Origin of the sequence: Streptomyces sp. NPDC051740, from assembly GCF_044453165.1 — a bacterium.
GTDB classification, from domain to species: domain Bacteria; phylum Actinomycetota; class Actinomycetes; order Streptomycetales; family Streptomycetaceae; genus Streptomyces; species Streptomyces atrovirens.
This window is the reverse complement of record NZ_JBITCL010000016.1, coordinates 54,421-112,091: the sequence shown is the minus strand read 5'-3', so window position 1 is coordinate 112,091 and position 57,671 is coordinate 54,421. Positions and strand designations below refer to the sequence as shown.

Sequence of the window (57,671 nt, the reverse complement as noted above, 5' to 3'; positions counted from 1 at the left end):
AGCCGCGAACCGGTACAGCCCCGCGCCCCCGAAGGGGCGTTCCACCGCCCCCTGTTGAAAGGCACAGCCTGTGTCGCTCAGCCGTAGGCAGGTTACTTCCGCTGCCGTCGCTTCCCTTCCTCTTGCGTTCGCCGCAACCGGTACCGCTCATGCCGGCGGACGCCGTCACCGCACCCTCTACATCGCCGGTGACTCCACCGCCGCCCAGAAGTACGCCGATGCCGCGCCCGAGACCGGGTGGGGAATGGCGTTGCCGTTTCTGCTGCACCGGCATCTCACCGTCGCCAACCACGCCGTGAACGGGCGGAGTTCCAAGAGCTTCGTCGACGAGGGGCGGCTCGAGGCGATCCTCTCCTCGATCCGGCCCGGTGACTTCCTTCTCGTCCAGTTCGCGCACAACGACGAGAAGTCCGCCGATCCCACCCGTTACACCGAGCCCTGGTCGACGTACCAGGAGTACCTGCGGATGTACGTGGAGGGGGCGCGGGCCCGTGGGGCACGCCCCGTGCTGGCCACCGCCGTGGAGCGGCGGCGGTTCGACGCGGACGGGCGTGCCGTGCCGAGCCACGGGGAGTACCCGGCGGCGATGCGGGCGCTGGCCGCCGAGGAGCGGGTCGCGCTGCTCGACGTCCAGGCGCTGTCGCTGGCGTTGTGGCAGGAGCTCGGGGCCGAGGAGACCAAGAAGTACTTCAACTGGACGGCGACCGAACAGGACAACACGCACTTCGATCCGCCGGGCGCCATCGCCGTGGCGCGGCTGGTCGCCCGGGAGCTGCTGCGCACCCGGGTGCTCGCGCCGCGCGACGTACGGCGGTTGGACACGGAGATCCCCCAGTCGTGGATCACCTGGCCGGAGGCCGTCGCGTAACACCCCCTGGACCATGGAAAAGGAGAGCCGCACCATGAGCACATCCGGATGGCATGGGCATGCCACAGTGAGAGCCGCCTCGCTGGCCGGCTGCACCGCCCTCGTGCTGGTCCTGACCGGTACCGGCGCCCAGGCCCACTCCCCGTCGCACCACCACCGCGACGCCGCCCGGCAGACGCTGGGCGCGGGCGACGGCTGGGCCTCCCACGGCACCGGCACCACCGGAGGCGCCGACGCCGACCGCGAGCACGTCCACACCGTGCGCACCTGGGCCGAGTTCAAGGCGGCCCTGGCGGACGGCGGGGACGCCCCGAAGATCATCAAGGTGAAGGGGACCATCGACGCGGTCTCCGAGGGCTGCGAGGCGTTCGCCGCGCCCGGCTACGACTTCGACGCCTACCTGGAGGCGTACGCGCCGGGGACCTGGGGCCTGGAGCAGGACCTGAGCGCCGAGCCGGACGACAGCCAGGAGGGCCTGCGCAGGGCCTCCGCCGCCGCCCAGGACACGGCCATCAAGGCGGCCGTCCCCTCCAACACCACGATCATCGGCGTCGGCCGGAACGCCGGCATCAAGGGCGCCAGCCTGCAGATCAAGGGCGTGGACAACGTCATCGTCCGCAACCTCGCCCTCGAGAGCCCGATCGACTGCTTCCCGCAGTGGGACCCGACCGACGGCAGCCAGGGCAACTGGAACTCCGAGTACGACACCGCCGTCGTCCACGGCTCCACCCACGTCTGGCTGGACCACAACACCTTCACCGACGGCGAGCACCCCGACAGCGAGGCCCCGACCCACTTCGGCATGCTGTACCAGCAGCACGACGGGGAGCTGGACATCGTCAAGGGCGCCAACTACGTCACCGCCTCCTGGAACGTCTTCACCGAGCACGACAAGACGATCCTCATCGGCAACAGCGACAGCGAGTCCACCGCCGTCGGCGACCGGGGCAAGCTGAAGGCGACCTTCCACCACAACCTGTTCTCCGGCCTGGTCGAGCGTGCGCCGCGCGTCCGCTTCGGACAGGTCGACGTGTACAACAACCACTTCGTGGCGGAGGACGGCTACTCCTACAGCTTCGGCGTCGGCAAGGAGTCCCAGCTCGTCGCCGAGCACAACGCCTTCACCCTGGCGAAGGGCATCAGCCCGGCGAAGATCCTCAAGAAGTGGAGCGAGGCGCCGCTCACCGCCGCCCACAACGTGGTCAACGGCAAGCGCGTGGACCTGATCGCCGTGCACAACGCGGAGATCCCGGCCGAGACCCTCCAGTCCGGCGCCGGCTGGACGCCCACCCTGCGCACCGCCGTCCACCCGGCCCGGGCCGTCCCGTTCCTGGTCGAGCACGGCGCGGGCGCCGGCCGTATCCGCTGACCCCTCCCGACAGCCGGGCCGGGGCGGTCCGCCCCCACCACGGACCGTCCCGGCCCGGCTGACGTCCCCCAAGGAGCACCCGCATGCCCTCACCCCTGTCCAGAAGGAACTTCCTGCTCACCGGCGCCACGACCGCCACCGCGCTCGCCCTGGCCGCCGTCCCCGCCCGGGCCGCCCACCGGCCCCGCCGCCCGTTCGGCCGGTACGGCTCACCGTCCGCCCGCCTCACCCCCGGCACCCTGTACGTCCACCCGCACGGCGCCGGTGACTTCACCGGCGTCCAGGCCGCCGTCACCGCCGCGACCGGCACCGGACGCACCCTCGTCATCGCCCCGGGCACCTACCGCGAGACGGTCTCCGTCGACGCCGACCGCACCGACATGACCTGGCTCGGCGCCTCCGAGGACCCCCGTGACGTGGTGATCGTCTACGACAACGCGGCCGGCACCCCCAAGCCGGACGGCTCCGGCACCTACGGCACCTCCGGCTCGGCCACCACCACCGTGCGCCCCGACGGCTTCACCGCCCGCTGGATCACCTTCGCCAACGACTGGCTGCGCACCGACCTCCCCGGCACCAGCGGCACCCAGGCCGTCGCCCTCAAGGTGCAGGGCGACCGCAGCGCCTTCACCCACTGCCGCTTCCTCGGCCACCAGGACACCCTGTACGCCGACTCCCTGTCCCTGGACACCTTCGCCCGCCAGTACTTCGCCCACTGCTACGCCGAGGGCGACGTCGACTTCGTCTTCGGCCGGGCCACCGCCGTCTTCGAGCACTGCCACTTCCGCACCCTGGTCCGCCCCGACCTGGCGCAGGCGCCGTACGGCTTCGTCTTCGCGCCCTCCACCGCCGGCGCCAACCCGCGCGGCTACCTGGTCACCCGGAGCAGGATCAGCAGCGAGGCCCCCGACGGCTACTACAAGCTGGCCCGCCCCTGGGTGCCCAGCTCCGACACCACCGCCCGTCCCATGCTCACCGTGCGCGAGACCCGCCTCGGCGCGGGCGTCGACGCCGTCGCGCCCTACGCCGACATGCGGGACGCGTACCCCTGGCAGGACCAGCGGTTCGCCGAGTACCGCAACACCGGCCCCGGCGCGGTCGTCACCGTCCCCGGGAACCGTCCCCAGCTCACCCGCGCGGAGGCCGCCTCGCACACGCGGGAGGCGTACCTCGGCGACTGGCGGCCGTATGACCGCCACCGGTGACCTGCCCGGATTCCATGCGGCGCTCAAGGACGAGCTGACCTTCCCGCTCGCCTGGGGCACCTCGCCGGTCCGGGACTTCGGGGCGTGGCGGCGCACGGCCCGCGCGGTGGTCGAGGAGCACCTCCTCGTCGGCCGGCAGGACGGGACGCCGTACGCCCCGGAGTTCACCGCCCGTTCGGACGGCGACGGGTACACGCGGGAGCTGGTCACCCTCTCCCTCACCCGCCACGGACGGGTCCGCGGCGCCCTGCTCACCCCGCGGGGCGCCGGCCCGTTCCCGGCGGTCCTGCTGCTGCACGACCACGGGTCCCGGTTCGACATCGGCAAGGAGAAGTGCGTCCGGCCCTGGTACGACGACACCCGCCTGGCCTCCGCCGAGGAGTGGGCGGACCGGTGCTTCGGCGGGCGCTTCGTCGGCGACGAACTGGCCCGGCGGGGGTACGTGGTGTTCTGTGCGGACGCCCTCGGCTGGGGCGACCGCGAACCGCTCGCCTACGAGCGGCAGCAGGCACTGGCGAGCACCCTCTACCACCTCGGCTCCTCGCTAGCCGGACTGCACGCCCGCGAGGACCAGCGGGCCGCGGCCTTCCTGGCCGGCCTGGACCGGGTGGACGCCCGCCGGGTCGCCGCCGTCGGCTTCTCCATGGGCGGTTACCGCGCCTGGCAGGCCGCCGCGCTCAGCGACGACGTCGCCGCCGCGGTGAGCGTGTGCTGGATGACCGGCCTCAAGGAGATGATGGTGCCGGGCAACAACACCCTGCGCGGGCAGTCGGCGTTCCACACGCTCCACCCGGGGCTCGCCCGGCACCTCGACCTCCCCGACGTGGCGGGCATCGCCGCGCCGAAGCCGATGCTGTTCTTCCACGGCGGGCTCGACGCCCTGTTCACCGCCGACGGGGTGCGCGTCGCGTACGACAAACTGCGGGCCGTCTGGCGCGCGTGCGGTGCCGGGGAGCGGCTGCGGCTGAAGACGTGGCCGGGGAGCGGCCATGTCTTCGACGCCGCGATGCAGGACGAGGCCTACGCCTGGCTGGAGTCGGTCACCGCCGCCGCACCGGGCTGACCGACTCCAGGGTCGGCACCACCGGCTCGATCGTGCCGTCGGCCGCGAACTCCAGCCGGTCGACGGTGGTCTCCCGGTGCGTGCCGTCCCCGCCGGACGTGCCGGGGCCGTTCAGCGCGAACCGGTGGTAGACGATGTACCAGTCGTCGGTGCCGGGGGTGTTGACCACGGAGTGGTGACCGGTGCCGAGGATGCCGTACTCGGGGCGCTTGGACAGGATCGTGCCCCGCTCGGTCCAGGGGCCGAGCGGGGACGGGCCGGTCGCGTAGGCCACGTGGTAGTTCTCGCTGCGGGTGTCGTCCTCGGACCACATGAAGTAGTACGTGCCGTCCCGCTTCACCACGAACGATCCCTCACGGAAGTCGTCCGGGGTGATGTCCTTCACCCGGGCGGCGTCGAAGGACACCATGTCGTCGTCGAGCGGGACCACGTAGCCGTGCCCGTTGCCCCAGTACAGGTACGACTGACCGTCGTCGTCCGTGAACACGGCCGGGTCGATCATCTGGCCGCTGAACTGCGTCTTCCCGATCAGCGGCCTGCCGAGCGCGTCCTCGAAGGGGCCGGCCGGGGAGTCGGCCACCGCCACGCCGATCTGCTGCTCGGCGCAGAAGTAGAAGTAGTACTTCCCGTCGCGTTCCGCGATCGCGGGCGCCCAGGCGTTCTTGTCGGCCCACGACACGTCGGGACCGAGGTCGAGGACCACCCCGTGGTCCTTCCAGTGGACCAGGTCCCTCGACGAGAACGCCTTGAACCGCGTACCGCCCCAGCCGGGGAAGCCGTCCGTCGTCGGGTAGATCCAGTACCGGCCGTCCATGTACCGCACGTCCGGGTCCGCGTACAGGCCGGGCAGGACGGGGCTGCGGGTGGGCACCGCCTCGACGGTCCACTCGCGCTTCGTGCCGTCCGCCGCCGTCACCGTGTACGTCCGCGGCTCGCGGAAGTCACGGCGGGCACCGGGCCCCGGGCTGACCGTCGCGCCCTCGCCCACCCACAGCCTGGGCGCGAGGTGCCGCAGGTCGGCGTCCGGCTCCATCGGCAGGACGACCTTGCCCGTCTCCTCGCTGACGACGGCGTACCCCTTCTGGCCGGGGGCCGTGGCGTCCACGATCGACGCGGGGCTCTCCGGGTACGCGGCCAGCAGCCGGTCGTACTCCGCCCGCGTCACCGGGATCACCGTGCCGTGCCGGGGGCTCGCGGGGAGCTGGTAGTCCGTCGACGGGGTCCACTCGCCCGAGTCGAGGTCGGTGGTCTCGAAGGGGAGGTAGCCCCGGCCGCCGTACTCGTCGATGAACAGGTACCACTTCTCCTCGGTGTTCGACTTGAACACCGTCGGCCCCTCGCCCCGGCTCATCGCGCCGCTGCCGACGCAGTCGGAGACGAAGTCGTACGAGGTGTCGGTCAGCGACGCCGACTTCTCACCGGTGATGAACTTCGAGCAGGGGGAGCCGGAGGACGGGTCGCGCTCGTCCTTGGTGTAGCGGTAGTACGTGTCCTCGTGCTTGACGACGGTCGAGTCGATGACCGAGTAGCCCGGGTCGTTCCAGACCTTCGGCTCGCTGAAGGTGCGGAAGTCCTCCGTGGTCGCGTACAGCATCCTGTTGTACGTCGATCCGGTGTGGTCCGGGTCGTCGTCGGCGTACAGCTTGGACGCCCAGAAGACGACGTACGCGTCGAGCTCGTCGTCCCAGTAGGCCTCCGGGGCCCAGGTGTTGCCCGCGTTGTCCGGGGAGACCTGCACCAGGCGCTGGTCGGTCCAGTGGACCAGGTCGGTGGACTCCCACACCATGATCGACTTGCTGCCGTGCCGCTGGACCTCGTCCCAGCTTCCGCTGCTGTTCCGGTACATCCGCAGGTCGGTGGCGATCATGTAGAACCGGTCGCCCCCGGGGGAGCGGATCACGAACGGGTCGCGCAGCCCCTTCTCGCCGGTCGTGGAGGTCAGCACCGGCTTGCCGGCGTTGAGTTCGCGCCAGTGCAGGGCGTCGTTGCCGCGGCTGAGGGCGTAGCGGATCTGCTCGCCGTCGGCGGTGCCCTCGCCGGTGAAGTAGGCGAAGAGGTAACCGGCGTACGTGGGCTTCTTCACGGGTGGTGCTCCGGAGTGTGCGGTGCCCGGCGGGGCGGCGAGCAGGGCGAGGAGGAGGGCGAGGAACGGGACGAGAAGCGTGCGGCGTGCGGTGTGGCGGCGCATGACACTTCCTGTCGGAGTCTGGGGGATTCTGTTGTTTACCGGAGTGTCACCAGTGGGGTTCGGGGCGTCAACAGAGGGGAGCGGGACAAGGCGTGCCGAAAGTTTTCGGGTGTTTTCGCTGTTCGGGGACCCGGACGAACGACGGACGCCCCGCCGGGGTGAACCGGCGGGGCGCCTTGGTGGCGGTCCGGATGGGGGTCCGGACCACCGGGGGTTCCGGCCGCCCGAGGGGGGCTCGGGCGAGGCCGGTCACCGGGCCGTCGGACGTCGGGACGGCGGCCCGGGGTCATGGGCCCGGAGGGATCACTTGTACGTGATGTCCGAGGAGGAGAAGTTGCAGTACTTGCCGTCGGCGCCGGTGCCGAGTTCCTTCGGCTCCTTGCCGGTGTTGTTGCCCTGGTAGCGGATGCAGGTCTTGATCTTCTTCTTGCTGTCGCCGTGGATACGGACGTTGCGCAGCGAGGCCGTGTCGCCGTAGTTCTGGTTGATGCCCACGATCGACTTGCCGGGCGCCGTGATGTCGACGTCGTTGATGACGATGGTCCGCTTGTACTGCGTGGAGCAGTTGCCGCAGGAGCGCACCAACTTGCCGAAGTCCTCGACCTGGAACTTGGTGATGACGAGCTTGCCGGCGCCGTTGAACTGGAGCACCTTGTCGTCGGCGCCCTTGGCGCCGCCGCCGTACACCGTGTAGACGGAGTTCGCCGACTTGCCCTTGAAGCTGGCGGCGTCCTCGCCGACGTCCAGCCACCACACGTTCTGCAGCGTGCAACTGCCCTTGCAGTGCACGCCGTCGGCGGCCGGGGTGCCGATGATCACGTTCTTCAGCGTGGCGCCGTCGGCCAGCTCGAAGATCGCGTCCTGGCCCTCGTCCTGGCTGTCGCCGCCGAGGGCGCCGGTGCCGTAGAACTTCTTCATGCCGCCGTCGTACGTCCCGGAGACCGCGACGGTCTTCGACACCGCCTTGCTGCCGGTGGCGGTGGGCCAGGACGAGGCGGCGCCCGCCGTGGAGAGCATCGACGTGGTGACGATCGCCGCGCCCGTGATGCCGAGCGCGGAGACACCGGCGATCAGGGCCCGCCGCCTGGTGGTCCGGCGGCGGTGGGAGACGGGCTGTTCGGGTCGTGCAGTCATGCGCGATGTCCTTGTGTGGAGAGGGTCTTTGCGTCTACTGGTCGCCGCCGCTCCGGAAAGGGTTGCCGCCCGGACGATCTTTTTTCACGACTCCTCGTCGTCCGCCGCGTCCTCGTCGTCCTGCGCCGCGAAGTCGCCGCCCACCGCGCGCTCTTCGGAGCCGGTACCGGCCCGCGCCGTGTAGGTGTCCTCCCCGGCGTCCCGGCCGCCGCGCTCGTGGTCGTACTGCCCCGCGAAGACCCACTCGCCGGGCTCGACCGTACGGCCGTCCTTGAGCGTCCAGACGTAGACGAGGAAGCCGTCCCGCTCGTCCACCGAGAGCTCGAAGTCGTCCTCGGGCAGCGAGCGCCAGGCACCGGTGGAGGTCACCCCGCCGGTCTGCGCGATCCGCAGCTCCACGGTGAGCGCGGTCAGGCGCTCGGTGGTCTTCAGGGTGACGTTGCTCTGCGCCCAGAACTCGTTGCTGTGCGGGTCCACCGAGCCGTCCGACCACAGCGGCCCGTCCTCGACCCCGGCCGGCGGCTTCTCGGGGCCGCCGGACGGACTCGGCGTCCCCGCGGGCGGGGTGGCCGTGTTCCGGGTCTGCTCCGAGGTGTCCGGGGCGGGGTTCACCGACGGCTCGGGCGGCCGGCTCGTCGCCTCCGGGGACCGCGTGGGCGTCGGCGAGACGGCCACCTGCCGCTGCGGCGGCGCCTCCTCGCCCCCCACCGAGGACGCGACGGCGTAACCGCCCACCGCCAGCACCCCGGCCACCGCGGCCGTCGCGCCCGCCACCCGGACCCAGCCGAACAGCGGCGGTCGCGTGGCCCGGTGCTCCGGGCGGGCCGGGCCGGCCATGCCGCGCTCCACCCGGGCCAGCATCCGCTCCCGGTCGGGCTCGTGCGCCCCGGCCGCCTCGTGCAGCCGGGCGCGCAGCTCCTCGTGCACGTCCCGCCGCATCGTCATCGGTTCCTTCCCGTGGCCCCGCCGGGGCGTTTGCGCACGCTCCCGGCCGTCTTCCCGCCCGCGGTGGCCGCCACCGCCGCGTGCACCTGGCGCGGTACCTCCCGCGTGCCCAGCAGCCGCTGCAGTTCGGTCATCCCCTTCGAGGTCTGGCTCTTCACCGTACCCACCGAGATGCCCAGCGCCAGCGCGGTGTCCTTCTCCGACAGGTCGAAGGCGTGTCGCAGGACCACGCACGCCCGCTTGCGGAACGGCAGCCGGCGCAGCGCCCCCTGCACGTCCACCACCCCCGGCACGTCGGGGTTCTCGATCCGTTCCTCGCGCGGTGACCAGAACAGCGCGATCCGCCGCCGCTCGCGCACCGCGCTGCGGATCCGGGTCCGGGCCAGATTGGCCACCACCCCCCGGGCGTACGCCGCCGGATGGTCGGCGGCGCGCACCCGGTCCCAGCGGTGCCACAGCGCCAGCAGCGCGTCCGCCGCCAGATCGTCGGCGGTGTCCGCCTCACCCGTCAGCAGATGGGCCAGCCGGGACAGTTCGGCGTAGTGGCGTTCGAAGAACGCGTGGAACTCCACGGCGGCGGCGTCGTCGACGACGGTGCCCACGGGCGCCCTCCCCTCACAGCGGCGTCGGGCGCCCGACGGGCACCGATGACGGTGTGTGTCATGTAGATGACACGTGAAAATCCGGAGTGACCGGCGTGAGTTCCGGAGCGTAGCAGTGATCATTCACAGCTCGGTGCGGAGGGTCGAACGGTGTCTGTCCGGTCGGCATGCGAAGGGACAACACGAGCCGTAGCGCGACGAGGTTCAACGCGGGCCCGATCCGGCGGGTGTTCGGCGTGAAACAGCCGTCCGCGCAAGGCGGCGGGCCGCACCCGGGGGGAGGGGGCGGCCCGCCGTCCGTGAAGACGTCCCGTCGGCCGGGAAGGTTCAGCCCCGCAGTGCCGCTTCCATCGCCGCCTTGGCGACCGGGGCCGCCAGGCCGTTGCCGCTGACCTCCGAGCGGGCCGCGTCGGACTGCTCCACCACGACCGCCACGGCGACCTCCTGGTCCGAGGAGTCCGACTCGGCGTACGAGGTGAACCAGGCGTACGGAGTCTTGCTGTTGTTCTCGCCGTGCTGCGCGGTGCCCGTCTTGCCGCCCACGGTGGCGCCGGACAACCGCGCGTTCGTCCCCGTGCCCTCCTCGACGACCGTCTCCATCGCCGACCGGAGCTGCTCGGCGGTCGAGGCACTGACGATCCGCTCCGTGCCGGCCTCGTCCTCGTAGTCCTTCAGCACGTCGCCGCCGCTGTCGGTGACGCGGCTGACCATGTGGGGCGACACCAGCTCCCCGCCGTTGGCCATCACCGCCGACACCATCGCCATCTGCAGCGGCGTCGCGGTCACGTCGAACTGGCCGATCCCGGTGAGCGCGGTCTGCGACGGCACCATGTCCGAGGGGTACACGCTGGTGTAGGCGCGCACCGGCACGTCCTGCGTCTCGTCGTTGAAGCCGAACTTCTCGGCCATCGCCCGCACCTTGTCCTGGCCCAGGGCGACGGCCGTCTTCGCGAAGACGTTGTTGCAGGAGTACTGCAGCGCGACCCGGAGCGAGGCGTCCTCACAGGGCGCGTCCGGGTTCTCGTTGGTGAGGTCCGTGACCGTGCCCGGCAGCGTGTACGGGTCGGGACTGTCGGTCTCCTCGTCCACCGACCCGTACAGCCCGTCCTCCAGCGCGGCCGCCGCGACGACCAGCTTGAACGTCGAGCCCGGCGGCAGCGGCTGGCGCAGCGCCCGGTTGGTGAGCGGCTTGTCCGGATCCGCGGTGAGCTCCTTCCACGCCTCGCCCGCGGTGTTGGCGTCGGTCAGCGACGCCGGGTCGTACGACGGGGTCGACACCGCCGCGAGGATCCGGCCCGTCTTCGGGTCGATCGCGACCGCCGCGCCCTTCTTGTCACCGAGCGCCTCGTACGCCGCCTTCTGCACCGCCGGGTCGATGGTCGTCACCACGTTGCCCGGCTCGGCGCGCCGGTCGGTGACGGTGTCCATCACCGTTTTCAGCTGTGGATCCGTGCCGTTGAGCAGATCCTGGTAGATGCCCTCGAGCTGCGTCGGCGCGTACGCCTGCGAGGCGTAGCCCGTCACCGCCGCGTACAGCGGGCCGTTCTCGTACGTGCGTTTGTACGCGAGATCGCCTCCCTTCGTCCGCGCCGAGCCGGTGACCGACTCACCGGCCACGATGATGTTCCCGAGCGGCTCCGCGTACGTCTCGATCGCGTTGCGCCGGTTGTCACTGTCGTCCGCGAGTGCCCGGCCCTCGTAGAACTGCACCCAGGTCGCCCTGATCAGCAGGGAGAACACCAGGAGCAGGGTGAAGACGGAAGCACGCCTGATCGTCCTGTTCATTCCGTTCGGACAGACGAACGGGACGGGCCGGATCGTTCCCTTCCGACCGGTTTCTCATGGGGCGTTCATGGAGCCGGCCCCGCGTCCGGCGCTCACGTGCCGGGCCGCTCACGTGCCGCGCAGGAAGCCCGCCTCGTAGGCGGCGATCACGGCCTGGGTGCGGTCCCGGGCGCCCGTCTTGGCCAGCACCGACGCCACGTGCGTCTTCACCGTCGCGGCGCCGACCCCCATCCGCCGGGCGATCTCCGCGTTGGTCAGCCCGCCCGCCATGTGCCGCAGCACCTCGCTCTCGCGTCCGGTCAGTCGCGCCACCCACGCGGGAGGCGCGGGGTACGCGCGCGCGTGCTCGGCGGCGAGGGCACGGACGGCCGCCGGGAACAGCAGGGTGTCGCTGCGGGCCACCAGCCGTACCGCCCCGACGAGCGCGTCGGCGTCCGCCCGCTTGAGCAGGAAACCGGCGGCTCCGGCACGCAGGGCGTCGTACACGTAGGAGTCGTTCTCGAAGGTGGTGACGACGACGATCCGGGGCGGCTCGTCGAGACCGGCGAGGATCTGCTCGGTGGCGCGGATGCCGTCGATCTTTGGCATCCGCACATCCATCAGCACGACATCGGGCCGCCGCTCCCGCACGACGGACACCGCCTCCGCCCCGGTGGCCGCCTCACCGGCCACCTCCATGTCCGGCTCGGCGGACAGGATGGCACGCAACGCGGTGCGCACCATGCGCTCGTCGTCGGCGATGACGACACGGATGGGGGCGGGGCCGGTCATCTGGGTCCTTTCGGCGTGCGCGTCCGGCGCGGGGCGGTTCGGGCCGGGGTGCTGGGCGGCGAGGGGTGCGGATGCGCCCCCGGCGGCGGGAGCGGCTCCCGGCACGCGTGTCGGGGCGGGGCTTTCCGCGGAGGTTCGGCCGCGCCGCCGGGGCCGGTCGCCCGGTCGGCGGTGGGCGTGCTTGCCGGCGGGCACGCGTGCGTGCCGGAGCGGACCTCTGCGCGCGGGGGCGTCTCCGTCGGGCGTCCGGCTCCCGGCCCTCCGTGAGAGGGCCGGATCACGGGGCCGCCCCGATCGGGAGGCGTACGTGCAGGCGCCAGGTGTCCCGCGTCGGGCCCGCGTGGGTCGTGCCGCCCAGGAGGTGGGTGCGGGAACCGATGCCGGGCAGGCCGTGGCCGCCGCCGGGGCGGGTGCCGGACGGTGCGGTGAGGGGGTTCTCCACGGTGATCTCCAGGTGGCCGTCCCGTACCTCGACGCGCAGGGTCACGGTGACCCCCTCGCCGGCGTGTCTGACGGCGTTGGTCAGGCCTTCCTGCACGATCCGGTAGGCCTCGCGGGAGAGCACCGGCGGCAGGGCCTCCAGCGGTGCCCCGATCGTGGCCGTCACCGTCAGCCCGCCCGCCCGGGTGCGGCGCAGCAGACCGTCCAGGTCGGCGGCGAGCGTGGGCGCCGGGGCCGTACCGGGGGCGTCGCCGTCCCGCAGGACGCCGAGCACCGCGTCGAGTTCGCCCACCGTGCGCCGCGTGGTGTCCTCGATCGCGAGGAGGGCCTCGCGGACGAACTCCGGGTCGCTGTCGAGGACCCGGCGGGCCGCGCTCGCCTGCAGGGTCACCGCGCTCAGCGCGTGCCCCACGGAGTCGTGCAGCTCGCGCGCCAGCCGGTTGCGTACGGCGAGGTCGGCGGCGCGTGCCTCGGCGGCGGCGAGCCGGTCCTCGGGGGTGGGACCGAGCAGCGCGGGCGCCCAGCGGGCCAGCAGCGCGCCCGCCCCCGCAGCGCAGCCGGCCAGCGTCAGGAGGAACGCCACGCCCGCGACCGGCGCCAGTGCCCACGCCCAGGTGTGGTCGAAGACCTCCCAGAGCCCCAGCCGGGAGTCGCCCGGCCCCGCCACGAGCGGCATCACGATCAGTACGGCCGCGAACGGCGGTACCGCCAGCGACATCCCGGCGACGAGCCCGCCGAACCCCAGGTGCAGCGTGAACCAGAGCGCCGTGCGGCCCTTGGCGGTCCGGCCCCGGGCGGGTCCGTCGGCGAGCCGGTCCGCCCCCACTCCGCACAGCCAGCGCACCGCGGCGCTCTCCAGCGGCCGGGTCAGCGGGAACAGGGACGTGACGGCGGCCAGCGGCAGACCGATGCCGAACGAGGCGAGCTGGAGGCCGATCGACGTGAAGACGGCGGTGCCGTCGGACAACGGCCCGACGACGACCGCGCCGACGAAGACGTAGGGCATGGCGAGCGCCCCGCCCAGGATCAGGTGGATCCAGCGCGACCGCGCCCGCCGGCCGAACAGCAGCCGCGCGAACGCCCTCATGCCACCGGGCGCTTGACGGTCCTCGCGGACCGCGCCACGAGGAAACGGGCGCCGACGGCGGCGACGAGGAGACCGACGATCATCTGGCCAGCGTAGGTCAGCAGCATCAGCCCCGTCGGGCGGTCGGCGGGATCCCCGCCGGAGATCAGGGCCGCCATCGCCATCCAGCCGCCCCAGCAGGCCACGGCGGCGGAGCAGACCCCGGCGAGGGCGAGCGGCACCGGCACCGGCAGCGCCGGAGCGCGCCGGAAGGCCAGGAGCGCTCCGCCGGTGACCGCGGCGATGAGGAAGACGACGTACAGCGACTCCAGGACGTGGAAGTCGCTGCCCCGGTCCGCGACGGCGCCCGCGCTCAGCCCGGTCGTGCCCCCGCAGGCCCACATGATCCGCGTCGTCAGCGGGAACAGCGCGAGCACGGCCGCCGCCACCGCGGTGACCCGCTGCGCCACCCCCGCCGGCGCGGCCGGCGGGTCCCACATCCGGCCGTGCCACAGATGACCCCAGCGGTCCCGGGCGTACAGCGCGAACAGCGTGCCCAGCGCGAGGCCCTGGACGATGAACCCGGTGTAGACGAGGGCGAACACCCATGCGTGCAGGAAGGGTTCGTCCTCGCCGCCGGAGGTGCCCGCGGGGCTCCCGCCGAGCGCGCGCACCAGCATCTGGAGCGGATAGCCGGCCATGACCGGCGCCAGCAGTCCCGTAGCGGCCCACATCGGCGCCACGAGCAGCCACGGGGGCACCCTGCGGCCCCACGGCCGGGTCAGCAGGAGCGCGAGCACGATCACCGCGCCGTCCATCAGGATCGTCAGGACGTTGGCGGCGATCATCCCGGCGCGGTGGTCAAGGAGCGGGCTGCCCGCCGGCACGCCGACGTGACTGCCCGCCACCCAGGCCGTCTTGAGGGCGAGGTAGGGCACGCAGGCCACGACGGCGACGGCGCGCAGCAGCCCGCGGGAGCGGGGGAGCGCGGGAACGCCGGCGGGGACGGCGGAGGAGAGTGTCTGTGGCATGCCCTCAGACTCCCGTCCGGCCGCCCGCCCGCACCTCCTGCACGCCGACGATCCGCCTCCGCCGTGCGGGGGAGTGCCGGGTCATCCGTCCAGCGTGAGCACGAGTTCGTCGATCTCCGCACCCCGCGCGGGCGCGTACGCCGTGGCCCGCGCGGAGACCTCGAAGCCGCACCGCTCCAGCACCCGCCGCGACCCCGCGTTGTCGGCGGCCACGCGCGCGTACAGCGGGCGTTCGCCCACCTCCGCCAGCAGCCCGCGCAGCGCGGCCGTGGCGATGCCCCGGCCCCAGTGGGCGCGGTCGACCCAGTACGTCACCTCGCGCTCGCCCGGCTCCCCGTACACCGCCGCGTGACCCACCACGTCGCCGTCGCCCAGCACCGTGCGCGTCACGATCCCCGGCGAGCTGCGGATGTGCGCCCAGTGCGCGTCGAAGCCGGCCCGGTCGGCCGGGTCCTCGGGGGTGAAGGCCGCCATGCGCAGCGCCTCCGGGTCGTTCAGCTGCCGGTAGAAGACCGGCAGGTCGCTGTCGTGCACCGGCCGCAGGGCGATGTCCACGGGTCAGAGCCTCCGGGTGGCCAGGGACAGCCGGTCGCGGGCGTCGAACAGGGCGTCCTTGACCATCTGCTCGTGCGCGGGCGTGAGCCGCGCCACCGGCACCGAGCAGCTGATCGCGTCCCGCGCGGGGGTGCGGTACGGGATCGCCACACCGAAGCAGCGCAGCCCCAGCGTGTTCTCCTCGCGGTCCACGGCGAAGCCCTGCTCCCGCACCAGGTGCAGCTCCTCGATGAGCTTCTCCCGGTCCGTGATGGTGTGCTCGGTCAGCGCGGGCAGCGTCTCCGGGAGCATCTTGCGCACCTGCTCGTCCGGGTACGTGCTCAGCAGCGCCTTGCCCAGCGACGTCGAGTGCGCGGGCAGCCGGCGGCCGACCCGGGTGAACGGACGCAGGTAGTGCTGCGACTGGCGGGTGGCGAGATAGACCACGTTGGTGCCGTCGAGCCGGGCCAGGTGGATGGTCTCCGTGGTGTCGTCGGAGAGCCGGTCCAGGGTGGGGCGGGCCGCCGCGACGACCTCGTCGCCGTCGATGTACGACGTGCCCACCAGCAGCGCCCGCACGCCGATGCCGTACCGCGTGCCCGTCGCGTCCGTCTCCACCCAGCCCAGGTCCACGAGGGTGCGCAGCAGCATGTAGAGGCTCGACTTGGGGTAGCCGACGGCCTCCTGGACCGCCGCCAGGGAGTGCATGCCGGGGCGCCCGGCGAAGTATTCGAGCAGTTCAACGGTCCGTACCGCGGACTTGACCTGCGCCCCGCCGCCCGTCTCGCCAGCCGACATCGCCCTTGACCCCTTCGTTCGCCTGGAAATAGTCTCCGAAGCACATTCACCCACAGAGACGGCGTTCAGTATATCGAACAACCCTGTGGGGTGACGTACATACTGCGGCATTGCATGCGGCAAACAAGTGGAGGGACCCGCGGTGGCAGCAGCACCAGTCTGGAGTGTCGACCCCCGAACCGGGAAGCAGCGTGAACAGGTTGCGGTGGAGGCCACGGCCCAGGAGGTCGACGCCGCCGTCCGCGCCGCGCACGACGCGCGCGGCGCGCTGACGGACCGCACCGTCCGCGCGGCCTTCCTGCGCACGGCCGCCGACGAGCTGGAAGCGGCCAGGGACCAGCTCGTCGAGGTCGCCGACGCGGAGACCGCCCTCGGCCCGGTCCGGCTCACCGGCGAACTCGCCCGCACCTGCTACCAGCTGCGCGCCTTCGCCGGCATCGTCGAGGAGGGCGCCTTCCTCGACGTCGTCGTCAACCACCCCGACGACACCGCGACCCCGCCCGTCCCGGACCTGCGCCGCTACAAGATCCCGCTGGGCGTCGTCGCCGTCTACTCGGCGTCCAACTTCCCCTTCGCCTTCTCCGTGGCCGGCGGCGACACCGCGAGCGCGCTCGCGGCCGGCTGCCCGGTCGTCGTCAAGGCCCACCCCGACCACCCCGGACTGTCCGAGCTGGTCGCCAAGGTGCTGCGCCGGGCCGCCGCCCGCCACGACCTCCCCGAGGGCGTGCTCGGCCTGGTGCACGGCTTCGAGGCCGGCATCGAGCTGATCAAGCACCCGCTGGTCTCGGCGGCCGGCTTCACCGGCTCCGTCCGCGGGGGCCGCGCCCTCTTCGACGCGGCCGCCGCCCGGCCCGTCCCGATCCCCTTCCACGGTGAGCTGGGCTCCCTGAACCCGGTCGTGGTCACCGAGGCCGCCGCCGCCGAGCGCGGCGAGGCGATCGGCGCCGGGCTCGCCGGTTCGATGACGCTGGGCGTCGGCCAGTTCTGCGTGAAGCCGGGCCTCGTCCTCGCACCGGCCGGCGCGGCCGGTGACGCGCTGGTCAAGTCCCTGACGGACGCCGTCAGCGACACCGACGCCGGCGTCCTGCTCGACCACCGCATGCGCGACAACTTCGTCGCCGGGGTCGCCGAGCGCGCCCAGCTCCCCGACGTGGAGTCCCCGGTGACGCCGGGCGCGGGCGGCGAGCACACCGTCAGCGCGGGGTTCCTCACGGTTCCGGCGAGCCGGCTGGCCGAGGAGGGGGAGCACGATCTGCTCCTCGAGGAGTGCTTCGGGCCGGTCACCGTCGTGGCCCGCTACGAGGACGAGGCCGAGGTGCGGGGGGTGTTGTCGCGACTGCCGGGCAACCTCACGGCGACGGTTCAGCTCTCCGCCGAGGAGGCGGCCGGGGAGGGGCGCGGGGCGGAGCTGGTGCAGGAGCTGACGCCGCTGGCCGGGCGGGTCCTGGTCAACGGCTGGCCGACGGGCGTCGCGGTCGCCCCGGCCCAGCACCACGGCGGCCCCTACCCGGCGACCACTTCGACGTCCACGTCGGTGGGCGGCACGGCCATCGAGCGGTGGCTGCGTCCGGTTGTGTATCAGGGGACGCCTGAGGCTCTGCTGCCGGCCGAGCTGCGGGACTCCAACCCGTTGGGGCTGCCTCGGCGGTTCAACGGGGTTCTTGAGCGATAGCGCTTCGAGGTCGCGCCGCAGGGGCGCGGTTGTGTGTCGGCTGCGGCGCCGTCGTGGCGGGTCGCGCCCCGCGGCGGAGTCGCTGATCGATACAGCCCCGCGCCCCCGTATCACCCCACCGGAGATAATCGGTTCATGGATATGAAGCTTCCCGAACTGCCTTTCCCCCTGCGCACGTACGGCCCCGACGGGCACTGGTCCCACGAGGGCGGGGTCCTCACCGGGTGGGCCGGACCCCGGCAGGACCGGTTCGTGCCGCCCACCGACGAGGCGCTGGAGCCGGCCTCGGACGCGCCGCGTCTGCTGGGTGCGCCCGAGGGGGACTTCCAGCTGATCGCGCGGGTCACCGTCGGGTTCGCCGGGGCCTTCGACGCCGGGGTGCTGTACGTCCATGTCGGTGAGCGGGCGTGGGCCAAGCTCTGTCTGGAGTACTCGCCGGACGTGCCCACCGTCTGCACGGTGGTCACCCGGGGGCACTCCGACGACGTCAACTCCTTCACCGTCGACGGCAGTTCCGTCTGGCTCCGGGTGAGCCGCACCGGGCGCGCCTTCGCCTTCCACGCCTCCCGCGACGGCGAGCGCTGGACCTTCGTCCGGCTCTTCACCCTCGGCGACGAGAAGGAGACCGGGGCCGCGCTGGTCGGCTTCATGACCCAGTCGCCGATGGGGGAGGGGTGCGTGGTGACGTACGACCACGTCGAGTACCGGCCCCACTGGCCGAGTGACCTGCGGGACGGCAGCTGAGGGAATGGAGGCGGCTCGTTGAATGTTCACGTAGTCGCCGGAGGGAGTCTCCGTACCCGCACGACCTGGAGTGCCGATCACGATGCGCGTCGAAATCTGGTCCGATATCGCCTGTCCCTGGTGCTATGTCGGAAAGGCCCGCTTCGAGAAGGCGCTGGCCGCCTTCCCGCACCGTGAGCAGGTCGAGGTCGTGCACCGTTCCTTCGAGCTGGACCCGGGACGCGCCAAGGACGACATCCAGCCGGTGCTCTCGATGCTCACCAGGAAGTACGGCATGAGCGAGGCGCAGGCCGAGGCCGGCGAGGACAACCTGGGCACCCAGGCCGCCGCCGAGGGCCTGCCCTACCGCACCCGGGGCCGCGACCACGGCAGCACCTTCGACATGCACCGCCTGCTGCACTTCGCCCGTGAGCGGGGCCGCCAGGTGGAGCTGCTCGACCTGCTGTACAGGGCGAACTTCGCCGAGGAGCGGTCCGTCTTCAACGACGACGAACGGCTCGTCGAACTCGCCGGTGCCGCCGGTCTCGACGCCGACGCGGTGCGCGAGGTCCTCGCCGATCCGAAGGCGTACGCCGACGAGGTGCGCGCCGACGAGCGGGAGGCCGCGGAGCTCGGCGCGAACGGTGTGCCGTTCTTCGTGCTGGACCGCAAGTACGGCGTCTCCGGCGCCCAGCCCGCCGAGGTGTTCACCCGGGCGCTGAGCCAGGCCTGGGGCGAGCGCCCGCCGCTGACCCTGGTCGACGGTGACGCGGAGGCCTGTGGCCCGGACGGATGCGCGGTGCCGCAGCAGTAGAACGCGCAGGTCGGCGCGTACACATAAGGCTTCCTTCGGGATATCGCGCAGAATTCGGCAATGGACGGGGGGATCCCGGGGCCGCACAGTGGTCCCATGGAGACCTTCGAGAACCTCGTCCGTGCCGAGTTCGCCCCGAAGAACACCTACCTGAACACCGCGAGCAGCGCTCTCCTGCCCGCCCGTACCGTGGCCGCGCTCCAGGACGCCGTACGGCTGCGGGCGGAGGGACGTGCGCTGGATCCGCTCTTCGCCGACGTCGAGGCCTGCCGGGCCGCGTACGCCCGGATCGTCGGCGTTCCCGTCGAGCGGGTCGCGGCCGGGGCCACGGCCGCTCTGCACACCGCGCTGATCGCCGCCTCGCTGCCGCCCGGTGCCGAAGTCCTCACCGTGGAGGACGACTTCGCCTCCGTCCTCAACCCCTTCCACACCCGTGGCGACCTCAAGGTGCGGGCCGTGCCGCTGGAGCGGCTCGCCGACTCCGTCCGGCCGGGCACCGCGCTGGCAGCGGTCAGCGCCGTACAGTCCGCCGACGGCCGGATCGCCGACCTCGCCGCGCTGCGCGAGGCCGCCCGGGACCACGGGGCCCGTACCTACGTCGACTTCTCCCAGGCGGCCGGCTGGCTGCCGGCGGAGGCCGACGCGTTCGACTACTCCGTCGCCATCGTCCACAAGTGGCTGCTCGGCCCGCACGGGGCGGCTTTCCTGGTGGTGCCCGAGGACCTCGGCGATCTGCCGTCGGTACAGGCGAGCTGGGTCGCGGCGGAGAACCCCTGGGACAGCTGCTACGGGCCGGTCGCCGAACTGGCCCGCTCCGCACGGCGGTTCGACTCCAGTCCCGCCCTGTTCACCTACGCGGGACTGCGTACCTCCCTCGAACTGCTCGAGGAGATCGGCGTGGACACCGTCCGCGCCCACGACCTGGCCCTCGCCGACCGCTTCCGCGCGGGGCTCGCCGGCCTGGGCCACGAGCCCGTCCCCGCGCCCCGCTCGGTGATCGTGTCCGTGCCCGGACTGGGCCGCCTCCAGCCGGAGTTGGCCGAGGCGGGGATCGCGGTGTCGAACCGCGCGGGCAATCTGCGGGCGTCCTTCCACCTGTACAACACGGCCGCCGACGTGGACCGGCTGCTGGACGCGCTGTCCGGCTGACCGTTCGCCGGACACACGGAAGCGGGCCGGTGCCTCCCTGTCCCACACGAGGAGGCCCGGCCCGCGGTCCGTGTCACGCGGCTGCTTCACCGGAGCGAAGTCCCGCGCCCCGATGCCGTGTCATCCGGGGGCGACCCCCGGACCCCCGGCCGGGTCCGGTTCACCGGACGGGAGTGAAGTCCCGCGCCCCGATGAACTCAGGCCGCCGGATCGGTGCCGCGAACGGCTCGACCGCCGTGTTCTCCACGCTGTTGAACACGATGAACACGTTGCTGCGCGGGAACGGCGTGATGTTGTCGCCGGAGCCGTGCATGGCGTTGCAGTCGAACCAGGTCGCCGAGCCGGCCTTGCCGGTGAACAGCCTGATGCCGTACTCCGACGCCATCTTCGTCAGCGCCTCGTCGGACGGCGTCCCCGCGTCCTGCATCTGCAGGGACTTCTTGTAGTTGTCCTTCGGCGTGGCCCCCGCGCATCCGAGGAACGTCTTGTGCGACCCCGGCATGATCATGAGACCGCCGTTGGTGTCGTAGTTCTCGGTGAGCGCGATCGAGACCGAGATGGTGCGCATGTTCGGCAGGCCGTCCTCGGCGTGCCAGGTCTCGAAGTCCGAGTGCCAGTAGAAGCCGCTGGCGCCGAAGCCCGGCTTGACGTTGATCCGCGACTGGTGGACGTAGACGTCCGAACCGAGGATCTGCCGGGCCCGCCCGACCACGCGTTCGTCGCGCACCAGCTTCGCGAAGACCTCGCTGATCCTGTGCACCTCGAACACGGACCGGATCTCCTTGGACTGCGGCTCCACGATGGAGCGCTCGTCCGCGCGGATCGCCGGGTCGGTGGTGAGCCGCTCCAGCTCGCGCTGGTACTCGCCCACCTCGTCCGGTCCGATGAGCTGGTCGACGGCGAGGAAGCCGTCGCGCTCCAGAGCCTGGAGGTCACCGGTGGAGACGGGACCGGGCGTGTCCGGGGAGCCCCAGACGACCGGGTCCTGCCGGGGAGTCGCCACCTCGGTGGCGCCGCGGGTGGGGTAGAGGTCGGTGACGTTCGTGGTCGTGGTGGTCACGGTGACTCACACCTCCTCGGTGAGCAGCGGGTAGACGCCGTTCTCGTCGTGGTCCTCCCGTCCGGTGACGGGCGGGTTGAAGACACAGATGCAGTGGAAGTCCTCCTTGACCTTGAGCGTGTGCCGCTCGTGGCCGTTCAGGAGGTACATGGTGCCGGGGGTGATGTGGTACGTCTTCCCGGTCTCGCGGTCGGTCAGCTCGGCGTCGCCCTTGGTGCAGACGACGGCCTCGATGTGGTTCGCGTACCACATGTCGGTCTCGGTACCCGCGTACAGGATCGTCTCGTGCACGGAGAAGCCGACCTTCTCCTTGGCGAGGACGATGCGCTTGCTCTCCCAGGTGCCGGACGCCGATTTCACGTGCCGGTCGGTGCCTTCGAGCTCCTTGAACGAACGGACGATCACGGTGGTGCGATGCCTCCTCGGCTCGGATGTGTGTTTCAGGCGGTTTCCCGGACGGCGCGGGCGAGGGTGGTGAGCCCCTCGTCCAGCTCGTCCGGGGTGATGGTCAGGGACGGCAGCAGCTTGACGACCTCGCTCTCGGGACCGGACGTCTCGATGAGCAGCCCGAGTTCGAAGGCGCGCCCGGCGATGCGGCCCGCGCGTTCCTTGTCGTGGAACTCCAGGCCCCACACCAGGCCGCGACCGCGGTACTCCTTGACGTCGGCGAGGTTCTCCTCGGTGATGGCGATCAGCGCCTGCTCGACCTGCTCGCCGCGCGTACGGGTCTGCTTCTCCATCGCGGAGCCGTCGGCCCAGTACGCCTCCAGGGCCGCGGTGGCCGTGACGAAGGCGGGGTTGTTGCCGCGGAAGGTGCCGTTGTGCTCGCCCGGCTCCCAGACGTCCAGTTCGGGCTTGAACAGGGTCAGCGCCATCGGCAGGCCGTAGCCGCTGATCGACTTGGAGACGGTGACGATGTCGGGCGTGATGCCCGCCTCCTCGAAGGAGAAGAAGGCGCCGGTACGGCCGCAGCCCATCTGGATGTCGTCGACGATGAGCAGCATGTCCTGGCGTTCGCACAGGGCGGCCAGGGCGCGCAGCCACTCGGGCCGGGCGACGTTGATGCCGCCCTCGCCCTGCACGGTCTCGACGATCACGGCGGCGGGCTTGTTGAGGCCGGAGCCCTGGTCCTCCAGGAGCCGCTCGAACCAGAGGAAGTCCTCGACCTTGCCGTCGAAGTAGTTGTCGAACGGCATCGGCGTGCCGTGCACCAGCGGGATGCCGGCGCCGGCCCGCTTGAAGGCGTTGCCGGTCACCGCGAGCGAGCCCAGCGACATGCCGTGGAAGGCGTTGGTGAACGACACGATCGCCTCGCGCCCCTTCACCTTCCGCGCCAGCTTCAGCGCGGACTCCACGGCGTTGGTGCCCGTCGGGCCCGGGAACATGACCTTGTACGGCAGGTCGCGCGGGCGGAGGACGTAGTTCTGGAAGGACTCCAGGAACGCGCGCTTGGCCGTCGTCGACATGTCGAGGCCGTGCGTGACGCCGTCCCGCTCCAGGTAGTCGATCAGGGCCCGTTTCAGCACGGGGTTGTTGTGCCCGTAGTTGAGTGAGCCGGCTCCGGCGAAGAAGTCGAGGTACTCGTGGCCGTCCTCGTCGTACATGCGGCTGCCGTGCGCACGGTCGAAGACGGTGGGCCAGCCGCGGCAGTAGCTGCGCACCTCGGACTCGAGGGTCTCGAAGACGCTGAGGTCGGGCTGGGTGATGGTCACGACGAATCGCTCCTCGGTGGCGTGGGAGGTCAGAGGGAGTCGGAAGAAGTCGGAAGGTCGGGGGCCGGGCCGCGCGGTCAGCGTGTGAGCGGCCCGATGCGGTACAGCACCTCGGGGTCGTGCGGCCCGTCGGGGAACCGGCCGGCGTCGAACAGCACCTCGCGCTCCAGCAGGGCGCCGTGACGCTCCGCGAACGCGGTGAACAGGCGCTCGGACGCGGTGTTCCCCGGCGTGATGGTGGTTTCCACGGTGTCCACCTGGTGCTCCTCGGCGGTCCGGGCGGCCAGTCCGTCGAGCATCGCCGCGGCGAGGCCGCGGCCGCGGTACGACGCGTCGACCGCGACCTGCCAGACGAACAGGGTGCGCGGGCTGTCCGGCCGCAGGTATCCGCTGACGAAGCCGATCGGCTCTCCGCGCTCGTCGCGAGCGACGGCCGAGGTGGCGGCGAAGTCACGGCACCACAGCAGATAGCTGTACGACGAGTTCAGGTCGAGGACCTTCGAGTCCTTGGCTATCCGCCACAGCACGGCTCCGTCCGCCACGGTGGGGCGGTCGATTTGCAGGTCTGTTTGTGCGGCAGTCATGCAAATTGAACTTACCCAGGTAAATTCAAAATTGCATCGTCTGTCGGGGTTACGTGCCGACCTGATCTGTGTTATCGCGCGTGCGGGTGTGGTCGCGCGAGGGGTCGGCGATATGACCGCATTTGAGCGGTGTATATGGTGCAAAGCGGGCGCGATGTGGGACTGGTCACAACTGTGTAACTCCCGTGACGGCGCCCGGAAAGCTCGCGAAATCGTGTCGTTTAGGGTCGGGGAAACCGGGCAGAAGAAGACGGGAAGCTGTTCCGGAGGGTAATCGGGAAATAAGCGTAAGGAATGTCTGGGGAGAATCTGTGCGAGGGATTTCGATAATCCCACGGAATTCACGGTCCGGTTACCCCGTCGATACGCTCCCGCAGGAGGCCGGCGTGACCGTCGCGCCGCGCGTACTCCTCGATCGGGTGGACGAGCACCCGGGCGGGCCGACCTCCGCCCCGGCGACCGGATCGTCCGCCGCCATTGATGTCGCCCCCGCCGCCCCTTCCCGTCCCCGTCCCCCGGGGGCTGCGCCCCCGGACCCCCCTTCGGCCCTGAACGGGCCTCGTCCTCAAACGCCGGACGGGCTGGTTTGGCAGCCCCTCCGGCGTTTGAGGAGCGGGGTCCGGGGCGGAGCCCCGGGTTCGGGACGGGAGGGGGCGGCGGGGGCGAAGAAGAACGGACGCCCCCGGCCCGCGCTCAGCGCCAGACCGCTTCCGCGGCCCGCAGGGCCCCCTCCGTGTCCACGCCCGGCCCTCGCTCACCGAGCGCCGCCCCCAACGCCGCCAGACTCGCCCGCACCGCCCCCGGCGTCGCCTCGGGACCATAGTGGTTGACCCGGATCATCTCCTTGGCGAGCGCACCCCCGCCCGCGGCCAGCGGAAGCGCCGGATCGGCGGCCAGCGCGCGGGCCACCAGCTCCGACGCCACCGTGCCGGCCGGCGCCCGCAGGGTCGTGGCGACCGGCGCCGCGTCCGCCGCGTCACGCACGTACGGCTCAAGACCTCCGCCCAGTGCGACCGCCCCGGCCCGCGTCGCCGCCGCGGCGGAGGCGTGCCGCGCCATCACCGCGTCCGGCCCGGCCGCCTCGATCCGCTCCACGCACGCTTCCAGCGCCAGCATCTCCAGCTGCGCCGGAGCGTGCGGCAGCGCCTTGCGCCCGCCGTCGATCCAGCGCTCCTTCCAGTCCAGCAGCGACAGATAGGAACGGCGCGGCGCCCGGGGGTTCGCCGCCATCCGCGCCCACGCCCGCTCGCTCACCGACACCGCCGACACCCCGGCCGGGCCGCCCATCGCCTTCTGCGCCCCGATCACGCACAGGTCCACGCCCCACGCGTCCGGCAGCACCGGCTCCGCCCCGATCGACGCCACCGCGTCCAGGTAGAACAGCGCCCCGTGCGCCCGCACCACCTCGCCGATCTCCGCGACCGGGTTGGTGTTCCCGGTCGCCGCCTCCGCGTGCACCAGGGAGACGAAGTCGATCTCCGGGTGCTCGGCGAACGCCGCCCGGACCTGCTCGGCCGTCACCGCCGTGTGGAAGGGCACCGTCAGGTCGATCACGGTGGCGCCGCAGTCCCGCAGCCAGTCGCCGAAGGTCTGCCCGTAGGGGCCGGTGATGACGTTCAGCGCGGTCGTGCCGGGACCGGCGGTCGCGCGGATCGCGCCCTCCAGCGGCAGCAGCGCCTCACCCTGCATGATCACGACGTCCTGCCGGGTACTCAGCAGCCGTGCCACCCGGTCCTCGATCGACGCGAAGTGCGCGGCGCTCAGCGGGGGCAGATCGAGGAGGAGGTGGGTCACGGTGGTGCTCTCTTTGCTCGGCGGCTGCGTGGGTACGTACGACGAGCTCGAGGGTAAACCTTCGGCTCGGAGGGAGTCCGACCGCACGGTTCGCAGGCCGGACGCCCTCGCGACCATAAGTTTGGTTTGAGGTCCTCAAACCCGTCCTTATAATCGGAACTCACAGTTCCCTGACAGGAGGCTCCTGTGAAGACGCTCCCCGGCCGCCGGACCCGTGTGTCGGCCGCCATCACCGCGACGGCCGGGCTGGTCCTCCTGACCGCCTGCACCTCCAGCGACGACGGCGGCAGCGGCTCCAAGACCGCCGCCGGCGGTGTCGAGCTCGTCAAGGCGGGACAGCTCACCACCTGCACCCACCTCCCGTACCCGCCCTTCCAGTCGGAGATCGACGGCAAGGTGCAGGGCTTCGACGTCGCGCTGATCGACCTGGTCGCCGAGGACCTGGGCGTGAAGCAGGAGATCCTCGACACGCCCTTCGAGAACTTCAAGACCGGTGCCTTCCTCAACTCCGGCGAGTGCGACCTGGCCGCGGCCGGTATGACCATCACCGAGGAGCGGAAGAAGAACGTCGACTTCTCCGACCCGTACTTCAACGCCACCCAGGCCGTCCTCGTCGACAAGGACAGCGGCGTCACCTCCCTCGCCGACGTGAAGTCGAAGAACGTCAAGCTCGGCGCGCAGGCGCAGACCACCGGCGAGGACCACGTCAAGAAGGAGGGCTTCGACCCGGTCTCCTTCGAGTCCTCCGACGCCGTCCTCAACGGCCTGCGCACCGGCCAGGTCAAGGCCGTCGTCATCGACTACCCGGTCGTCCAGGGCTGGCTCAAGGACAAGGCCAACGCCGACGCCTTCCAGGTCGCCGAGCAGATCGACACCGGTGAGCAGTACGGCGTCACGGTGAAGAAGGGCAACACCAAGCTGCTCGAGGCCATCGACAAGGCGCTCGCGGACGCCGAGGCCGACGGCACGTACAAGGAGCTGTACGAGAAGTGGATCGGCCCGTACGACGAGTCCGCCGCCTCGCCGGCCGCGTCCTGATCCCATGGCCGACACGGAGAAACTCCCCCTCCAGCCGAAGAAGAAGGGCCTGACCAGGCGCCAGAAGCGCAGCCTGTCGCGCGGTGCCCAGTACGCCGTCTTCGTCGCGGCCGTGATCGCCTTCGCGGTCACGGCCGACTGGGGCAGGCTGCAGAACCAGTTCGCGCAGGCCGACATCGCCGAGCGGATGTTCCCCGACGTCATCACGCTGGCGCTGAAGAACACCGTGCTCTACACGGTCACCGGCTTCGCCGTCGGGCTCGCCCTCGGCATGGTGATCGCGCTGATGCGGCTGTCGTCCGTCGGCCCGTACCGCTGGCTGGCCGGCGTCTACATCGAGATCTTCCGGGGCCTGCCCGCCCTGCTGATCTTCATCTTCATCGGCGTCGCCGTGCCGCTCGCCTTCCCCGGTACGGAGATCGTCGGCGGCACGTACGGCAAGGTCGCCCTCGCACTCGGCCTGGTGGCCGCCGCGTACATGGCGGAGACGATCCGCGCCGGCATCCAGGCGGTCCCCAAGGGGCAGATGGAGGCGGCCCGTTCGCTGGGCTTCTCGCCCGCCCGCGCCATGGTCTCCGTCATCATCCCGCAGGCCTTCCGCATCATCCTGCCGCCGCTCACCAACGAACTCGTCCTGCTCTTCAAGGACTCCTCACTGGTGCTGTTCCTCGGCGTCACCCTGGAGGAGCGCGAGCTGTCCAAGTACGGCCGCGACCTGGCCAGCCAGACCGCCAACTCCACCCCCATCCTGGTGGCCGGCCTGTGCTACCTGCTGATCACCGTTCCGCTCGGCTTCGTCGTGCGCCGTATGGAGGCCAAGGCCCAGGAGGCCGTGAAATGACGTCGAGCCGACCGGAGATCCGCGTCAGCGGTCTGCACAAGTCCTTCGGCGACAACCAGGTGCTGCGCGGCATCGACCTGGAGATCGGCCAGGGCGAGGTCGTCTGCGTGATCGGCCCGTCCGGGTCGGGCAAGTCGACCCTGCTGCGGTGCGTGAACCTCCTGGAGGAGCCCACCGAGGGCCAGGTCTTCGTGGGAGGTACGGAACTCACCGACCCGGACGTCGACATCGACGCCGTACGCCGCCGTATCGGCATGGTCTTCCAGCAGTTCAACCTCTTCCCGCACCTCACGGTGACGGAGAACCTCACGCTGCCGCAGCGCAGGGTGCTGCGCAGGGGCAAGGCGGAGGCCGCGAAGGTCGCCGCGGAGAACCTGGGGCGCGTGGGCCTCGCCGAGAAGGCGGACGCCTACCCGTCCTCCCTCTCCGGCGGCCAGCAGCAGCGCGTCGCCATCGCCCGCGCGCTGGCCATGGGTCCCGAGGTGATGCTGTTCGACGAGCCGACCTCGGCGCTCGACCCCGAGCTGGTCGGTGACGTCCTCGCCGTCATGCGGATGCTGGCGGACGAGGGCATGACGATGATGGTCGTCACCCACGAGATGACCTTCGCCCGCGAGGTCGCCGACCGGGTCGTCTTCATGGACGGCGGAGTGGTCGTCGAGGACGGCACCCCCGAGCAGGTCATCGGCCGGCCCCGCCACGAACGCACCCGCCACTTCCTCTCCCGCCTCCTCGACCCCGCCATGGCGGACGTGGAGGAGGAGACCTCGGACCAGGTGGGCACGTCCGAGTAGCGCCTGACTAGGGTGCCGGGTATGAGCGAACGCGCGGTGCTGCACGTGAAGGGGCGGATCCTCGTCGGCCCGGACGAGGTCCGCGACGAGCTGTGGGTCGTCGGCGGCCGGATCTCCTACGACCGTCCCGTCGGCGCCCGCGACATCCGCGCCGTCGACGGCTGGGTGCTGCCCGGCCTGGTCGACGCCCACTGCCACGTGGGCCTGGACCGGCACGGCGCGGTCCCCGAGGACGTCGCCGAGAAGCAGGCGCTCACCGACCGCGACGCCGGCGCCCTGCTGCTGCGCGACGCCGGCTCGCCCTCCGACACCCGCTGGATCGACGACCGCGACGACCTCCCGAAGATCATCCGGGCCGGGCGGCACATCGCCCGCACCCGCCGCTACATCCGGAACTACGCCTGGGAGGTCGAACCCGGCGACCTCGTCGCCCACGTCGCCCAGGAGGCCCGGCGCGGCGACGGCTGGGTGAAGCTGGTCGGCGACTGGATCGACCGCGACCTGGGCGACCTGTCGGCCTGCTGGCCGCGCGGCGCCGTCGAGGCGGCGATCACCGAGGCCCACCGGCTGGGCGCCCGCGTCACCGCGCACTGCTTCGCCGAGGACTCCCTGCGGGACCTGGTCGAGGCCGGCATCGACTGCGTCGAGCACGCGACGGGCCTGACCGACGACACCATCCCGCTCTTCGCCGAACGGGGCGTCGCGATCGTCCCCACCCTCGTCAACATCGCCACCTTCCCCGCACTCGCCGACGGCGGCGAGTCCAGGTTCCCCCGCTGGTCGGCCCATATGCGCCGACTCCATGAACGCCGCTACGACACCGTGCGCTCCGCACACGACGCCGGCATCCCCGTGTTCGTCGGTACGGACGCCGGCGGCACCCTCCCGCACGGCCTGGCGGCCGACGAGGTCGCGGAACTGGCCAAGGCGGGCATTCCGCCGGTCGAGGCGCTCGCGGCCGGGACCTGGGCGGCCAGGAAGTGGCTCGGCCGGCCGGGCCTGGAGGAGGGCGCGCCGGCGGACCTGGTGGTCTACGGCTCCGACCCGCGCGCGGACGTCCGCGTACTGACGGATCCGCGCCGGGTGGTGCTGAACGGGCGCGTGGTCGGGTGACGGCCGGGAACAGCCGTGCCTTTTGATTCGAACGCATCCGCCAACTCGCCTCGAAGGAGTGAAGAGGCGGCGGATCGCTGACGGTTCGTCGTGCGCACGGACATTCTTTCCGGGTCCCAGTCATGTCCCATGGGGGTCCCACCATCGTGTACACCATCAACTTCCGCATGCGCGCCCGCCGTTGGTCCGCCGTCGCCGTGGCCACCGTCCTCGCCGCCCTGGCCGGAACGGGCTCGGCGCACGCCACCGGGGGCCACGGCAGCGCGAGCGCCGCCGTCCTGCGCACCGGACTGGACGTGTCCCTGCTCGACAAGACCGTCCACGCGCCGCTCACCGTCTCCCTCAACGAGGTCCGGGCACCGCGGAGCGCGCGGAAGACGGCCCTCACCGCCGTCCTCGACGGCGTCGACGGCGGCAAGCCCTTCAGCGTGCTGCGGGCGGAGGTGGCCGACGCGGGTGCGACGGTGGACGGTGACCGGGCCGAGGCGTCCACCACCCTCTCCGGGGCGCGGCTCCATGTGCCCGGTCTGCCGCTGCTGCCGGTCGTCGAGCTCGAGGCGGTGAGCTCCAAGGCGGTCTGCGAGACGGGGAGGACCCCGCACGCCTCGGTGACGCTGCCCGCCTCGGTGAGGGTCCTCGGCAAACGCGTCAGGCTGACGGCCGGGGGGCCCACCCATGTCGAGGTGCCGGGTGTCGGTGAGGTCCGCCTCGACCTGTCGAAGACCGGGACCACGTCGACCACGGCCGCGGCGACCGCGCTGCGGCTCGAGGTCTCCGTCGATCCGTTGAGGCTGAACGTCGCCGAGGTCGAGGGCACGCTGACGCTGGCCGAGGCCAGGTGCGAGGCTCCCGCCGCTCCCGGCGTCCAGGCGCAGGGAGCGCGGGCCGGACGGGCCGCGCCCACGGGGGCCAACCTGGCCGAGACGGGCGGTGACTCGATGACGCCGTACGTCGCGGGCGGTGCGGTCGCCCTGCTGGCGGCGGGTGGTGGAGCGGTGGTGCTGGCCCGTCGGGGGCGCGCGAACTGACGTTTTTCGCCCCCGCCGCCCTTACCCGTCCCGGGGGCGCTGCCCCCAAACCCCCGCTCCTCAAACGCCGGAGAGGCTGAGATTCAGCCCCTCCGGCGTTTGAGGAGCGGGGTCCGGGGCGGAGCCCCGGGTTCGGGACGGGAAGGGGCGGCGGGGGCGAATCAAACTGTCCTCAGTGCCTCCCCCAGCGCGCCCAGGAACCCGTCCACCGTCCCCCGGCCCCGCACCGCCACCCGCAGCCACTCCTCGTCCAGCCCCGGAAACGTGTCCCCACGCCGCACCGCGTAACCGAGCGCCCGCAACCGTCGCCGCACCGTCGCCGCCCGCTCCAGCCGGACCAGGACGAAGGGTCCCTCCGCGGGTTCCACGACCCGCAGACCGCGGTCGGCGAACACCCGCAGCCCCGCGACCAGATGAGCACGGTCCACCGCGACACGACGGGCCGCGTCCGCCGCCTCCGCCAGGGCCCGGGGCCCCACACACGCCTCCGCCGCCGCCAGCGCCGGCGTGGACACCGGCCACAACGGCTGCGCCCGTTCCAGCTCCGCGACGACCTCCGGAGCCGCCAGGACGTAACCGATCCGCAGCCCCGCGAGCCCCCACGTCTTGGTGAGGCTGCGCAGGACGACGAGACCGGGCACGTCCGTCCGCCCGGCCAGCGCCTCGCGCTCACCCGGCACCGCGTCCATGAACGCCTCGTCCACCACCAGCGTCCGCCCCGGCCGGGCGAGCCGGGCGACCGTCCCGGCCGGGTGCAGCACCGACGTCGGGTTCGTCGGGTTGCCGATCACCACCAGGTCCGCGTCCTCCGGCACCGCCGCCGGGTCCAGCCGGAAGCCGTGCGCCTCCCGCAGCAGCACCCGGTCCACCGCGTGCCCGGCGTCCCGCAGCGCCGCCTCCGGCTCCGTGAACTGCGGATGCACCACCACCGGCCGGCTCACCTTCAGCGCCCGCGCCAGCAGCACGAACGCCTCCGCCGCACCGGCCGTCAGCAGCACCCGCTCCACCGGCAGCCCGTGCCGCGCCGCCACCGCCGCCCGCGCCGCCCGCCCGTCCGGGTAGGCGGCCAGCCCCGCCAGCGACCCGGCGACGTGCTCCCGCAGCCACCCCGGAGGCGTGTCCGCGCGGACGTTCACCGCGAGGTCGACCAGCGCGACGCCGTCGTCACGGACCTCGGCGTCCCCGTGGTGCCGCAGATCGTGCCCGCCGGCCGTCGGCTCAGTGCGCATGGGAGTGCGCGTGGCCGTGCCCGTGGTGATGCCCGTGATGGTGACCGTCGTCGTCCGGGTGGAAGTGCGGCTGCTGCGCGAGCCCCACTTTGTCCTCGAAGCCCGGCAGCGCGATCCGGTACACGCACGAGTCGCAGTTCATCCGCAGATCGCCCTTCACGGCCTCCTCGTACCGCTCCCACACCAGATCCAGCAGCTCCGGCTCCGGGCCGATGACGTCCGCCGACCGCACCTCGGTCTCCGGGTGCGCCGCCGCCCACTCCTCCGTCCGCAGCCGCACCCGGTCCGGCAGGATCCCGGTGAACAGGAAGTACGGCAGCACCACGACCCTGCGCGCCCCCAGCCGCGCGCACCTCTCCAGGCCGCCCGGCACGTCCGGCGCCGCCAGCGACACGAACGCCGTCTCCACGCCCGCGTACCCGCGCCCCTCCCACAGCAGCCGCGCCGCCTTGAACACCTCGGCGTTGGCGTCCGGGTCCGTCGACCCGCGCCCCACCAGGAGCACGGTCACCTCGGCCGGGTCCCAGGACGGGTCCACCGCCTGGGCGAGCCGCCGCTCCAGCACGCTCAGCAGCGCGGGGTGCGGGCCCAGCGGACGGCCGTACGTGTACGAGATCCCCGGGTGCCGTTCCTTCTCGCGGGCCAGCGCCGCCGGGATGTCCCCCTTGGCGTGCCCGGCGGACACCAGCATCAGCGGTACGGCGGCGAACCGCCGCGCCCCCCGCTCCACCAGCTCGGCGACGGCCTCGCCCAGCGGCGGCGGGGACAGCTCGATGAAGCCGCCCGCGACGGGCAGTTCGGGATGACGGCGCCCCAGCTCCCGCACGAAGTCGCGGAACGCCTCCGCTCCGGCGTCGTCCCGGGTGCCGTGGCCGGCGATGAGCAGGGCGGGCGGCGGGGTGGTCACAGGTTCTCCTCAGGTGGGATCGGGTGGTACAGCAGGGCGTTGAGCGCGGCGGCGGCGACCGCCGACCCGCCCTTCTCGGACACGTTGCTCACGGCGGGCAGCCCGCTCTCCCGCAACGCGGCCTTGGACTCGGCCGCCCCGACGAAACCGACGGGCAGCCCGATGACGAGCGCGGGGGAGGCGTCCAGGGTCAGCAGCTCCTCCAGGGCGGTCGGCGCACAGCCGATCACCCACAGGGCGCCGGGCCCGACCTCCTCGTACGCCAGCCGCACGGCGTGCGCCGAACGCGTCAGGCCGGGACCGGCGACGGCGTCCTTGAGCCGGCACACGGTCGGCCGGCGGGTGATCCCGGCCGCGACCATCTCCACGTCCACCACGACCGGCGCCCCGGCGTGCAGCGCGGCGTGGGCCTTCGCCAGCTCGCCCTCGTCCATGACGAGATCGGACGCGTACTCCAGGTCGGCCGCGGAGTGGACGACCCGCTCCACCACCGCCCGGGTCAGCGGCGGGAAGTGCGAGGTGTCGAGGCGGGCGCGCAGCCGCCGGAAGGACTCCTGCTCGATGGGGTGCACCACACGGTTCACCGTGCCTCCTCCTGCCAGCGGTAGCCGCGCGGGGTGACCATGCGCCCCGCGACCTCACGGGTCGCCGTGTTGCCCACGGTCACGACCGTCATCATGTCCACCCACGCCGGATCGAGCGCGGCCAGCGTGGTCAGCCGGCTCGACTCGTCCGCGCGGGACGCGTTGCGCACGATCCCGACCGGTGTGGCCGGCTCGCGGTGCTCCGCGAGGATCGCGAGGGCCTTCGGGAGCTGCCAGTCACGGCCCCGGCTGCGCGGGTTGTAGAACGTCACCACGATGTCCGCCTCGGCCGCCGCCCGCACCCGCCGCTCGATGACCTCCCACGGCGTGTGCAGGTCGGACAGGCTGATCGACACGTGGTCGTGGCCCAGCGGCGCCCCCAGGACCGCCCCGGCCGCCAGCGCCGCCGTCACGCCCGGCACCCCGACCACGTCGATGTCGTCGGACGCCTCCGCGAGCGCCGGGGAGGCCATGGCGTACACCCCGGCGTCGCCGCTGCCGACGATCGCGACCGCCTGCCCGCGCCGGGCCTCGGCGACGGCCGTGCGGGCCCGCTCCTCCTCCGCCCCGAGACCGGACTCCAGCACCCGCGTGCCCGGCCGCAGCAGGTCGCGGATCTGGTCGACGTACTGGTCGAGCCCCACCAGCACGGAGGCGCGCCGCAGTTCGGCCTTCGCCCGCGGGGTGAGCAGGTCCCGGGCACCCGGCCCGAGTCCGACCACCGCGAGCCGCCCGCGCCCCGGCCGCCGTACGACGGCACAGGTCGCCATCGCGGGCCGCGCCGCCGACTTCCGCTTCGGCACGAGGAGTTCGCCCCCGCCCACCAGCGCGGCGGCCTCCGCGACCGACGGCGTGCCGACGGCGGCCAGCGGGGCGTCGGACGGGTTGGGCACCTCGACGCGCGCCAACTCCCCGGCGGCGTACGTCACCAGCGGCACCCCGAGCCGCCGGGCCGCCTCCACGATGCCGGGCTCGTCGGCCTTGGCGTCCACGGTGGCCAGCTCGGCGACCGACGCGGCCGACAGCCCCGCCTCGCGCAGGGCGTCCCCGACCAGGCCGAGCACCTCGTCCACGGGGGCGCCCTTCGAGGCACCGACGCCGACGACGAGGGTCGGCGGCCGGAGCACCGCCTCCCGCCCGCCCGGCTCGACCAGCCGGTCCGTGACCCGGATCGTGTACGACCCCTCGTCCGCGACCGGGAGCGGCGGCAGCGGCCAGCTCACCTCGGCGCGCAACGCCACCGCCTCACCGTCCAGCAGGGCCCGCGACACGGCGGCGACGTTCCCCTCCACCGGCAGACCGAGGGTGTCCAGGCCCGGCAGACCGGCCGCGTCGGTCGCCGTCGTCACCACCGGCTCGGCGCCCAGCACCTCACCGACCGCGCGGGCCAGCTCGTTCGCCCCGCCGCCGTGCCCGCCGACCAGCGACACGGCGAACCGTCCGCCCTCGTCGACACAGACGACACCCGGGTCGCTCGCCTTGTCGTGCAGCAGCGGCGCCACCAGCCGCACCACGGCCCCCGTGGCCAGGAAGCACACGAGCTGCTCGCACTCGGCGAACGCGGCCCGTACGGCATCCGGCACGGGACCCTCGTACACGCGCGTACGGTCCGGCCACACGGCGGCCAGCCGGTCCCGCGCGGCCGTTCCGGCCGCCGTGGCGGCAATGAGACCGATCATCGGGTACCCCCTACCGGTGACCGGTGCGGGCGCGCGTCGCTGAGCGAGAACCAAGCCGGCACAGCAGTGACCTCCAACAACTTCATGGACCGGGCTGGTTCCAGCCCGGCCGGTGTCGATCGCGTCGGATTCGGCGGATCGTCGAGCCGACGAGCGGCGTGAGCCGGGAATCCCCCCTCACGCTCGCGGGGGAGGGGATTCAACCGCCGGCTCCTTCTCCGTGTGCCGGGAGCCGGACGCCCCACAGCAGGAAAACGGGATTGGTCGCCGCCAGCCGGGTCACGTCACCCGGCAGCGGCGCGAGGCGCGACGACTGCAACAGCACCCCGTCGCAGGAGAAACCGGCGTCCGTCAGCGCCGTACGGGCCGCCGGGACCCGGTCGAGCGCGGCCACGGCGACGACGACCGTCCGCCGCGCCCGTCGCGCGCACGCGGTGACGACCGCCGGCAGTCCGCGTCCCCCGCCGCCGACGAACACGGCGTCGGGGTCCTCGTCGAGGCCGGCCAGCGCGTCCGGCGCCGACCCGTGCACCACGCGCACGTCGACCCCGTGCGCGGCGGCGTTGGCGCGGACCCGCTCCACCCCGTCCGGCGTCTTCTCGACGGCGGTGACGGCGGCCCCGAGCCGCGCGCACTCCACGGCCACGGACCCCGACCCCGCGCCGACGTCCCACACCAGCTCACCGGGGCGCGGCCCCAGCCGGGCCAGGGCCAGGGCCCGCACCTCGAACTTGGTGATCATGGAGTCGCGGTGGTCGAACCCCGCCTCGTCCAGCGCCCAGCCGGCGGGCCGCCCCATCCCGCCCGCGACGGTCCGTACCGGCCCGAGGGCCCGCGCCTCGTCCAGGCACAGCACCACACTCACCGCCGTACCCCAGTCCCGCCCGGCGGCCTCGGCGGGCGTCACCCGCTCCACCCGCTCCTCGGCGGAACCCAGCGCGGAGGCGACGACCAGCACCCGCGCGGTGTCCCGCAGCGCGGCCCCCAGCTCGGCCGGACCGGCCCCGGGGCCCGTCAGCACGGCGACCTTCGGGTGGGAACGGCACAGATTCACCGCCGTACGCGGATCCCGTCCGTGCGCGCTCACCACCACGGCGTCGTCCCACGTCAGCCCGGTCCGCGCGAACGCGGCGGCGACGGAGGAGACACCGGGGCGCACGTCGAGCCGCTCCGGCCCGAACCGCTCGGCCAGCGCCCGCACGATCCCGAAGAACCCGGGGTCCCCGGACGCCAGCACCACGACCGGCCGCTCCTCGGCGACGTACTTCCCGATGGTGTCGAGCGCGGGCGCCAGCGGCCCGAGCACGATCCGCTCGGCCCCCTCCGGCAGCCGCACGGCGTCCAGATGCCGCCGCCCGCCGACCACCAGCTCCGCCCCCGCCGTCACCCGGGCGTCGACCGGCGCCCCTGCCCCCGTCCCGACGACGGTGATCACGTGCTCGCACCCCGCGAACGCAACGCCCGGCGGGCCTCCGGGTCGGCCTTGCGGAAGCCGTGGAAGTGGCCGGGGTGGTACAGGTGCGAGCGGGTGCCGTGCGCGTCGAGCGCCGGGCCGACCAGGAACAGCGTGTGCTTCCACAGCTTGTGCTCCTTGACCGTCTCCTCCAGCGTGCCGATCGTGCACTTCACGACCAGCTCCTCCGGCCAGGTCGCCTGATACGCGACGACGACCGGCGTGGACGTCGGATAGCCGCCCTCCAGCAGCTCCCGCACCAGCTGCCCGCTGCGGGCGGCCGACAGGAAGACCGCCATGGTGGTGCCGTGCCGCGCGAACTCGCGGACCTCCTCACCCGGCGGCATCGGCGTCTTGCCGCCGCCGAGCCGGGTCAGCACGACGGACTGCGCCACCTCGGGAATGGTCAGCTCACGCTGCGCGAGCGCCGCGACGGCCGAGAAGGACGACACCCCGGGCACGATCTCGGTCGTGATGCCGAGCTCCGCACACCGGTCGACCTGCTCCTGGGTGCCGCCCCACAGCGCCGGGTCGCCGGAATGGATCCGCGCGACCTTCAGCCCGTCCGCGCGGGCCCGCTCGTAGACGGCCACGACGTCCTCCAGGGACATCGTCGCCGAGTCGAGGATCTCGGCACCCTCACGCGCGTGCTGAAGGACCTCCTCCTGCACCAGGCTGGCGGCCCAGATCACGACATCGGCCTCGGCGATGGCACGCGCGGCACGGAACGTCAGCAGATCGGCGGCGCCGGGGCCGGCCCCGACGAAGGTCACCTTGCCGGTGGGGGCGTCGGCCATGGAAATCGGTCCTCTCCGGTGAATGGTCTGGCGAACGGTCAAAGACGGTGGGCGGTGAACGGCTGTCACGCGTGCGCGAACGGGCGCCGATCGGATACGAAGAGCACATGGCGGTCCTCGTCGCGCTCGGCGCGTTCCTGATGACGCTGGCCGGCGGCTGGTCGGCACACCGCGTGACCGACCGCCGCCACCTGGTGCTGGGCCTGGCCGGCGGTCTGATGCTCGGCGTCGTCGGCCTCGAACTCCTCCCGGAGTCCATGGAGGCGGCCGGCACCGAGGTGTACGGCGTCCCCGCGGCCCTGCTGCTCTTCGTCGCAGGCTTCCTCCTGGCCCACCTGGTGGAACGCCTCCTGGCCCACCGCCGGGCCGCACACGGCGCCGAGGAGAGCGTGTCGACGGCTCCGCCTCCGGGGCGCCTCGGCCGGTGTCCGGCGGCCGACCGCGCCCAGCCCTCCGGGCCTCCGCGTTCCCCCACGCTCGAACGCACTCGCGCGGGGGGACCCTCCTGCCCGCTGGACACCGACGCGCCCCTGCGGCTCCGCGACGGCCGAACCCCCGAGGTGGGCCTCACCGCGGCCGCCGCGATGGTCGGCCACAGCGCCATGGACGGCGTGGCGATCGGCGCGGCCTTCCAGGTCGGCGGCGGCATGGGCGCCGCCGTCGCGGTGGCCGTGATCGCCCACGACTTCGCGGACGGCTTCAACACCTACACCCTCACGCGCGTCTACGGGAACGCCCGCCGCCGCGCGCTGACGATGCTGTTCGCGGACGCGGCGGCACCGGTGCTGGGCGCCGCGTCGACGCTGTTCCTCACCATCCCGGAACCGCTGCTCGGCGGCTACCTCGGCCTGTTCGGCGGCGCCCTGCTCTACCTCGCGGCGGCCGAGATCCTGCCCGAGGCCCACCACGAACACCCGGCCCGCTCCACCCTGCTGTGCACGATCGCGGGCGCGCTGTTCATCTGGCTGGTGGTGGGCGCCGCGCACTGAGGACGACCCGGCCCCGCTCACAACTTGCCGCCCCGCCCGCCGTCACGCCGCGGCGGCGCGATGAGCGTCGACAGATACGGCAGCGGCGCCCCGTCCAGCTCGGCGGCCGGCCGCACCGACTCCTCCGGCAGCCCGAGCGCCGACCCCCACACCGCGTCACCGATCCGCCCGGTCTCCCGCAGCGCCTCGGCGACCTCACCGGCCTGCCGCCCGAACTTGTACGCGACGACGGTCCCGGGCCCGGCCAGGGCGTCCTTGAGCACGGCGGCCCCCGCGGTCACCGGAACCAGCGTGAGCGGCTCGGTCCCCTCGGTCAGCACGGCCCCGGAACGCGCCGCGAGCTCCTGCATGGCGGTGATCCCCGGAACGGTCTCGACGACGACGTCCGGTACCGACGCGGCAACGGTCTGGGCGAGGTACGTGAACGTCGAGTACACGTTGGGGTCCCCGATGGTCGCGAAGGCGACGGCCCCGTGCTCCCGCAACAACCCGGCGACCCGCTCACCGGCGGCGTCCCAGGCCGCCTCGCGCCGCGTCCGGTCGGTCCGCTCGTTCAGCGCGAACACCACCCGGACGACCTTCTCGCCGGACACGTAGTGCAGCACGGTCGCCTCGGCCCGCCCCCGCTCACCGCTGTCCATCACCGGTACGACGACGACGTCCGCGGCCCGCAGCGCGTTGACCCCCTTGACGGTCACCAGCTCCGGATCCCCGGGCCCGACCCCGACCCCGACCAGCCTGCTGCTCATGACGTGCGGCACCTCTCCACGAACCGACGGGCGACACCGGGCTCGGACGCCCAGTGCGTGTGCAGATAGCTCGCGTGCACACCGCGCTGTACAAAACCCTCGACACGCCGGTCGGGCGTCCGCATCCCCCAGGCGGGGGCGTCCCCGGCCCCCGGTTCGACGACGGTCCGGTGGAACTCGTGCCCCCGCATCCGCGTCCCCGCGCCGGCCAGCGCGCTGTCGCTCAAGGCCACGGCGTCCCGGTATCCCAGCGTCAACCGCTCCGACATCCGCGCGGAGGCGTCCAGCACCCCGCACATGGGCAGCCCGTCCAGCTCCCGGCTCAGATACAGCAACCCGGCACACTCGGCCGCGACGGGAGCCCCGCTCAGCGCCAGCTCGGCAACGGCCTTCCGCAACGACTCGTTGGCGGACAGCTCGGAGGCGTACACCTCGGGAAACCCGCCCCCGATGACCAGCCCGGCCGTCCCCGCGGGCAGTTCCTCGTCCCGCAACGGATCAAAGGGAACGACCTCGGCCCCGGCGGCGGCAAGCAACTCGGCGTGCTCGGCGTACGAGAACGTGAAGGCGCTCCCGCCCGCGACGGCAACCCTTACAGCCCGTCCGGCACCATCCAGCCCGTCCGGCGTTCGAGGACGAGGCCCGAAGGGCCGATGGGGGTCTGGGGGCGCGGCCCCCAGGGACGGGAAGGGAAGGGGCGGCGGGGGCGAGGAAACCAAGGCCTCACCCGCGTCCCAAGCCGCACCGGTCAACGCCCCCGCACTCCGCGCGAGCGCGACCAACGCCGACAGATCACACCCGGAGGCCACCTGCGCGGCCATCGCGTCAACAGCCTCGACAGCCAAGGAGCCCCGCTCGGCAACCGGCACCAACCCCAGATGCCGAGAAGGCGTCTCCACCCGAGCGGCCCGCCGCAGGACACCGAGCACCGGCACCCCGACGGACTCCAACGCCTCCCGCGACAACCCCTCATGCCGATCCGAGGCGACCTTGTTCAGGATCACACCCCCGACCCGCACCTCCGGATCCCAGCTCACGAACCCGTGCACCAACGCCGCCACGGACCGCGACTGCGACGACGCGTCGACGACCAGCACGACCGGCGCCCGCAACAACTTCGCCACCTGCGCGGTGGACGCCAGCTCCCCTTCCCCCGCAGCCCCGTCGTACAGCCCCATCACGCCCTCGACGACGGCGATGTCGCACCCGTCCGCCCCGTGCGCGAACAGCGGAGCCACCAGCTCGGGGCCGCACAGATACGCGTCGAGGTTCCGCCCCGCCCGCCCGGTGGCAAGCGAGTGGTACCCGGGATCGATGTAGTCGGGCCCCACCTTGTGCGGGGACACGGCGAACCCCCGCGCGGACAGCGCGGCCATCAACCCCGTGGCAACGGTGGTCTTGCCGCTGCCCGACGAGGGCGCGGCGATCACCAACCGTGGGACGGAGCTCACCACTCGATGCCCCTCTGCCCCTTCTGCCCGACGTCCATGGGGTGCTTCACCTTGGACATGTCGGTCACGAGGTCGGCGAACCCGACGAGCCTCTCCGGCGCGTTCCGCCCCGTGATCACCACGTGCTGCGTCCCCGGCCGCTCCCGCAGCACGGACACGACCTCATCGGTGTCCACCCACCCCCAGTGCATCGGATAGGCGAACTCGTCGAGCACGTACAGCTTGTACGTCTCGGCGGCGAGGTCCCGCTTGACCTGCTCCCAGCCCTCGCGGGCCTTCTCCTCGTTGTCCATCTGCTGATCGCGCTGCACCCACGACCAGCCCTCACCCATCTTGTGCCAGTCGACGGACCCGCCCTCACCGGAGGCACCGAGCACCCGCAGCGCGTTCTCCTCGCCGACCTTCCACTTCGCCGACTTGACGAACTGGAACACCCCGATCGGCCACCCCTGGTTCCAGGCCCGCAGGGCGAGCCCGAAAGCAGCGGTGGACTTGCCCTTGCCGATGCCCGTGTGCACGACGACCAGCGGACGGTTACGCCGCTGCCGGGTCGTCAGCCCGTCGTCCGGTACGACACTCGGCTGTCCCTTCGGCATTACGCGGCCCTCCTCGAAGTCCCCTGTACGTCCCTGACCAGCCCGGCGATGCTGTCCGCCCGCAGTTCGTCCAGCGTCACGGCACTGCCACCCAGCTCACCGGCCAACCGCCCCGCGAGCCCCAGCCGCACCGGCCCCGACTCGCAGTCCACGACCACGGAGGCGACCCCGTCGGCGGCGAACAACCGCGCCGCACGCGAGGCCAGCGCGACCGGCTCCGTCCCACCCGTCGCCCGACCACCACCCCGGCCGGAGGCGCTTCGCGCCGCCCCTCCGTCGGTCGCCCGCCCGTCGGTCACCACGACGACCAGCGCCCGCCGCGCGGGATCCCGCAACCGCTCCACCCGCAGCACGTCGTGCGCCTTGAGCAGCCCCGCCGCCAGCGGGGTCCGCCCACCGGTCGGCAGCGACTCCAGCCGCGCCGCGGCCGCGTCCACCGACGACGTGGGCGGCAGCGCCACATCGGCCGCCGACCCCCGGAAGGTCACCAGACCCACCTTGTCCCGCCGCTGATAGGCGTCGAGCAGCAGCGACACCACGGCACCCTTCACGGCGCTCATCCGCTGCCGCGCGGCCATGGACCCGGAGGCGTCCACGACGAACAGCACGAGGTTCGACTCACGTCCCTCGCGCGTGGCCTGCCGCAGATCGTCCCGCCGCACCACCAGCCCCGGCCCGGACCGTCCCCGCGCCCGCTGGTGCGGAGCCGCCGCCCGCACGGTCGCCGCCAGGTGCAACTTGGTCAGCGCACCGCCGGGCCGCCGCGCCCCCGTCGTCCGCCCGTGCTCGGTCCGCGCCCGCGACCGCCGCCCGGCGGCACCCTCACCGATGCCGGGCACGCTCAGGACCTTGGTACGGAACGGCTCGGCGGCACCCACGGGCGACCGCTCACCGGAGCCGGCACCCGCGGGCTGCGACTCCCCGGGCTCCCCGGCCTCCCCGGGCTCCCCGGCCTCCCCGGGCTCCCCGGCCTCGGGCGACGCCCCCGTGTCACCGCCCTCGGGACCATCGGCGGGCGGCTGCCCGCCACCCCCGCCACCCCCGTCGGGCCCGTCCGGCCCGTCCGGATCGGTGTCGGGACCGTCGTCGCCCCCGAACTCCTCCAGCGTCTCGTCGAGCTTGTCCTCGTCGAGGCCCGGCGCGTCGAAGGGATTCCGCCTCCGCCGGTGGGGGAGGGCCAGCAGCGCCGCCTGCCGCACGTCCTCGGCGAGCACGTCCGTCCGGCCGGCCCAGGCGGCCAGCGCGGTCGCCGTACGCGCCATCACGATGTCGGCCCGCATGCCGTCCACCTCGAACGCCGCACAGGTCGCCGCGATCTGCCGCAGCGCCCCGTCCCCGAGCCGCACCGACGGCAACAGCTCCCGCGCCGCCACGATCCGCGCCCGTACGGCGGCCTCCTCCCCGGCCCACCGCGCGGCGAAGGCGGCGGGGGCGTCGTCGTACGCGAGCCGCCGCCGTACGACCTCCACCCGCTGGTCGGGTTCGCGCGAGGCGGCCACCTCGACGGTCAGCCCGAACCGGTCGAGGAGCTGCGGCCGCAGCTCGCCCTCCTCGGGGTTCATGGTCCCGACGAGCAGGAACCGTGCCGCGTGCCGTACGGAGACACCCTCGCGCTCGACGTACGAGGCACCCATCGCCGCCGCGTCCAGCAGCAGGTCGACCAGGTGGTCGTGGAGGAGGTTGACCTCGTCGACGTAGAGGATCCCCCGGTGCGCGTCGGCGAGCAGTCCCGGCTCGAACGCCTTCACTCCCTCGGCCAGCGCCCGTTCGATGTCGAGCGCGCCGACCAGCCGGTCCTCGGAGGCGCCGACGGGCAGTTCGACCATGCGGGCGGGCCGCGCGGCACCGCCGCCGCTCTCGTGCGGACCGTCCGGGCAGCCGGGGTCCGGGGCCGAGGGGTCACAGGAGAACCGGCAGCCGGGCACCACGGCGACCTCCGGCAGCAGTGCCGAAAGGGCGCGCACCGCCGTCGACTTGGCCGTGCCCTTCTCACCGCGCACCAGCACCCCGCCGACCGCCGGGGAGACGGCGTTCAGCAGCAGCGCGAGCCGCAGGTCGTCCTGGCCGACGACGGCCGTGAACGGAAAGGGGGTGGTCACTGGTCGTCGCCCTCCAGATCGCCTTCGAGTTCCAGGTAGGTGGCGCGCAGCCGCTCCAGCGTGTCCGCGTCCGGCTCGGCCCACAGCCCCCGGTCGGCGGCCTCCAGCAGCCGCTCGGTGATGCCGCGCAGCGCCCAGGGGTTGGACTTCTTCATGAAGTCCCGGTTCTCCGCGTCGAAGACGTACTCCGCGCTGAGCTTCTCGTACATCCAGTCGTCCACGACCCCGGCCGTGGCGTCGTAGCCGAAGAGGTAGTCGACGGTGGCCGCCATCTCGAAGGCACCCTTGTAGCCGTGCCGCCGCATCGCCGCCATCCAGCGCGGGTTGACCACCCGGGCCCGGAAGACCCGGTGCGTCTCCTCACCGAGCGTGCGGGTCCTCACCTGGTCGGGTACGGCGGAGTCGCCGACGTACGCCTCCGGACTCACGCCCGTCAGATGCCGCACCATCGCGACCATGCCGCCGTGGTACTGGAAGTAGTCGTCGGCGTCGACCAGGTCGTGCTCGCGCGTGTCGACGTTCTTCGCCGCCACGGCGATCCGCCTGAACGCCGTCTCCATGTCCCCGCGCGCCGCACGCCCGTCGAGCCCGCGCCCGTAGGCGTAGCCGCCCCACACCGCGTACACCTCGGCGAGGTCCGCGTCCGACCGCCAGTTCCGCGCGTCGATCAGCGGCAGCAGCCCCGCCCCGTAGGCGCCCGGCTTCGAGCCGAAGACGCGGGCCGTGGCCCGGCGCCGGTCGCCGTGCTCGGCGGTGTCCTCGTCGGCGTGGGCGCGGACGTAGTTCCGGTCGGCGGGCTCGTCCAGCTCCGCCACCGCCCGCACCGCGTCGTCGATCAGGCCCACCACGTGCGGGAACGCGTCCCGGAAGAACCCGGAGATGCGGACCGTGACATCGATGCGCGGCCGGCCCAGCTCCTCCAGGCCGACCACCTCGAACCCGGTCACCCGCCTCGACGCGTCGTCCCACACCGGACGGCAGCCCAGCAGCGCCAGGATCTCGGCGATGTCGTCACCCTGGGTGCGCATCGCCGACGTGCCCCACACCGTCAGGCCCACGGACTTCGGATACTCGCCCGTGTCCTGCAGATACCGCTGCACCAGCGAGTCGGCGAGCGACTGCCCGACCTCCCAACTCAGCCGCGACGGAATCGCCTTGGGGTCGACGGAGTAGAAGTTCCGTCCGGTCGGCAGCACGTTGACCAGCCCGCGTGTGGGCGAACCCGACGGTCCCGCCGGGACGTAACCGCCGTCCAGCGCCCGCAGGACGTTCCCGATCTCGTCCGTCGTACGGGCCAGCCGGGGCACGACCTCCTCGCACGCGAACCGCACCACGGCCACCGCGTCGGGGAGTTCCGCGCCCAGCGCCTCGCGCACCAGCGCGGGGACCGCGTCGGCCGCCCAGCCGCGCTCCTCCATCCCCTCCGCGATCCGCCGGCACAGCCGCTCCAGCAGGTCGATCGCGTCGGCGCCCGTGCGCGCCGGGCCGTCCACCAGGTCCGTCAGCTCCACCGGCACCTTCACCGGCGCACCCGGCTCGGCCAGCAGCTCCTTCTCCACCAGCCCGAAGTGCGCGGCCAGCGCGGCCCGCAGACCCGGCAGCGCGTTCGCCTGCCCGCCCCACACCTGCGAGGCGCGCAGCACCGCCAGGACGAGGTTCACGCGCGGCTCACCGACCGGGCCGCCGCCGAGAATGTGCAGGCCGTCCCTGATCTGCACGTCCTTGATCTCGCACAGATAGCCGTCGATGTGCATGACGAACTCGTCGAAGTCGTCGTCGTCCGGCTGGTCGTCCACATGCAGGTCGTGGTGGAGCTCGGCGGCCTTCACCAGCGTCCAGATCTGCGCGCGGACCGCCGGTGCCTTCGTCGGGTCCAGGTCGGAGACCAGGGCGTACTCGTCGAGGAGCTGCTCCAGCTTCGCGAGGTCGCCGTAGGTGTCGGCGCGCGCCATCGGCGGCACCAGGTGGTCGACGACCGTCGCGTGCCCGCGCCGCTTGGCCTGCGTGCCCTCGCCGGGGTCGTTGACGATGAACGGGTAGATCAGCGGCAGGTCGCCCAGCACCGCGTCCGGCGCGCACCCGGCGCCCAGCCCCAGCCCCTTGCCCGGCAGCCACTCCATCGTGCCGTGCTTGCCCATGTGCACGATCGCGTCGGCACCGAAACTGTTCTCCAGCCAGCGGTAGGCCGCCATGTAGTGGTGCGACGGCGGCATGTCGGGGTCGTGGTAGATCGCGATCGGGTTCTCCCCGAAGCCGCGCGGCGGCTGGATCATCACCACGACGTTCCCGAACCGGAGCGACGCGAGGACGATGTCCTCCCCGTCGACGTACAGCGACCCCGGCGGCTCGCCCCACGCCTGACGCATCCCGTCCCGCAGCTCCGGGTCCAGCTTCTCGAACCAGGCCCGGTAGTCCGCCAACGGCACCCGCGCGGGCGCGGCGGCCAACTGCTCCTCGGTCAGCCACTCGACGTCGTGGCCACCGGCCTCGATCAGCCGGTGGATCAGCTCGTCGCCGTTGTCCGGGTATTCGGTCAGGGAATAGCCCGCGTCCCGCAGCGCGTCCAGCACCCGCACCGCCGAGGCCGGCGTGTCGAGCCCCACCGCGTTGCCGACGCGCGAGTGCTTCGTCGGGTACGCGGTGAAGACCAGCGCGACCTTCTTCTCCGCGTTCGGCCTGTGCCCCAGCCGGGCGTGCCGTACGGCGATCCCGGCCACCCGCGCGGCCCGCTCCGGGTCGGCGACGTACACCGGGACGTCGTCGGGGCCCTGCTCCTTGAAGGAGAACGGGACCGTGATCAGCCGGCCGTCGAACTCGGGGATGGCGACCTGCATCGCCGCGTCCATGGGGGACAGGGCGGCGTCGGACTCCTCCCACGCGGCGCGCGAGGACGTCAGACAGAGCCCTTGCAGCACCGGCACGTCCAGGTCGGCGAGCGCCCCGATGTCCCAGGCCTCCTCGTCACCGCCCGCCGACGCCTGCGAGGCGTGCGTGCCGCCGGCCGCGAGCACGGTGGCGACGAGGGCGTTGGCCTTCGACAACAGGGCGTACAGCTCGGGATCCGCGCCGCGCAGCGAACCGCAGTAGACGGGAAGGGCGTTGGCGCCCCGCGCCTCGATCGCGTCGCACAGCGTGTCCACGAAGGCGGTGTTGCCGCTCAGTTCGTGCGCGCGGTAGAAGAGCACGCCGATCGTCGGGCGGCCCTGTTCCAGGGGGCGTTCGCCGTGGACGCCGTACTCCGGCATCGTGCGCGGCTCCTCGAACCCCTCGCCGGTCAGCAGCACGGTGTCCGACAGGAACCGGGCCAGTTCGGTGAGGTTGTCCGGGCCGCCCTCGACGAGGTACCGCAGCGCCTCCGCCACCACACCGGCCGGCACCGTCGACTCGGCCATCAGCTCGGCGTCGGGCACGGTCTCCCCGCCGAGCAGCACCGCAGGGATCCCGGACGCCTTCAGCGCCGCGAGCCCGTCCTCCCAGGCGCGCTTGCCGCCCAGCAGCCGTACGACGGCGAGGTCCGCCCCGTCCAGCAGCGCGGGCAGTTCGTCCGTGACGTCGACGCGGGTCGGGTTGCCGATCCGGTAGGAGGCGCCGGAGGCACGGGCCGCCAGCAGGTCCGTGTCGGCGGTCGACAACAACAACACAGTGCTCATGCGGGCGCTCCCGGTGGGATGAAAGGCAGTCCTTGCGGCGCGCCGGACTCGATGAGCCGCCACAGCGCGTCCGTGTCCGCGTGCTGTTCGATCAGGTCGCCGAGCCGGTCGAGCTGCTCCTCGCGCAGCGCGGCGAACGAGGTGTCGGGGGCCGGCACGAAGCGGCGGCCCGAGGCCCGCGCCACCTCGCGCAGGAAGGCCCGGCGGAAACCGTCCGACTCCAGTGAGCCGTGCCAGTGCGTGCCCCAGGTCTGCCCGACCCGGCAGCCGTCCAGGAAGGGCTCCCCATCCAGCACCTCGGCGACCCCGTGATGGATCTCGTACCCCTCGACGGGCTCCCCGAGGGCCCGGCCGACGGGCCGGGTGAGCGTCTTCTCGCGGGCGAACCGCACCCGTACGGGCAGGACGCCGAGCCCGTCGACGTGCCCCGCGCGGCTCTCCACGTCGTCCTCGATGTGCTCCCCGAGGAGCTGGAAGCCCCCGCAGATCCCCAGCACGGGCCGCCCCTCGGCCGCCCGCCGCTTCAGCGCGTCCGCCAGCCCGCGCTCCCGCAGCCACTCCAGCGCCCGTACGGTCCCGCGGGTGCCCGGTACGACCACGAGGTCGGCGTCGGCCAGCTCCTCGGGACGGTCCACGAACCGCACCACGACACCCGGTTCGGCGGCGAGCGCGTCCACGTCGGTGAAGTTGGACATCAGGGGGATCGCGCACACGGCGACCCGCAGCACGTCCTCACCGACCGGCGCGGCCACCGCGGACTCCCGTACGGTGCCGCGCAGCGACACCCGGAGTCCGTCCTCCTCGTCGATGCCGAGCCCGTGCCGGAAGGGCAGCACGCCGTACGTCCGCCGCCCGGTCAGGCCGTGCAGCATGTCCAGGCCCGGTTCCAGCAGCGACACGTCGCCCCGGAACTTGTTCACCAGGAACCCGGCGACCAGTTCCTGGTCCTCGGGGGAGAGCAGCGCGACGGTACCGAAGAAGGACGCGAAGACGCCGCCCCGGTCGATGTCGCCGACCACCAGGACCGGCAGGCCGGCGCCCCGGGCGATCCCCATGTTGACGATGTCGGTGCGGCGCAGGTTGATCTCGGCCGGGCTGCCGGCCCCCTCACAGATCACCGCGTCATACGTGCCCCGCAACTGCTCCAGACAGTCCAGCACCGTGCCGAGGAGCCGCTGCTGCCGCCCTCCGTGGTACCCGCGGGCGCTCATCTCACCGACGGCCCTGCCCAGCAGCACCACCTGGCTGGACCGCTCACCGCCCGGCTTGAGCAGCACCGGGTTCATCAGCGCGGTCGGCTCGACGCGGCAGGCCTGGGCCTGCATGGCCTGCGCCCGCCCGATCTCGGCGCCCTCCCGGGTCACGAACGAGTTCAGCGACATGTTCTGCGCCTTGAACGGCGCGACCTTCACTCCCTGCCGCACCAGCCACCGGCAGATCCCGGCGGTCACCACGCTCTTGCCGGCGTCCGAGGTGGTCCCGGCGACCAGCAGCCCCCCACCGCTCACGATGCACGTCCCTTCATGACGCTCCGCGCGGCGGCACCGACCCCCAGTGCGAGCCAGCCGACCCGCCGCGAGAGCCGTACCGCCCGGTCGATGTCGGCCACGGCGACGGCACGCCCGCCGCCGTTGAGCACGGGCCGGTGCTCGACCCGCCCGCCGTAGGAGAGGGTGCCGCCGAGCCGTACGCCGAGCGCGCCCGCGAAGGACGCCTCGACGGGCCCGGCGTTGGGGCTCGGGTGCTCGGCGGCGTCCGCGCGCCACGCCCGTACGGCCCCGCGCGGGTCCGGTCCCGCGAGCGCGGCGAGGACGGCGGTCAGCCGCGCTCCCGGCCAGCCGGCGACGTCGTCGAGGCGGGCGGAGGCCCAGCCGTAGCGGCGGTAACGGGGCGACTTGTGGCCGACCATCGCGTCCAGCGTGTTGACGGCCCGGAAGCCGAGCAGGCCCGGCACCCCGGCGACGGCACCCCACACCAGCGCGCCCACCACGGCGTCGGAGGTGTTCTCGGCGACGGACTCGACCACCGCGCGGGCGATCCCGTCGGCGTCCAGGGCCTGCGGGTCCCGGCCGCACAGGTGCGGCAGCCGCGCCCGCGCCGCCTCGACGTCCCCGGCCTCCAGCGCCCGCCCGATGGCGCGGGCCTCCCGGGCCAGCGAGGTCCCGCCGACGACGGCCCAGGTGGCGACACCGGTCAGGGCGGCGGAGGCGGCGGGGGAGGAGCGTACGCGGCGGGAGGCGAGGGCGCCCAGCGCGACGGTCCCGCCGACGCACACGGCGGTGTGCACCGCGCCCCGGCCCCGGTCGTCCCGCCACAGCACTCGTTCCACGGCAGCCGCGGCCCGCCCGAAAGCGGCGACCGGATGCCCTCGGCGGGGATCGCCGAACAGCAGGTCGCCGAGGAGGCCGGCGGCGGCGCCGTACGCGAACACGCGATCGGCACCCATGGGATCAGCCGGTGAAGGATCCGGCGGGAGTGGCCCCGGGGCGGGGCGGTGTGTCGCTGATCGACCTCGGCAGGCAGCCGCGCATGGCGTTATGTCCTCACTCAGGGTGTCCACGCCCTGGTTCGACGAGACCGGCGGTGAGAGTTCCTGGCTCCCGGGGTGTTCACCCCGGTGACAGTGGCGGGACCGCGCCGGAATCGCACCGGCTTCCTCTCCTGCCGCCGTAGTGGCTGAGGCAGTCCACCACGGCCCCGGAAGGGCCGTCAACTTGCCGTTGACCTGCGAGGCTGAAGTGTGCTGAGGCCCACAGAGGGGTTCCGGTGGGTGAACCCGCGAGCGGGGGCGCGGAGGTGCGCACCCGTACGAGCGGGGGGGGGGGGGGGGGGGGGGGGGGGGGGGGGGGGGGGGGGGGGGGGGGGGGGGGGGGGGGGGGGGGGGGGGGGGCGGGGGGGGCGGGGGGGGGGGGGGGCCGGCGGCGGGGGGGGGGGGGGGGGGGGGCCCCCCCGCCGGGGCCCCCCGCCCCCCCCCCGCCGGCCGCCCCCCGCCCCCCCCCCCCCCCCCCCCCCCCCCCCCCGCCCGCTCACGTGTGCGGCCTGTGGATCAGGCCATGATCAGGTAGATGCCGTACCCCACCGCCGCCGTGCACGCCGCGAAGCAGGCGTAGGCGCCGGTGACCGCCAGGGCCGCGGACTGGCCCTGGGCGGCGGCCCGCTCGCGGCGGGACAGGCCGTTGATGCCGAGGGTGAACAGGCCCACCAGGGCCACGGTGACCACGAGGCTGACGCCGAAGACGGAACCGAGGGCCGCCCAGTCGATCTTCATGGTGCTCTTCTTCCTTCGTACCGGGTCGCGGTCAGACGGTGGTCGCGGCCGACGGGGCCGCCGGGGCCGCGGGGTCGGTGGGGACCGGCGCCGGGATGGTGGCCGAGAGGTCGTCGGTCACGGTGCCCGCCGGGGGCGGGGTGACCGCGGCCATCGCCTGCGTCACCACGCCGGGCGGCTCCTCGTCCGGCGCCTCGTCGTGGTCGTTGACGTTGGTGTGGTCGACGACCTCGCGCCGGGAGATCTTCCAGATGGCGGCGCTGGAGGCGACCAGGAAGACGGCCACGAGGGCGGTGCCCCAGTCGCCGAAGCCGCAGACCCACTCGGCGAGCGCCGCGACCAGGGCCGCCGCCGGCAGCGTCAGGCCCCAGGCGACGAACATCCGGGTGGCCGTCGACCAGCGGACGACACCGCCCTTGCGGCCCAGGCCCGCGCCCATCACGGAACCGGAAACGGAATGCGTGGTGGAGAGGGAGAAACCGAGGTGCGAGGAGGCCAGGATGACCGTCGCGGCACTGGTCTGGGCGGCGAAGCCCTGCTGCGGCTGGAGGTCGGTCAGGCCCTTGCCCATGGTGCGGATGATGCGCCAGCCGCCGAGGTAGGTGCCCATCGCGATGGCGATGCCCGCGGAGAGGATGACCCACAGCGGCGGGTCGGAGTCGGGGGCGACGGCGCCGCCGGCGACCAGGGCGAGGGTGATGATGCCCATCGTCTTCTGGGCGTCGTTGGTGCCGTGGGCCAGGGAGACCAGGCCGGCGGAGGCGATCTGTCCGGCGCGGTAGCCCTTCTCGGAGGCCTTGCCGTCGGCCTTGCGGCCCAGGCGGTAGGTCAGCCGGGTGGCGAACATGGCGGCAATGCCGGCCACCAGCGGGGCGGCGATCGCGGGGAGCAGGACCTTGGTGACGAGGACGTCGCCGTGGACCGCGCCGAGACCGGCGGAGGCGACGGCGGCGCCGATCAGACCGCCCATGAGGGCGTGCGAGGAGCTGGACGGCAGACCGACCAGCCAGGTCAGGAGGTTCCAGAGGATCGCGCCGACCAACGCGGCGAAGATGACCTCGGGACGGATGCCGGACTCGTCGACGAGTCCTTTGGAGATCGTGTTGGCGACCTCCACCGAGAGAAAAGCGCCCACAAGGTTCAGCACGGCGGACATGGCCACCGCGACCTTGGGTTTGAGAGCACCGGTCGAAATGGTCGTTGCCATCGCGTTCGCGGTGTCGTGGAAACCGTTCGTGAAATCGAACGCGAGTGCGGTTACCACCACAATCGCGAGGATCAGCGAGAAGTTTTCCATTTACCCAGGCAATCGTTCGAGGTCATTGGCTGGTCGAACGTAGGTAACCAGGGTGAACGGAAGATGAACTGGAACGGGCATCGTGGTGACCGTAAGAGGGGGTGGACCCTCCGCCGGATGGCCGCCTGGCAGGATCACGGCATGACTGAGCAGCCAGGGGACGGACGGGAAGCAGGAGGCACCCGGGACGTGCGCGAGGAGGAGGCGCGCGCCTGGGCGGAACTTGTCGGGGCCGCGCGCCGGACCGTCGCCGACGGACTCGTCGTCGGCACCTCGGGCAACGTCTCGGTACGGGTCGGCGAGACCGTCCTCGTCACACCGTCGGGAGTGCCGTACGACCGGCTGACGCCGGACGACGTGACCGGCGTCGACCTCACCGGCCGGCAGGTCCTCGGCACGCTCGTCCCCACCAGCGAGCTGCCCATGCACCTGGCCGTCTACCGCACCACCGGCGCGCGCGCCGTCGTGCACACGCACGCCGTGCACGCCACGGCCGTCTCCACGCTCGTCGACGAGCTGCCGCTGATCCACTACATGGCGGCGGCACTCGGCGGACCCGTCCGGGTCGCCCGCTACGCGACGTACGGCACGGACGAACTGGCCGAGAACATGCTCCGCGCCCTGGACGGCCGCACCGGCTGCCTCCTCCAGAACCACGGCACCGTCACCCACGGCACGACCCTCACCCAGGCCTACGACCGCACGGCCCAACTGGAATGGATGTGCCGCCTCTGGCTGACCGCGTCCTCACTCCCGGACCTGTCCCCCCACCTGCTCACCCCGGAGCAACTGACGGAGGTGGGGGACCGCCTGCGGGACTACGGGCAATCAAGCCCGTCCGGTACTTCCAGTCCGTCCGGTACTTCCAGTACTTCCAGCCCGTCCGGCGTTTGAGGACAAGGGGGGTCCGGGGGCACAGCCCCCGGGGACGGGACGGGACGGGAAGGGGCGGCGGGGGCGAAAAACCCCACCCCCACGACGACGGCACCCCACGGACGGAAAAGACACGGGCACAGCCCGGCTGTGCGGCGCCCGCTGGCCGGGTACCCGTCCCGACATGACACTGGAGAACGTGCGCACTGCCAGAGCGACGGCCGCAGCCGTCACCGCCGTGATAGGGGCCGCCGCCACCGCGGTGGCCGCCGGCCGGCTCGCCAGCGACGCCGCGCTCAGAATGCCCCCCGGCGGCCCCCTGCCCACCGAACCCGGACTCACCGTCCACGCCACCGCCGCCGGCCGGATCACCCTCACCAGGGACCTCGCCACACTCCGCCCCGGACGCCACGGTCTCACCGGTGCCGGCTTCCACGCGGTCGTCGGCCCCGTACTGCCCGACGCCCCGGACTCCGCCGACACCGTCGTACGCCGTCTCGAACGCGTCACGTACGGCACTCCGGAGCCCGGCGACCGCGCCCGGCTCACCCCGAACCTGTACGTCGGAGACCCGGGCGGCGCCCTCGGCCTGGACCACACCGACCTCGACATCCCCGGCGAACTCGGCCCCCTGCCCGCATGGTTCGTCCCGGGAGCCCGGGACACCTGGGTGATCGCCGTCCACGGCCTCGGCACCACCCGGGAACACACCATGAACCTCATGGAGTTCCTGCACCGCCACCGTTTCCCGGTACTCGCCCCCGCCCACCGGGGCGACCCCGGCGCGCCGCGCTCCCCGGACGGCCTCAGCCACCTCGGCGAGACCGAGTGGCGCGATCTCGACGCGGTGCTCCACCACGCCGTGGACTCCGGTGCCCGGCGGGTCGTCCTGTACGGCTGGTCCACCGGCGCGACCATGGCGCTGCGCGCCGCCGCCCGCTCCGAGGTGCGCGCACGCGTCGCCGGTCTCGTCCTGGACTCCCCGGTGCTCAGCTGGGAGGCGACCCTGCGCGCCCTCGCCGCGGCCCGGCACACCCCGGGCGCGCTGCTGCCGCTCGCGGTCCGCGCCGCCCAGGGACGCACGGGACTGTACGGCGACCGCAGGCCCGGCGCCCTCCACCTGGACCGGATCGCGGTCCCCACGCAGATCTTCCACGGCCCCGACGACGCGGTGGCGCCCTGGCGGTTCTCCCGCAGCCTCGCCGCCGACCACCCCGACACCATCACCCTGCACACCGTCAGGGGCGCCCCGCACGGCGCGATGTGGAACGCCGACCCGGAGGCCTACGAAGAGGCGCTGCGGCGCTTCCTCACCCCCCTGATGTGACCGCGCGGAGGGAGCGCCGGACAGCCGGTGCCGAGGATTCCGTTTAGGGCCGTACCAGTGGCCTGAATCCCTCCCCGACCGCATCCGGGGCCGGGGCGCCGGCCGTCCCGGCGCCGCCGTCGGCATTCCGTTTGGGTTTTCGGACCGTCAACAGGAAGACTGCACTCGTGACGTCCCGTATCCCGCGCGACTCCAGGCTTCGAATCGTCCGCCCGCGACCCCTGGCCGCCGCCCCCACAGCGATGAACCAGCGGCGCTCGCGCCGCCCCGCGCCACGCCCCCCGGAGGGCACGCCGGCCCCGGCGGAGCTGGCCAGAATGGCGCGCTCCGGTCTGGCCGCCGCGGCCCGCGTCGCCCGCTGGGCCGACGCCGCCCTCGGCCCCGGCGGGGACAGCGCCACCGCCGACGGCAAGGCCACCCTCTCCGACGCGACCGCCGAACGGGCGGCCCGCGCTCTGGACCTGACCCCCGCTCAGGTCCGTGCCGACTGGGACACCGCCCGGCTGGCCGGCCTCATCGAGGTGCACGGCGACAGCGCCCGCCCCGGCTGGCGGCTGCGCGCCTGGAACCGCGACGACAGCGCCGTGCTGCGCGGCTGGGTCGCCCTCTGCGACGCCTGGTCGCTCGCCCACCCGGAACCCGAGGAGTACGAGGCCGCCGCCGTCGCCGAGGTCGTCACGGCCATGCCGCAGGTCCTCTCCTTCCTCCAGCTCTCCGCCGGCCCGGTCCCCGTGCCCCAGCTCCTCGACCTGCTCCAGCAGCGGGTGACGGAACTCCGCACGGAACGCTGCGAGGTCGACTACGTTCCGCAGCCCGAGCTCTCCCGGTCCGACGCGCTCCGGTCCGACGTGCCTGGGCACGACGCGCCGCGGCCGGACGCGTCCGGTACCACCGGCGGCCGGCCCGCCTCGGCCGGCCCCGAGGCGTCGCGGACCGAGACGGCCCGGCCGGACGCACAGCGGGTCCACACGTCCGGAGCCGCCGGGGCCCGGTCCGGGCCCGGACCCGAGCCCAGACCCAGGGTGCCGCTCCAGCGGCCCCGGCCCGCGCCCGCCGTGCCCGCCGACGCCGACGCCCCGCTCGAGCCGCTGCTCGACTGGGCGCTGCGCGCCCTCGCCTCCGTCGGGGCCCTCACCTACGGAGACGGGCAGGCCACACTCACCCCGCTCGGCAGCTGGGCGGTGTGGGTCAAGCTGGAGCAGATCTGCGTCGCCGCGCAGAGCCCCGCCGGGAACATCGAGCAGGGCGCCGAGGACATGCTGCGCGGCTGTGCCCAGCTGCGCCCCAACGCGGCCCGCGCCGAGTACCGCGCCTGGCTCGCCGCCCGGCCGGTCGGCAGCGCCGTCACGGAGCTGATCGACGCCGCCCGGGGCGAGGACGCCCTGCTGCGCGGCCTCGCCTTCGAGGCGCTGCGCGTGGTCGGAGCCCCCGCCGAGCCCGAGGTCCGCACCGTGCTCGACGAGCCGACGCTGCGGCCGTACGCCCTGCTGTGGCTCGCCGAGCACGACGGCGCCGACCCCGAGGACGCCCACGAGGTCCTCACCCGCGAGGAGGCCACCTGGCTGTGGGTGGACACCGCGGCCGCCGTCGCCGACCACGGCGAGGCCCCGCTGCTGGTCCGCCACCTGGAGTCCGCGGTCCAGCCGACCGTCCCCGCGCTGCTCACCGAGGTACGCGCCGTCGGCCACCCGCGCACCGTCCAGGTCCTGGTCGCCCTGGCCGCCGCCCACCCCGACCCGGCCCTGGCCAAGGCGGTCCGCCGCGCCGCCTTCCAGGTCCACACGGGCGGCTGACACCGGGCCCGCCGCCCCGCGGGCCGTCCGGCACCGGCCCCCGCTCCCCGGGCGCGCGTCCGCTGTCCAGCGGTCCGCGGCGGCCGGGCCCGCCGTCCGGCGGCCCGGCCGGGTGTCCAGCGGCCCCAGCCCCGGGCGCGCGTCCGCTGTCCAGCGGTCCGCGGCGGCCGGGCCCGCCGTCCGGCGGCCCGGCCGGGTGCGTCCGGCGGCGGATCCGGACTTCGGACTCGCGCGCCCGGCTCCTGCCGCCCGTCGGGGCCCGCCCGGTGACGGGACCGGGACGCCGGGTTTCGGATCGCCGTCCCGGGTGCGTATGTGCCGAAGCTCCGGATGCCGCCCTCGGAGGCATCAGGGTCTCCGCGCGTCGGTGGTGTGCGTCGTCCACGCCGACGCACACCACCGGCCGGGCCCGCACGCTCCGTCGTCGTGTCTAACGCCCCGCCGAGCCCCCTTGTGCCCGGCATCACCACGCCGTCGCCCCGCGCCGGCTCGCCGCCGCGCGTCCGCGCACGACAGCGCCGGCACCGGTCCCCGGCAACCGCCGGGCACGCCCGCGCCCAGGAAAAGTGGTTGCACGGCCCCGTTAGAATGGCTCTCATGGCCATTCTCCTCGCGCATTAGACGGCGGGAACGTCCTCAGCCGCCCACCGCCACCCCGACACCTGCCCTGGAGTCTGTCCGTGATCTCCGCCTCCGGCATCGAGCTGCGCGCCGGTGCCCGCGTCCTCATCGAAAGCGCCACCTTCCGCGTCGCCAAGGGTGACCGCATCGGCCTCGTCGGCCGCAACGGCGCAGGCAAGACCACCCTCACCAAGGTCCTCGCCGGCGAGGGCATCCCCGCCGGCGGCGCCGTCACCCGCTCCGGCGAGGTCGGCTACCTGCCCCAGGACCCCCGCACCGGCGACCTCGACGTCCTCGCCCGCGACCGCATCCTCTCCGCCCGCGGCCTCGACGTACTGATCCGCAAGATGCGCGAGAACGAGCAGCGCATCGCCAACGGCCAGGGCACCACCCGGGAGAAGGCGCTCAAGCAGTACGAGCGCCAGGAGACCGAGTTCCTCACCAAGGGCGGATACGCCGCCGAGGCCGAGGCCGCCACCATCGCCGCCGCGCTGAACCTGCCCGACCGCGTGCTCGGCCAGCCCCTGCACACCCTCTCCGGCGGTCAGCGCCGCCGCGTCGAGCTGGCCAGGATCCTGTTCTCCGACGCGGACACCCTGCTGCTCGACGAGCCGACCAACCACCTCGACGCCGACTCGATCGTCTGGCTGCGCGACTACCTCAAGACCTACCGCGGCGGCTTCATCGTGATCTCCCACGACGTCGACCTGGTCGAGACGGTCGTCAACAAGGTGTTCTACCTGGACGCCAACCGCGCCCAGATCGACGTCTACAACATGGGCTGGAAGCTCTACCAGCAGCAGCGCGAGGCGGACGAGAAGCGCCGCAAGCGCGAGCGGCAGAACGCCGAGAAGAAGGCGGCCGCGCTGCATTCGCAGGCCGACAAGATGCGCGCCAAGGCCACCAAGACCGTCGCCGCGCAGAACATGGCCCGCAGGGCGGACAAGCTGCTGTCCGGCCTGGAGGCCGAGCGGAAGTCCGACAAGGTCGCCAAGCTGCGCTTCCCCGAGCCGTCCCCGTGCGGCAAGACCCCGCTCATGGCGGAGGGACTGTCGAAGTCCTACGGCTCGCTGGAGATCTTCACCGACGTCGACCTGGCCATCGACAAGGGCTCCCGCGTCGTCATCCTCGGCCTCAACGGCGCGGGCAAGACCACCCTGCTCCGCCTCCTCGGCGGCGCCGAGAAGCCCGACACCGGCCAGGTCATCGAGGGCCACGGCCTCAAGCTCGGCTACTACGCGCAGGAGCACGAGACCCTCGACCCGGAGCGCACGGTCCTGGAGAACATGCGCTCCGCCGCCCCCGACCTCGACCTCGTCGAGGTCCGCAAGACACTCGGCTCGTTCCTGTTCTCCGGCGACGACGTGGACAAGCCGGCCGGTGTCCTCTCCGGCGGCGAGAAGACCCGTCTGGCGCTGGCGACCCTCGTGGTCTCCTCGGCGAACGTGCTGCTGCTCGACGAGCCGACCAACAACCTCGACCCGGCCAGCCGCGAGGAGATCCTCGGCGCGCTGCGCACGTACAAGGGCGCGGTCGTCCTCGTCACGCACGACGAGGGCGCCGTCGAGGCGCTCCAGCCGGAGCGGATCATCCTGCTGCCGGACGGCGTCGAGGACCTGTGGGGCGCCGACTACGCGGACCTGGTCGCCCTCGCCTGAGGGAAGGGGTCAGCCGGGGTTGACCGAAGGTGTGATCCACTGCGTATGGATCATTCGGCCCATCGGTGATCCATCATTCGTGTGAGATCTCCTCATCCCGAGGTGTGTCCTACACGGATTTCGCGGCCGAGCTCCCGGTGAACCGGGGCTCGGCCGTCGCGCCTTTCTGACCTGGCATTTCACGGAAGAACCCGTTCGGAGGTACCGCCCGCACATCGCGGAATCTCTCATTCCGTATGTGGGGATGCGCTCCTGTCGTCACAACCTTGTCTCATCGACCTTGCCGAATGGGTGGCCATGAAGGCCCGGAGGGGTGATCATGAGGAGACCAGAGCGCACTTCCCATGAGGAGGCACGGGTGGCCGAGACTCTGAAGAAGGGCAGCCGGGTGACCGGCGCCGCGCGCGACAAGCTCGCGGCAGACCTGAAGAAGAAGTACGACGCCGGTGCGAGCATCCGGGCGTTGGCCGAGGAGACCGGCCGCTCGTATGGCTTCGTGCACCGCATGCTCAGCGAATCGGGCGTCACG

49 protein-coding genes and 1 riboswitch (1 of these 50 running past the window's edge) are annotated in these 57,671 nt (G+C 73.0%); of the genes, 19 read left to right on the top strand and 30 right to left on the bottom strand.

Going from position 1 to position 57,671, the window contains the following annotated elements:
• The first annotated feature begins 70 nt into the window (after positions 1-70).
• The 4 genes from ACIA6T_RS25240 (at position 71) to ACIA6T_RS25225 (ending at position 4,505) form a co-directional block, all read left to right on the top strand.
• Entirely contained in the window at positions 71-868 is a 798-nt protein-coding gene (locus ACIA6T_RS25240; RefSeq protein WP_399448733.1) for a rhamnogalacturonan acetylesterase, read from the top strand.
• 34 nt (positions 869-902) lie between these two features.
• A complete protein-coding gene (locus ACIA6T_RS25235) occupies positions 903-2,237 on the top strand; it encodes a polysaccharide lyase family 1 protein (protein WP_399448732.1) in 1,335 nt (444 codons plus the stop codon).
• A gap of 83 nt (positions 2,238-2,320) precedes the next feature.
• The gene (locus ACIA6T_RS25230; protein ID WP_399448731.1) at positions 2,321-3,442 is read left to right on the top strand and encodes a pectinesterase family protein; all 1,122 of its coding nucleotides are present in this window, start codon (positions 2,321-2,323) and stop codon (positions 3,440-3,442) included.
• Positions 3,426-4,505 (top strand): dienelactone hydrolase family protein, encoded by a 1,080-nt coding sequence (locus ACIA6T_RS25225; RefSeq protein WP_399448730.1) that lies wholly within the window; start codon positions 3,426-3,428, stop codon positions 4,503-4,505. The genes ACIA6T_RS25230 and ACIA6T_RS25225 overlap by 17 nt, the downstream gene beginning before the upstream one ends.
• On the opposite strand, the gene ACIA6T_RS25220 is transcribed toward ACIA6T_RS25225, so the two are convergent.
• The 10 genes from ACIA6T_RS25220 to ACIA6T_RS25175 all read right to left on the bottom strand — a co-directional run bounded on the left by ACIA6T_RS25220 (position 4,483) and on the right by ACIA6T_RS25175 (position 15,800).
• Positions 4,483-6,693, bottom strand: coding sequence for a family 43 glycosylhydrolase (locus ACIA6T_RS25220; RefSeq protein WP_399448729.1), 2,211 nt, complete (start codon positions 6,691-6,693; stop codon positions 4,483-4,485). The two genes, ACIA6T_RS25225 and ACIA6T_RS25220, sit on opposite strands and share 23 nt — an antisense overlap.
• A 303-nt stretch (positions 6,694-6,996) precedes the next feature.
• The gene (locus ACIA6T_RS25215; protein WP_399448728.1) at positions 6,997-7,827 is read right to left on the bottom strand and encodes a pectate lyase; all 831 of its coding nucleotides are present in this window, start codon (positions 7,825-7,827) and stop codon (positions 6,997-6,999) included.
• 84 nt (positions 7,828-7,911) lie between these two features.
• Entirely contained in the window at positions 7,912-8,772 is an 861-nt protein-coding gene (locus tag ACIA6T_RS25210) for a hypothetical protein (protein WP_399448727.1), read from the bottom strand.
• Positions 8,769-9,374: a SigE family RNA polymerase sigma factor gene (locus ACIA6T_RS25205; RefSeq protein ID WP_399448726.1), complete on the bottom strand. Its 606-nt coding sequence runs from the start codon at positions 9,372-9,374 to the stop codon at positions 8,769-8,771. Before ACIA6T_RS25205 ends, ACIA6T_RS25210 begins: the two co-directional genes overlap by 4 nt.
• Positions 9,375-9,701: 327 nt before the next feature.
• Positions 9,702-11,159: a peptidoglycan D,D-transpeptidase FtsI family protein gene (locus ACIA6T_RS25200; RefSeq protein WP_399448725.1), complete on the bottom strand. Its 1,458-nt coding sequence runs from the start codon at positions 11,157-11,159 to the stop codon at positions 9,702-9,704.
• Positions 11,160-11,267: 108 nt separating this feature from the next.
• Positions 11,268-11,930, bottom strand: a complete 663-nt coding sequence (locus ACIA6T_RS25195) for a response regulator (RefSeq protein WP_399448724.1) — start codon at positions 11,928-11,930, stop codon at positions 11,268-11,270.
• A gap of 277 nt (positions 11,931-12,207) precedes the next feature.
• The gene (locus ACIA6T_RS25190; RefSeq protein WP_399448723.1) at positions 12,208-13,458 is read right to left on the bottom strand and encodes a sensor histidine kinase; all 1,251 of its coding nucleotides are present in this window, start codon (positions 13,456-13,458) and stop codon (positions 12,208-12,210) included.
• Positions 13,455-14,468 carry a hypothetical protein gene (locus ACIA6T_RS25185; RefSeq protein ID WP_399448722.1) on the bottom strand — a complete coding sequence of 338 codons (1,014 nt, stop codon included), beginning with the start codon at positions 14,466-14,468 and terminating at the stop codon, positions 13,455-13,457. The genes ACIA6T_RS25190 and ACIA6T_RS25185 overlap by 4 nt, the downstream gene beginning before the upstream one ends.
• A gap of 81 nt (positions 14,469-14,549) precedes the next feature.
• On the bottom strand, positions 14,550-15,023 hold the full coding sequence (locus tag ACIA6T_RS25180) for a GNAT family N-acetyltransferase (protein ID WP_399448721.1): 474 nt from the start codon (positions 15,021-15,023) through the stop codon (positions 14,550-14,552).
• Between the two features lie 3 nt (positions 15,024-15,026).
• Positions 15,027-15,800, bottom strand: a complete 774-nt coding sequence (locus ACIA6T_RS25175; RefSeq protein WP_399448720.1) for an IclR family transcriptional regulator — start codon at positions 15,798-15,800, stop codon at positions 15,027-15,029.
• 142 nt (positions 15,801-15,942) lie between these two features.
• On the opposite strand from ACIA6T_RS25175, the gene ACIA6T_RS25170 reads away from it, so the two are divergent.
• From ACIA6T_RS25170 to ACIA6T_RS25155, 4 genes are all read left to right on the top strand, one after another.
• A complete protein-coding gene (locus ACIA6T_RS25170) occupies positions 15,943-17,472 on the top strand; it encodes an aldehyde dehydrogenase (NADP(+)) (RefSeq protein WP_399448719.1) in 1,530 nt (509 codons plus the stop codon).
• A 135-nt stretch (positions 17,473-17,607) separates the two neighbouring features.
• Entirely contained in the window at positions 17,608-18,216 is a 609-nt protein-coding gene (locus ACIA6T_RS25165) for a DUF1349 domain-containing protein (RefSeq protein ID WP_399448718.1), read from the top strand.
• An 82-nt stretch (positions 18,217-18,298) separates the two neighbouring features.
• Positions 18,299-19,009, top strand: coding sequence for a DsbA family oxidoreductase (locus tag ACIA6T_RS25160; RefSeq protein WP_399448717.1), 711 nt, complete (start codon positions 18,299-18,301; stop codon positions 19,007-19,009).
• A 96-nt stretch (positions 19,010-19,105) separates the two neighbouring features.
• Positions 19,106-20,158, top strand: coding sequence for an aminotransferase class V-fold PLP-dependent enzyme (locus ACIA6T_RS25155; RefSeq protein ID WP_399448716.1), 1,053 nt, complete (start codon positions 19,106-19,108; stop codon positions 20,156-20,158).
• Between the two features lie 160 nt (positions 20,159-20,318).
• Here ACIA6T_RS25155 and thpD read toward each other — a convergent pair whose 3' ends face one another.
• From thpD to ACIA6T_RS25130, 5 genes are all read right to left on the bottom strand, one after another.
• The gene (thpD, locus tag ACIA6T_RS25150) at positions 20,319-21,218 is read right to left on the bottom strand and encodes an ectoine hydroxylase (RefSeq protein WP_399448715.1); all 900 of its coding nucleotides are present in this window, start codon (positions 21,216-21,218) and stop codon (positions 20,319-20,321) included.
• A gap of 6 nt (positions 21,219-21,224) precedes the next feature.
• Positions 21,225-21,623 (bottom strand): ectoine synthase, encoded by a 399-nt coding sequence (locus ACIA6T_RS25145; protein WP_399448714.1) that lies wholly within the window; start codon positions 21,621-21,623, stop codon positions 21,225-21,227.
• A 35-nt stretch (positions 21,624-21,658) separates the two neighbouring features.
• A complete protein-coding gene (gene ectB, locus ACIA6T_RS25140; protein WP_399448713.1) occupies positions 21,659-22,930 on the bottom strand; it encodes a diaminobutyrate--2-oxoglutarate transaminase in 1,272 nt (423 codons plus the stop codon).
• 77 nt (positions 22,931-23,007) lie between these two features.
• Positions 23,008-23,514 carry a diaminobutyrate acetyltransferase gene (gene ectA, locus ACIA6T_RS25135; protein ID WP_385059572.1) on the bottom strand — a complete coding sequence of 169 codons (507 nt, stop codon included), beginning with the start codon at positions 23,512-23,514 and terminating at the stop codon, positions 23,008-23,010.
• Between the two features lie 693 nt (positions 23,515-24,207).
• Entirely contained in the window at positions 24,208-25,308 is a 1,101-nt protein-coding gene (locus ACIA6T_RS25130; RefSeq protein ID WP_399448712.1) for a pyridoxal-phosphate-dependent aminotransferase family protein, read from the bottom strand.
• A gap of 186 nt (positions 25,309-25,494) precedes the next feature.
• On the opposite strand from ACIA6T_RS25130, the gene ACIA6T_RS25125 reads away from it, so the two are divergent.
• The 5 genes from ACIA6T_RS25125 (at position 25,495) to ACIA6T_RS25105 (ending at position 30,122) form a co-directional block, all read left to right on the top strand.
• Entirely contained in the window at positions 25,495-26,346 is an 852-nt protein-coding gene (locus ACIA6T_RS25125; RefSeq protein ID WP_399448711.1) for a transporter substrate-binding domain-containing protein, read from the top strand.
• A 4-nt stretch (positions 26,347-26,350) separates the two neighbouring features.
• Positions 26,351-27,187: an amino acid ABC transporter permease gene (locus ACIA6T_RS25120; protein WP_399448710.1), complete on the top strand. Its 837-nt coding sequence runs from the start codon at positions 26,351-26,353 to the stop codon at positions 27,185-27,187.
• Positions 27,184-27,981 (top strand): amino acid ABC transporter ATP-binding protein, encoded by a 798-nt coding sequence (locus ACIA6T_RS25115; RefSeq protein ID WP_399448709.1) that lies wholly within the window; start codon positions 27,184-27,186, stop codon positions 27,979-27,981. The genes ACIA6T_RS25120 and ACIA6T_RS25115 overlap by 4 nt, the downstream gene beginning before the upstream one ends.
• A 21-nt stretch (positions 27,982-28,002) precedes the next feature.
• Complete coding sequence (locus ACIA6T_RS25110; RefSeq protein ID WP_399448708.1) at positions 28,003-29,094, top strand: amidohydrolase family protein; 1,092 nt, start codon at positions 28,003-28,005, stop codon at positions 29,092-29,094.
• Positions 29,095-29,216: 122 nt separating this feature from the next.
• On the top strand, positions 29,217-30,122 hold the full coding sequence (locus ACIA6T_RS25105; RefSeq protein WP_399448707.1) for an SCO1860 family LAETG-anchored protein: 906 nt from the start codon (positions 29,217-29,219) through the stop codon (positions 30,120-30,122).
• Between the two features lie 161 nt (positions 30,123-30,283).
• Here the strand turns inward: ACIA6T_RS25105 and cobC are convergent, their stop codons facing one another.
• The 6 genes from cobC to cobM all read right to left on the bottom strand — a co-directional run bounded on the left by cobC (position 30,284) and on the right by cobM (position 36,771).
• Complete coding sequence (gene cobC, locus ACIA6T_RS25100; RefSeq protein ID WP_399448706.1) at positions 30,284-31,351, bottom strand: Rv2231c family pyridoxal phosphate-dependent protein CobC; 1,068 nt, start codon at positions 31,349-31,351, stop codon at positions 30,284-30,286.
• A complete protein-coding gene (locus ACIA6T_RS25095) occupies positions 31,341-32,258 on the bottom strand; it encodes a sirohydrochlorin chelatase (RefSeq protein ID WP_399448705.1) in 918 nt (305 codons plus the stop codon). Before ACIA6T_RS25095 ends, cobC begins: the two co-directional genes overlap by 11 nt.
• Entirely contained in the window at positions 32,255-32,842 is a 588-nt protein-coding gene (locus ACIA6T_RS25090) for a precorrin-8X methylmutase (protein WP_399448704.1), read from the bottom strand. Before ACIA6T_RS25090 ends, ACIA6T_RS25095 begins: the two co-directional genes overlap by 4 nt.
• Entirely contained in the window at positions 32,839-34,521 is a 1,683-nt protein-coding gene (gene cobJ, locus ACIA6T_RS25085) for a precorrin-3B C(17)-methyltransferase (RefSeq protein ID WP_399448703.1), read from the bottom strand. Before cobJ ends, ACIA6T_RS25090 begins: the two co-directional genes overlap by 4 nt.
• Before the next feature lie 199 nt (positions 34,522-34,720).
• Positions 34,721-35,956, bottom strand: a complete 1,236-nt coding sequence (gene cbiE / locus ACIA6T_RS25080) for a precorrin-6y C5,15-methyltransferase (decarboxylating) subunit CbiE (protein ID WP_399448702.1) — start codon at positions 35,954-35,956, stop codon at positions 34,721-34,723.
• On the bottom strand, positions 35,953-36,771 hold the full coding sequence (cobM, locus tag ACIA6T_RS25075; RefSeq protein ID WP_399448701.1) for a precorrin-4 C(11)-methyltransferase: 819 nt from the start codon (positions 36,769-36,771) through the stop codon (positions 35,953-35,955). Before cobM ends, cbiE begins: the two co-directional genes overlap by 4 nt.
• 107 nt (positions 36,772-36,878) lie before the next feature.
• Between cobM and ACIA6T_RS25070 the strand changes: the two genes are divergently transcribed.
• Positions 36,879-37,760 carry a ZIP family metal transporter gene (locus ACIA6T_RS25070; RefSeq protein ID WP_399448699.1) on the top strand — a complete coding sequence of 294 codons (882 nt, stop codon included), beginning with the start codon at positions 36,879-36,881 and terminating at the stop codon, positions 37,758-37,760.
• Between the two features lie 17 nt (positions 37,761-37,777).
• Here the strand turns inward: ACIA6T_RS25070 and cobI are convergent, their stop codons facing one another.
• The 9 genes from cobI to ACIA6T_RS25025 all read right to left on the bottom strand — a co-directional run bounded on the left by cobI (position 37,778) and on the right by ACIA6T_RS25025 (position 50,870).
• The gene (cobI, locus tag ACIA6T_RS25065; protein WP_399448698.1) at positions 37,778-38,509 is read right to left on the bottom strand and encodes a precorrin-2 C(20)-methyltransferase; all 732 of its coding nucleotides are present in this window, start codon (positions 38,507-38,509) and stop codon (positions 37,778-37,780) included.
• Positions 38,506-39,963, bottom strand: coding sequence for a cobyrinate a,c-diamide synthase (locus tag ACIA6T_RS25060; protein WP_399448697.1), 1,458 nt, complete (start codon positions 39,961-39,963; stop codon positions 38,506-38,508). Before ACIA6T_RS25060 ends, cobI begins: the two co-directional genes overlap by 4 nt.
• Positions 39,957-40,556 carry a cob(I)yrinic acid a,c-diamide adenosyltransferase gene (gene cobO, locus ACIA6T_RS25055; protein WP_399448696.1) on the bottom strand — a complete coding sequence of 200 codons (600 nt, stop codon included), beginning with the start codon at positions 40,554-40,556 and terminating at the stop codon, positions 39,957-39,959. The genes ACIA6T_RS25060 and cobO overlap by 7 nt, the downstream gene beginning before the upstream one ends.
• A complete protein-coding gene (locus ACIA6T_RS25050) occupies positions 40,556-42,655 on the bottom strand; it encodes a putative cobaltochelatase (protein WP_399448695.1) in 2,100 nt (699 codons plus the stop codon). Before ACIA6T_RS25050 ends, cobO begins: the two co-directional genes overlap by 1 nt.
• Positions 42,652-46,305 carry a cobaltochelatase subunit CobN gene (gene cobN / locus ACIA6T_RS25045; protein WP_399448694.1) on the bottom strand — a complete coding sequence of 1,218 codons (3,654 nt, stop codon included), beginning with the start codon at positions 46,303-46,305 and terminating at the stop codon, positions 42,652-42,654. Before cobN ends, ACIA6T_RS25050 begins: the two co-directional genes overlap by 4 nt.
• Positions 46,302-47,813 (bottom strand): cobyric acid synthase, encoded by a 1,512-nt coding sequence (locus ACIA6T_RS25040; RefSeq protein ID WP_399448693.1) that lies wholly within the window; start codon positions 47,811-47,813, stop codon positions 46,302-46,304. Before ACIA6T_RS25040 ends, cobN begins: the two co-directional genes overlap by 4 nt.
• Entirely contained in the window at positions 47,810-48,751 is a 942-nt protein-coding gene (locus tag ACIA6T_RS25035) for a cobalamin biosynthesis protein (protein ID WP_399448692.1), read from the bottom strand. Before ACIA6T_RS25035 ends, ACIA6T_RS25040 begins: the two co-directional genes overlap by 4 nt.
• 121 nt (positions 48,752-48,872) lie before the next feature.
• A riboswitch (cobalamin riboswitch) is annotated at positions 48,873-49,011 on the bottom strand.
• Between the two features lie 340 nt (positions 49,012-49,351).
• Positions 49,352-49,573 (bottom strand): hypothetical protein, encoded by a 222-nt coding sequence (locus ACIA6T_RS25030; RefSeq protein ID WP_385058649.1) that lies wholly within the window; start codon positions 49,571-49,573, stop codon positions 49,352-49,354.
• A 31-nt stretch (positions 49,574-49,604) separates the two neighbouring features.
• Complete coding sequence (locus tag ACIA6T_RS25025) at positions 49,605-50,870, bottom strand: anion permease (RefSeq protein ID WP_399448691.1); 1,266 nt, start codon at positions 50,868-50,870, stop codon at positions 49,605-49,607.
• A 141-nt stretch (positions 50,871-51,011) separates the two neighbouring features.
• On the opposite strand from ACIA6T_RS25025, the gene ACIA6T_RS25020 reads away from it, so the two are divergent.
• The 5 genes from ACIA6T_RS25020 to ACIA6T_RS25000 form a co-directional block, all read left to right on the top strand.
• Complete coding sequence (locus ACIA6T_RS25020; RefSeq protein ID WP_399448690.1) at positions 51,012-51,764, top strand: class II aldolase/adducin family protein; 753 nt, start codon at positions 51,012-51,014, stop codon at positions 51,762-51,764.
• 178 nt (positions 51,765-51,942) lie between these two features.
• Positions 51,943-53,070 (top strand): alpha/beta hydrolase, encoded by a 1,128-nt coding sequence (locus ACIA6T_RS25015; protein WP_399448689.1) that lies wholly within the window; start codon positions 51,943-51,945, stop codon positions 53,068-53,070.
• 242 nt (positions 53,071-53,312) lie between these two features.
• A complete protein-coding gene (locus ACIA6T_RS25010) occupies positions 53,313-54,863 on the top strand; it encodes a hypothetical protein (protein ID WP_399448782.1) in 1,551 nt (516 codons plus the stop codon).
• Positions 54,864-55,543: 680 nt separating this feature from the next.
• Positions 55,544-57,142 (top strand): ABC-F family ATP-binding cassette domain-containing protein, encoded by a 1,599-nt coding sequence (locus ACIA6T_RS25005; protein WP_399448688.1) that lies wholly within the window; start codon positions 55,544-55,546, stop codon positions 57,140-57,142.
• 358 nt (positions 57,143-57,500) lie between these two features.
• A protein-coding gene (locus ACIA6T_RS25000) for a helix-turn-helix domain-containing protein (RefSeq protein WP_030858495.1) crosses the window boundary here: on the top strand, positions 57,501-57,671 show its 5' portion. Its footprint extends 51 nt past the window's final position; only the first 171 of its 222 coding nucleotides appear in the window; its start codon is at positions 57,501-57,503; the stop codon falls past the right edge of the window.

Bases quoted from the DNA above. Each gene is read 5' to 3' on its own strand.
- ACIA6T_RS25235 (WP_399448732.1), top strand. From the start codon at position 903: ATGAGCACATCCGGATGGCATGGGCATGCCACAGTGAGAGCCGCCTCG.
- ACIA6T_RS25230 (WP_399448731.1), top strand. From the start codon at position 2,321: ATGCCCTCACCCCTGTCCAGAAGGAACTTCCTGCTCACCGGCGCCACG.
- ACIA6T_RS25225 (WP_399448730.1), top strand. From the start codon at position 3,426: ATGACCGCCACCGGTGACCTGCCCGGATTCCATGCGGCGCTCAAGGAC.
- ACIA6T_RS25220 (WP_399448729.1), bottom strand. From the start codon at position 6,693: ATGCGCCGCCACACCGCACGCCGCACGCTTCTCGTCCCGTTCCTCGCC.
- ACIA6T_RS25215 (WP_399448728.1), bottom strand. From the start codon at position 7,827: ATGACTGCACGACCCGAACAGCCCGTCTCCCACCGCCGCCGGACCACC.
- ACIA6T_RS25210 (WP_399448727.1), bottom strand. From the start codon at position 8,772: ATGACGATGCGGCGGGACGTGCACGAGGAGCTGCGCGCCCGGCTGCAC.
- ACIA6T_RS25200 (WP_399448725.1), bottom strand. From the start codon at position 11,159: ATGAACAGGACGATCAGGCGTGCTTCCGTCTTCACCCTGCTCCTGGTG.
- ACIA6T_RS25195 (WP_399448724.1), bottom strand. From the start codon at position 11,930: ATGACCGGCCCCGCCCCCATCCGTGTCGTCATCGCCGACGACGAGCGC.
- ACIA6T_RS25190 (WP_399448723.1), bottom strand. From the start codon at position 13,458: ATGAGGGCGTTCGCGCGGCTGCTGTTCGGCCGGCGGGCGCGGTCGCGC.
- ACIA6T_RS25185 (WP_399448722.1), bottom strand. From the start codon at position 14,468: ATGCCACAGACACTCTCCTCCGCCGTCCCCGCCGGCGTTCCCGCGCTC.
- ACIA6T_RS25175 (WP_399448720.1), bottom strand. From the start codon at position 15,800: ATGTCGGCTGGCGAGACGGGCGGCGGGGCGCAGGTCAAGTCCGCGGTA.
- ACIA6T_RS25165 (WP_399448718.1), top strand. From the start codon at position 17,608: ATGGATATGAAGCTTCCCGAACTGCCTTTCCCCCTGCGCACGTACGGC.
- ACIA6T_RS25160 (WP_399448717.1), top strand. From the start codon at position 18,299: ATGCGCGTCGAAATCTGGTCCGATATCGCCTGTCCCTGGTGCTATGTC.
- ACIA6T_RS25155 (WP_399448716.1), top strand. From the start codon at position 19,106: ATGGAGACCTTCGAGAACCTCGTCCGTGCCGAGTTCGCCCCGAAGAAC.
- ectA (WP_385059572.1), bottom strand. From the start codon at position 23,514: ATGACTGCCGCACAAACAGACCTGCAAATCGACCGCCCCACCGTGGCG.
- ACIA6T_RS25120 (WP_399448710.1), top strand. From the start codon at position 26,351: ATGGCCGACACGGAGAAACTCCCCCTCCAGCCGAAGAAGAAGGGCCTG.
- ACIA6T_RS25115 (WP_399448709.1), top strand. From the start codon at position 27,184: ATGACGTCGAGCCGACCGGAGATCCGCGTCAGCGGTCTGCACAAGTCC.
- ACIA6T_RS25110 (WP_399448708.1), top strand. From the start codon at position 28,003: ATGAGCGAACGCGCGGTGCTGCACGTGAAGGGGCGGATCCTCGTCGGC.
- ACIA6T_RS25105 (WP_399448707.1), top strand. From the start codon at position 29,217: ATGTCCCATGGGGGTCCCACCATCGTGTACACCATCAACTTCCGCATG.
- cobC (WP_399448706.1), bottom strand. From the start codon at position 31,351: ATGCGCACTGAGCCGACGGCCGGCGGGCACGATCTGCGGCACCACGGG.
- cobJ (WP_399448703.1), bottom strand. From the start codon at position 34,521: ATGATCGGTCTCATTGCCGCCACGGCGGCCGGAACGGCCGCGCGGGAC.
- cobM (WP_399448701.1), bottom strand. From the start codon at position 36,771: ATGGCCGACGCCCCCACCGGCAAGGTGACCTTCGTCGGGGCCGGCCCC.
- ACIA6T_RS25070 (WP_399448699.1), top strand. From the start codon at position 36,879: ATGGCGGTCCTCGTCGCGCTCGGCGCGTTCCTGATGACGCTGGCCGGC.
- cobI (WP_399448698.1), bottom strand. From the start codon at position 38,509: ATGAGCAGCAGGCTGGTCGGGGTCGGGGTCGGGCCCGGGGATCCGGAG.
- cobO (WP_399448696.1), bottom strand. From the start codon at position 40,556: ATGCCGAAGGGACAGCCGAGTGTCGTACCGGACGACGGGCTGACGACC.
- cobN (WP_399448694.1), bottom strand. From the start codon at position 46,305: ATGAGCACTGTGTTGTTGTTGTCGACCGCCGACACGGACCTGCTGGCG.
- ACIA6T_RS25035 (WP_399448692.1), bottom strand. From the start codon at position 48,751: ATGGGTGCCGATCGCGTGTTCGCGTACGGCGCCGCCGCCGGCCTCCTC.
- ACIA6T_RS25030 (WP_385058649.1), bottom strand. From the start codon at position 49,573: ATGAAGATCGACTGGGCGGCCCTCGGTTCCGTCTTCGGCGTCAGCCTC.
- ACIA6T_RS25025 (WP_399448691.1), bottom strand. From the start codon at position 50,870: ATGGAAAACTTCTCGCTGATCCTCGCGATTGTGGTGGTAACCGCACTC.
- ACIA6T_RS25020 (WP_399448690.1), top strand. From the start codon at position 51,012: ATGACTGAGCAGCCAGGGGACGGACGGGAAGCAGGAGGCACCCGGGAC.
- ACIA6T_RS25010 (WP_399448782.1), top strand. From the start codon at position 53,313: ATGAACCAGCGGCGCTCGCGCCGCCCCGCGCCACGCCCCCCGGAGGGC.